Source organism: Bacillus sp. LUNF1 (genome assembly GCF_011008975.1).
GTDB lineage: Bacteria > Bacillota > Bacilli > Bacillales > Bacillaceae > Bacillus > Bacillus velezensis.
Genome location: NZ_CP048876.1, coordinates 3,263,008 through 3,318,941 on the forward strand (window position 1 = coordinate 3,263,008; position 55,934 = coordinate 3,318,941).

At 46.7% G+C, this 55,934-nt stretch carries 60 protein-coding genes and 1 other annotated feature (2 of these 61 only partly in view); of the genes, 13 read left to right on the forward strand and 47 right to left on the reverse strand.

The genetic code is table 11. The features are described 5' to 3' along the window. The 4 genes from rnr to G4O42_RS16180 all read right to left on the reverse strand — a co-directional run. Positions 1-11, reverse strand: the beginning of a protein-coding gene (gene rnr / locus G4O42_RS16165) for a ribonuclease R (RefSeq protein ID WP_021494134.1). 2,323 nt of this gene lie to the left of the window's left edge; the window shows 11 of its 2,334 coding nt (coding positions 1-11); its start codon is at positions 9-11; its stop codon lies off the left edge, out of view. 18 nt (positions 12-29) lie between these two features. Beyond that, entirely contained in the window at positions 30-770 is a 741-nt protein-coding gene (locus G4O42_RS16170) for an alpha/beta hydrolase (protein ID WP_007409986.1), read from the reverse strand. A 118-nt stretch (positions 771-888) separates the two neighbouring features. Then, a complete protein-coding gene (secG, locus tag G4O42_RS16175; RefSeq protein ID WP_003151681.1) occupies positions 889-1,119 on the reverse strand; it encodes a preprotein translocase subunit SecG in 231 nt (76 codons plus the stop codon). Positions 1,120-1,242: 123 nt separating this feature from the next. Beyond that, positions 1,243-1,428, reverse strand: a complete 186-nt coding sequence (locus G4O42_RS16180; protein ID WP_087920807.1) for a helix-turn-helix domain-containing protein — start codon at positions 1,426-1,428, stop codon at positions 1,243-1,245. Positions 1,429-1,623: 195 nt separating this feature from the next. Here G4O42_RS16180 and rghR point away from each other — a divergent pair, with 195 nt between their 5' ends. The 3 genes from rghR (at position 1,624) to G4O42_RS16195 (ending at position 2,889) form a co-directional block, all read left to right on the forward strand. Beyond that, a complete protein-coding gene (rghR, locus tag G4O42_RS16185; RefSeq protein WP_003151677.1) occupies positions 1,624-2,034 on the forward strand; it encodes a transcriptional repressor RghR in 411 nt (136 codons plus the stop codon). A gap of 24 nt (positions 2,035-2,058) precedes the next feature. After that, positions 2,059-2,490, forward strand: coding sequence for a helix-turn-helix domain-containing protein (locus G4O42_RS16190; RefSeq protein ID WP_003151674.1), 432 nt, complete (start codon positions 2,059-2,061; stop codon positions 2,488-2,490). Positions 2,491-2,571: 81 nt separating this feature from the next. Beyond that, complete coding sequence (locus tag G4O42_RS16195) at positions 2,572-2,889, forward strand: catDE operon transcriptional regulator CatR (protein ID WP_007613812.1); 318 nt, start codon at positions 2,572-2,574, stop codon at positions 2,887-2,889. An 84-nt stretch (positions 2,890-2,973) separates the two neighbouring features. Here the strand turns inward: G4O42_RS16195 and G4O42_RS16200 are convergent, their stop codons facing one another. From G4O42_RS16200 to G4O42_RS16240, 9 genes are all read right to left on the reverse strand, one after another. Further along, positions 2,974-4,377, reverse strand: a complete 1,404-nt coding sequence (locus G4O42_RS16200; protein WP_032876447.1) for a sensor histidine kinase — start codon at positions 4,375-4,377, stop codon at positions 2,974-2,976. Beyond that, on the reverse strand, positions 4,368-5,030 hold the full coding sequence (locus tag G4O42_RS16205; RefSeq protein ID WP_032876444.1) for a response regulator transcription factor: 663 nt from the start codon (positions 5,028-5,030) through the stop codon (positions 4,368-4,370). Before G4O42_RS16205 ends, G4O42_RS16200 begins: the two co-directional genes overlap by 10 nt. Before the next feature lie 21 nt (positions 5,031-5,051). Beyond that, on the reverse strand, positions 5,052-5,822 hold the full coding sequence (locus tag G4O42_RS16210; protein ID WP_032876441.1) for a lantibiotic immunity ABC transporter MutG family permease subunit: 771 nt from the start codon (positions 5,820-5,822) through the stop codon (positions 5,052-5,054). Continuing rightward, the gene (locus G4O42_RS16215; protein ID WP_032876439.1) at positions 5,819-6,553 is read right to left on the reverse strand and encodes a lantibiotic immunity ABC transporter MutE/EpiE family permease subunit; all 735 of its coding nucleotides are present in this window, start codon (positions 6,551-6,553) and stop codon (positions 5,819-5,821) included. Before G4O42_RS16215 ends, G4O42_RS16210 begins: the two co-directional genes overlap by 4 nt. Further along, positions 6,550-7,263: a lantibiotic protection ABC transporter ATP-binding protein gene (locus G4O42_RS16220; RefSeq protein ID WP_032876437.1), complete on the reverse strand. Its 714-nt coding sequence runs from the start codon at positions 7,261-7,263 to the stop codon at positions 6,550-6,552. Before G4O42_RS16220 ends, G4O42_RS16215 begins: the two co-directional genes overlap by 4 nt. A gap of 110 nt (positions 7,264-7,373) precedes the next feature. Continuing rightward, positions 7,374-8,051 (reverse strand): ABC transporter permease, encoded by a 678-nt coding sequence (locus tag G4O42_RS16225; RefSeq protein ID WP_007613829.1) that lies wholly within the window; start codon positions 8,049-8,051, stop codon positions 7,374-7,376. 18 nt (positions 8,052-8,069) lie between these two features. Then, positions 8,070-8,987: an osmoprotectant ABC transporter substrate-binding protein gene (locus G4O42_RS16230; protein ID WP_032876435.1), complete on the reverse strand. Its 918-nt coding sequence runs from the start codon at positions 8,985-8,987 to the stop codon at positions 8,070-8,072. 14 nt (positions 8,988-9,001) lie between these two features. Beyond that, positions 9,002-9,655, reverse strand: coding sequence for an ABC transporter permease (locus G4O42_RS16235; protein WP_014305838.1), 654 nt, complete (start codon positions 9,653-9,655; stop codon positions 9,002-9,004). Positions 9,656-9,671: 16 nt separating this feature from the next. Continuing rightward, positions 9,672-10,817: a betaine/proline/choline family ABC transporter ATP-binding protein gene (locus G4O42_RS16240; RefSeq protein ID WP_029973568.1), complete on the reverse strand. Its 1,146-nt coding sequence runs from the start codon at positions 10,815-10,817 to the stop codon at positions 9,672-9,674. Between the two features lie 285 nt (positions 10,818-11,102). Here G4O42_RS16240 and G4O42_RS16245 point away from each other — a divergent pair, with 285 nt between their 5' ends. After that, positions 11,103-11,636 (forward strand): GbsR/MarR family transcriptional regulator, encoded by a 534-nt coding sequence (locus G4O42_RS16245; RefSeq protein WP_003151660.1) that lies wholly within the window; start codon positions 11,103-11,105, stop codon positions 11,634-11,636. A gap of 33 nt (positions 11,637-11,669) precedes the next feature. Here G4O42_RS16245 and opuCD read toward each other — a convergent pair whose 3' ends face one another. The 4 genes from opuCD to opuCA are packed head-to-tail and all read right to left on the reverse strand — an operon-like array spanning position 11,670 to position 15,106. Further along, positions 11,670-12,344 carry a glycine betaine/carnitine/choline/choline sulfate ABC transporter permease OpuCD gene (opuCD, locus tag G4O42_RS16250; RefSeq protein ID WP_003151658.1) on the reverse strand — a complete coding sequence of 225 codons (675 nt, stop codon included), beginning with the start codon at positions 12,342-12,344 and terminating at the stop codon, positions 11,670-11,672. A 17-nt stretch (positions 12,345-12,361) separates the two neighbouring features. Continuing rightward, entirely contained in the window at positions 12,362-13,255 is an 894-nt protein-coding gene (gene opuCC, locus G4O42_RS16255; protein WP_087920808.1) for an osmoprotectant ABC transporter substrate-binding lipoprotein OpuCC, read from the reverse strand. A gap of 37 nt (positions 13,256-13,292) precedes the next feature. Continuing rightward, positions 13,293-13,946, reverse strand: a complete 654-nt coding sequence (locus G4O42_RS16260; protein ID WP_032876432.1) for an ABC transporter permease — start codon at positions 13,944-13,946, stop codon at positions 13,293-13,295. A gap of 20 nt (positions 13,947-13,966) precedes the next feature. Continuing rightward, a complete protein-coding gene (opuCA, locus tag G4O42_RS16265) occupies positions 13,967-15,106 on the reverse strand; it encodes an osmoprotectant ABC transporter ATP-binding protein OpuCA (protein WP_003151651.1) in 1,140 nt (379 codons plus the stop codon). Between the two features lie 260 nt (positions 15,107-15,366). Here opuCA and G4O42_RS16270 point away from each other — a divergent pair, with 260 nt between their 5' ends. Next, a complete protein-coding gene (locus G4O42_RS16270; protein WP_032876429.1) occupies positions 15,367-15,924 on the forward strand; it encodes a GbsR/MarR family transcriptional regulator in 558 nt (185 codons plus the stop codon). Positions 15,925-15,944: 20 nt separating this feature from the next. Here the strand turns inward: G4O42_RS16270 and G4O42_RS16275 are convergent, their stop codons facing one another. Then, entirely contained in the window at positions 15,945-16,577 is a 633-nt protein-coding gene (locus G4O42_RS16275) for an NAAT family transporter (RefSeq protein ID WP_007409973.1), read from the reverse strand. A gap of 438 nt (positions 16,578-17,015) precedes the next feature. On the opposite strand from G4O42_RS16275, the gene G4O42_RS16280 reads away from it, so the two are divergent. Next, on the forward strand, positions 17,016-17,726 hold the full coding sequence (locus tag G4O42_RS16280) for a hypothetical protein (protein ID WP_032876426.1): 711 nt from the start codon (positions 17,016-17,018) through the stop codon (positions 17,724-17,726). A gap of 41 nt (positions 17,727-17,767) precedes the next feature. Here G4O42_RS16280 and G4O42_RS16285 read toward each other — a convergent pair whose 3' ends face one another. Then, complete coding sequence (locus G4O42_RS16285) at positions 17,768-19,558, reverse strand: zinc ribbon domain-containing protein (protein ID WP_032876423.1); 1,791 nt, start codon at positions 19,556-19,558, stop codon at positions 17,768-17,770. Positions 19,559-19,689: 131 nt separating this feature from the next. Here G4O42_RS16285 and G4O42_RS16290 point away from each other — a divergent pair, with 131 nt between their 5' ends. Further along, the gene (locus G4O42_RS16290; protein WP_007613857.1) at positions 19,690-20,151 is read left to right on the forward strand and encodes a GNAT family N-acetyltransferase; all 462 of its coding nucleotides are present in this window, start codon (positions 19,690-19,692) and stop codon (positions 20,149-20,151) included. A 43-nt stretch (positions 20,152-20,194) separates the two neighbouring features. Here the strand turns inward: G4O42_RS16290 and G4O42_RS16295 are convergent, their stop codons facing one another. The 17 genes from G4O42_RS16295 to araE all read right to left on the reverse strand — a co-directional run bounded on the left by G4O42_RS16295 (position 20,195) and on the right by araE (position 39,849). Further along, the gene (locus G4O42_RS16295) at positions 20,195-21,430 is read right to left on the reverse strand and encodes an MFS transporter (RefSeq protein WP_032876419.1); all 1,236 of its coding nucleotides are present in this window, start codon (positions 21,428-21,430) and stop codon (positions 20,195-20,197) included. Next, positions 21,405-22,325 (reverse strand): sugar phosphate isomerase/epimerase family protein, encoded by a 921-nt coding sequence (locus G4O42_RS16300; protein ID WP_032876416.1) that lies wholly within the window; start codon positions 22,323-22,325, stop codon positions 21,405-21,407. Before G4O42_RS16300 ends, G4O42_RS16295 begins: the two co-directional genes overlap by 26 nt. 7 nt (positions 22,326-22,332) lie before the next feature. Then, a complete protein-coding gene (locus tag G4O42_RS16305; protein WP_023357140.1) occupies positions 22,333-23,010 on the reverse strand; it encodes a PIG-L deacetylase family protein in 678 nt (225 codons plus the stop codon). Then, positions 22,973-23,731: a WbqC family protein gene (locus tag G4O42_RS16310; RefSeq protein ID WP_007409964.1), complete on the reverse strand. Its 759-nt coding sequence runs from the start codon at positions 23,729-23,731 to the stop codon at positions 22,973-22,975. The genes G4O42_RS16305 and G4O42_RS16310 overlap by 38 nt, the downstream gene beginning before the upstream one ends. Then, positions 23,704-24,585, reverse strand: coding sequence for a GNAT family N-acetyltransferase (locus tag G4O42_RS16315; protein ID WP_032876413.1), 882 nt, complete (start codon positions 24,583-24,585; stop codon positions 23,704-23,706). The genes G4O42_RS16310 and G4O42_RS16315 overlap by 28 nt, the downstream gene beginning before the upstream one ends. An 11-nt stretch (positions 24,586-24,596) precedes the next feature. After that, on the reverse strand, positions 24,597-25,853 hold the full coding sequence (locus tag G4O42_RS16320) for an aminotransferase class V-fold PLP-dependent enzyme (RefSeq protein ID WP_032876410.1): 1,257 nt from the start codon (positions 25,851-25,853) through the stop codon (positions 24,597-24,599). Further along, the gene (locus tag G4O42_RS16325; RefSeq protein ID WP_032876407.1) at positions 25,819-26,748 is read right to left on the reverse strand and encodes an NAD-dependent epimerase/dehydratase family protein; all 930 of its coding nucleotides are present in this window, start codon (positions 26,746-26,748) and stop codon (positions 25,819-25,821) included. Before G4O42_RS16325 ends, G4O42_RS16320 begins: the two co-directional genes overlap by 35 nt. Then, the gene (locus G4O42_RS16330; protein WP_032876966.1) at positions 26,745-27,875 is read right to left on the reverse strand and encodes a DegT/DnrJ/EryC1/StrS family aminotransferase; all 1,131 of its coding nucleotides are present in this window, start codon (positions 27,873-27,875) and stop codon (positions 26,745-26,747) included. The genes G4O42_RS16325 and G4O42_RS16330 overlap by 4 nt, the downstream gene beginning before the upstream one ends. 49 nt (positions 27,876-27,924) lie before the next feature. After that, positions 27,925-29,259 carry a nucleotide sugar dehydrogenase gene (locus G4O42_RS16335; RefSeq protein ID WP_032876404.1) on the reverse strand — a complete coding sequence of 445 codons (1,335 nt, stop codon included), beginning with the start codon at positions 29,257-29,259 and terminating at the stop codon, positions 27,925-27,927. A gap of 264 nt (positions 29,260-29,523) precedes the next feature. Then, the gene (locus G4O42_RS16340; RefSeq protein WP_032876401.1) at positions 29,524-30,804 is read right to left on the reverse strand and encodes a M28 family peptidase; all 1,281 of its coding nucleotides are present in this window, start codon (positions 30,802-30,804) and stop codon (positions 29,524-29,526) included. Positions 30,805-30,972: 168 nt separating this feature from the next. Beyond that, positions 30,973-32,265 carry a phosphopyruvate hydratase gene (eno, locus tag G4O42_RS16345; RefSeq protein WP_007409956.1) on the reverse strand — a complete coding sequence of 431 codons (1,293 nt, stop codon included), beginning with the start codon at positions 32,263-32,265 and terminating at the stop codon, positions 30,973-30,975. Positions 32,266-32,292: 27 nt separating this feature from the next. Then, on the reverse strand, positions 32,293-33,828 hold the full coding sequence (gene gpmI, locus G4O42_RS16350) for a 2,3-bisphosphoglycerate-independent phosphoglycerate mutase (RefSeq protein WP_032876398.1): 1,536 nt from the start codon (positions 33,826-33,828) through the stop codon (positions 32,293-32,295). Beyond that, entirely contained in the window at positions 33,821-34,582 is a 762-nt protein-coding gene (gene tpiA / locus G4O42_RS16355; RefSeq protein WP_003151618.1) for a triose-phosphate isomerase, read from the reverse strand. The genes gpmI and tpiA overlap by 8 nt, the downstream gene beginning before the upstream one ends. 25 nt (positions 34,583-34,607) lie before the next feature. Then, positions 34,608-35,792 carry a phosphoglycerate kinase gene (locus G4O42_RS16360; protein WP_032876395.1) on the reverse strand — a complete coding sequence of 395 codons (1,185 nt, stop codon included), beginning with the start codon at positions 35,790-35,792 and terminating at the stop codon, positions 34,608-34,610. Positions 35,793-36,114: 322 nt separating this feature from the next. After that, positions 36,115-37,122: a type I glyceraldehyde-3-phosphate dehydrogenase gene (gene gap, locus G4O42_RS16365; RefSeq protein ID WP_003151611.1), complete on the reverse strand. Its 1,008-nt coding sequence runs from the start codon at positions 37,120-37,122 to the stop codon at positions 36,115-36,117. Positions 37,123-37,155: 33 nt separating this feature from the next. Then, positions 37,156-38,190: a gapA transcriptional regulator CggR gene (cggR, locus tag G4O42_RS16370; protein WP_032876392.1), complete on the reverse strand. Its 1,035-nt coding sequence runs from the start codon at positions 38,188-38,190 to the stop codon at positions 37,156-37,158. Positions 38,191-38,454: 264 nt separating this feature from the next. Continuing rightward, entirely contained in the window at positions 38,455-39,849 is a 1,395-nt protein-coding gene (gene araE, locus G4O42_RS16375; RefSeq protein WP_032876389.1) for an arabinose-proton symporter AraE, read from the reverse strand. A gap of 256 nt (positions 39,850-40,105) precedes the next feature. Here araE and araR point away from each other — a divergent pair, with 256 nt between their 5' ends. Further along, positions 40,106-41,194: an arabinose utilization transcriptional regulator AraR gene (araR, locus tag G4O42_RS16380; protein ID WP_032876386.1), complete on the forward strand. Its 1,089-nt coding sequence runs from the start codon at positions 40,106-40,108 to the stop codon at positions 41,192-41,194. A 35-nt stretch (positions 41,195-41,229) separates the two neighbouring features. On the opposite strand, the gene G4O42_RS16385 is transcribed toward araR, so the two are convergent. Beyond that, entirely contained in the window at positions 41,230-42,237 is a 1,008-nt protein-coding gene (locus tag G4O42_RS16385) for an LLM class flavin-dependent oxidoreductase (RefSeq protein WP_032876383.1), read from the reverse strand. A 275-nt stretch (positions 42,238-42,512) separates the two neighbouring features. On the opposite strand from G4O42_RS16385, the gene G4O42_RS16390 reads away from it, so the two are divergent. After that, positions 42,513-42,920 (forward strand): hypothetical protein, encoded by a 408-nt coding sequence (locus G4O42_RS16390; protein WP_032876379.1) that lies wholly within the window; start codon positions 42,513-42,515, stop codon positions 42,918-42,920. Between the two features lie 33 nt (positions 42,921-42,953). On the opposite strand, the gene G4O42_RS16395 is transcribed toward G4O42_RS16390, so the two are convergent. Continuing rightward, on the reverse strand, positions 42,954-43,832 hold the full coding sequence (locus tag G4O42_RS16395; protein WP_032876375.1) for a LysR family transcriptional regulator: 879 nt from the start codon (positions 43,830-43,832) through the stop codon (positions 42,954-42,956). Between the two features lie 97 nt (positions 43,833-43,929). Between G4O42_RS16395 and G4O42_RS16400 the strand changes: the two genes are divergently transcribed. Beyond that, on the forward strand, positions 43,930-44,847 hold the full coding sequence (locus G4O42_RS16400) for a DMT family transporter (protein WP_032876372.1): 918 nt from the start codon (positions 43,930-43,932) through the stop codon (positions 44,845-44,847). Positions 44,848-44,881: 34 nt separating this feature from the next. Here the strand turns inward: G4O42_RS16400 and G4O42_RS16405 are convergent, their stop codons facing one another. The 4 genes from G4O42_RS16405 to G4O42_RS16420 all read right to left on the reverse strand — a co-directional run bounded on the left by G4O42_RS16405 (position 44,882) and on the right by G4O42_RS16420 (position 49,462). Then, positions 44,882-46,222: an amino acid permease gene (locus G4O42_RS16405; RefSeq protein WP_007613881.1), complete on the reverse strand. Its 1,341-nt coding sequence runs from the start codon at positions 46,220-46,222 to the stop codon at positions 44,882-44,884. 61 nt (positions 46,223-46,283) lie between these two features. Then, positions 46,284-46,523, reverse strand: a binding site (T-box leader). A gap of 342 nt (positions 46,524-46,865) precedes the next feature. Beyond that, positions 46,866-47,840, reverse strand: a complete 975-nt coding sequence (locus tag G4O42_RS16410) for a LacI family DNA-binding transcriptional regulator (RefSeq protein ID WP_032876369.1) — start codon at positions 47,838-47,840, stop codon at positions 46,866-46,868. Positions 47,841-47,909: 69 nt separating this feature from the next. Next, positions 47,910-48,578: a YczE/YyaS/YitT family protein gene (locus G4O42_RS16415; RefSeq protein ID WP_032876366.1), complete on the reverse strand. Its 669-nt coding sequence runs from the start codon at positions 48,576-48,578 to the stop codon at positions 47,910-47,912. Then, positions 48,575-49,462: a Cof-type HAD-IIB family hydrolase gene (locus G4O42_RS16420; protein ID WP_032876363.1), complete on the reverse strand. Its 888-nt coding sequence runs from the start codon at positions 49,460-49,462 to the stop codon at positions 48,575-48,577. Before G4O42_RS16420 ends, G4O42_RS16415 begins: the two co-directional genes overlap by 4 nt. Positions 49,463-49,951: 489 nt before the next feature. Between G4O42_RS16420 and G4O42_RS16425 the strand changes: the two genes are divergently transcribed. The 3 genes from G4O42_RS16425 (at position 49,952) to G4O42_RS16435 (ending at position 53,881) form a co-directional block, all read left to right on the forward strand. Beyond that, positions 49,952-50,809 carry a MurR/RpiR family transcriptional regulator gene (locus G4O42_RS16425; RefSeq protein WP_032876360.1) on the forward strand — a complete coding sequence of 286 codons (858 nt, stop codon included), beginning with the start codon at positions 49,952-49,954 and terminating at the stop codon, positions 50,807-50,809. Positions 50,810-50,981: 172 nt separating this feature from the next. Next, the gene (gene gntK, locus G4O42_RS16430) at positions 50,982-52,526 is read left to right on the forward strand and encodes a gluconokinase (RefSeq protein WP_032876357.1); all 1,545 of its coding nucleotides are present in this window, start codon (positions 50,982-50,984) and stop codon (positions 52,524-52,526) included. A gap of 26 nt (positions 52,527-52,552) precedes the next feature. Then, the gene (locus G4O42_RS16435; protein WP_007407373.1) at positions 52,553-53,881 is read left to right on the forward strand and encodes a GntP family permease; all 1,329 of its coding nucleotides are present in this window, start codon (positions 52,553-52,555) and stop codon (positions 53,879-53,881) included. A gap of 99 nt (positions 53,882-53,980) precedes the next feature. Here the strand turns inward: G4O42_RS16435 and G4O42_RS19825 are convergent, their stop codons facing one another. The 5 genes from G4O42_RS19825 to G4O42_RS16460 all read right to left on the reverse strand — a co-directional run. Then, the gene (locus G4O42_RS19825) at positions 53,981-54,139 is read right to left on the reverse strand and encodes a hypothetical protein (protein ID WP_174514581.1); all 159 of its coding nucleotides are present in this window, start codon (positions 54,137-54,139) and stop codon (positions 53,981-53,983) included. A gap of 96 nt (positions 54,140-54,235) precedes the next feature. Further along, positions 54,236-54,520, reverse strand: coding sequence for a hypothetical protein (locus G4O42_RS16445; protein WP_032876353.1), 285 nt, complete (start codon positions 54,518-54,520; stop codon positions 54,236-54,238). Between the two features lie 118 nt (positions 54,521-54,638). After that, a complete protein-coding gene (locus G4O42_RS16450) occupies positions 54,639-54,788 on the reverse strand; it encodes a transposase (protein WP_032876349.1) in 150 nt (49 codons plus the stop codon). Between the two features lie 91 nt (positions 54,789-54,879). Continuing rightward, entirely contained in the window at positions 54,880-55,602 is a 723-nt protein-coding gene (locus G4O42_RS16455; RefSeq protein WP_025649302.1) for a LutC/YkgG family protein, read from the reverse strand. Beyond that, on the reverse strand, positions 55,602-55,934 hold the final stretch of the coding sequence (locus G4O42_RS16460) for a LutB/LldF family L-lactate oxidation iron-sulfur protein (protein ID WP_007407375.1). It continues 1,098 nt past the right edge of the window; only the last 333 of its 1,431 coding nucleotides appear in the window; its start codon lies beyond the right edge, outside the window — the gene reads right to left on this strand; it ends in the stop codon at positions 55,602-55,604. The genes G4O42_RS16455 and G4O42_RS16460 overlap by 1 nt, the downstream gene beginning before the upstream one ends.

The window sequence follows — 55,934 nt, forward strand, 5'->3', positions numbered from 1 at the left end:
TCTTTTTCCATTATTCGACCTCCTGTTTGTTACCAATCGAGTTTCTCTAAAAATTCGTACACATCCTGATGAACGAGGTCCCGTTCTTTATCGAGCGTAATGACATGGCCTGATTCTTCATACCATTTCAGCTGTTTGTCGTCCGTTTCCACCTCGTTGTAAATGATGTTCGCACTTTCTGTATTGATCATATGGTCATGCCGTGCCTGAACCACAAATGTCGGGGAATAGATCATGTCGACGTTCTTGCGCACATCGGCAATCAGCTCCTGAAGCGATTTGAGCGTATTCATCGGTGTTTTTTCAAACTCCTTCATTTCCTTTTCAATCTGCTCCGGCTGTTTTCCTTCGAATTTTTTATAATTGCGCGCGTAGGAGAGAACTCCTTCGTACATAACCTCTTCACTTTTAATGTGCATCGGCGCACACATAGGAACAATTCCCTTTATGGGTACAGTGTAACCCAATTTCAATGAAAAAACCCCGCCAAGCGACAGTCCGCAGGCCGCAATGTTTTCATAGCCTTCAGACCGTAAATATTCATAACCGTCCATGACGTCTTTCCACCAATCTTCCGGCCCCGTATGTACCAGCTCTTCCGGCGGAACGCCGTGCCCTTTATATTGAGGCGCGTGACAAGTGTAGCCGCGCTCATTCAAGTAGCGGCCGAGCATTCTGACGTCTGCCGTATTTCCCGTAAATCCGTGCAGCAGAAGCACCGCTTTGTCTCCGCCTTTAAATGTAAATGGTTTTGGTGTCACAATTTTCATGCTCATAACCCCTTTTTTGCACATTCAATTTAGTTTTCCACAGTTTTGCGAGAAACAAACGCCGTCTCTCAACAAGAAAAAGGCCTGATATTAAATCAGACCTTATACAAACATTGCCTTATACGATATACGCCAGCGAAATCGTCAACACGAAAAACAAGACTGCCAGCACAACGGTTGTGCGGTGAAGAATCAGATCAAGGCCCCTTGCTTTCTGTTTTCCGAAAAGCTGCTCCGCCCCGCCTGAAATTGCACCCGATAATCCGGCGCTTTTGCTGGTTTGAAGCAATACGACAATAATAAGTGCAATACTGACGATAACCAATAAGGTAATCAATAATGTGTGCATCCCATACACCTCCAGACTGACTGGCCTACATTGCTTCTATTTTACATGAAAAACAAAGGCATGTCACGCCGTATCGGTGCACATCATGTCAGAAAAACGGAAATGCGTTTGAATCTTCCATCATCATTGACTTTTGTCAACAAAGTCGTAGTAAAAAAGATCTTCAAATTTCATGTCAAAGTAATAGAGCATTTTTCCGATGACCAGCTGGCCCGGCCTCCGCTCTCCATTCAGTACACGGCTCAGTGTGGCGGGAGATATTCCGATCTCCAGGGCGAGCTGGTTTAACGAGTAGTCATTATTGACCATATACTGCAGCACATAATCTCTTCTGATCTGTATCTTTTCGACCACTTTCTTCACCTTCCGTTCTGTCAAATACTTTCTTTCTTATACATAAGATACGGCTTTTGTTAACTTTTGTCAATACTTTTCCAGCCTGGCTATTCCCTTTAGTCAATAAACATACTAGAATATAAATAGACCGCGGGAGGGGGAGAGACTGTGGAAAGCTTCGGGAAACAATTGCGGACATTGCGGGAAAAAAGGCATCTGACAGTGAACCAGCTGGCAACGTATTCAGGCGTCAGCGCCGCGGGAATCTCGCGGATTGAAAACGGCAAACGCGGGGTGCCGAAACCTGCAACCATTAAAAAGCTCGCAGATGCGTTAAAAATCCCGTATGAGGAACTGATGCAGACGGCGGGATACATAGAGACCGTCCAGGAAACGAGAGCCCCGTACGACACAGGCTGCACCTTGCTGGAAAAAGCCGAAACGTATGAGCTGCATGATTTATCCCTTTTGGAGCGGGAGAACTGGCGGCACCTGTCGAAAGAAGACTTGGTTCTGCTTGATAAATACTTTGCGTTCTTATCGGCGGAAGCCAAAAAAAGAACAAACGAAGACTCATGACTTTGCACATGTGAGGCGATCTTATTGAACACATTCGGAAAGCAATTAAGAGAGCTGCGCCGCGCCCGGAAGCTTACCGTCAATCAGCTTGCCGTTTATTCCGGCGTCAGCTCGGCGACGATTTCCAGAATTGAAAACGGGCACCGCGGCATTCCTAAACCCGCGACCATCAGAAAATTGGCGGACACATTAAAAATTCCGTACGAGGAGTTAATGGCGCGGGCCGGACACATCAAGGCATTTCAGGAGGAAATCCGCGAAACCTCCGAAAGCTATCAATCCATCTGCGCCATCTATCAGACCGCCGTTGACAGAGGCGCGGAGCATCTGCCGCTGTTTGACAGCAAAAAGTGGCAGCACTTCACAAAAGAAGATATTGAAAGCGTCAGCAAATACTTTGATTTTATTGCGGCTGAAGCGAAAAAGCGCTCCCCGGATTCCTCATCCTCTTTTTGATCCTCTCCTCAACTTAACAAGCGCCAGACGTACGTTCCCTCCGATTTTGCGGTATAATAGCAGAAGACGAGGTGAAAAAGCATGAACCAATCAGAAATGTGCCCCAGATTCGAAAAAGCGGTCGACATCCTAAGTAAACGCTGGGTGGCTCTAATCGTCTTTCAGTTATTGAACGGACAGCAGCGATTTAGCGAAATTGAAGCGGCGCTTCCGAATTTAAGCGGAAGAGTCTTGTCAGAACGTCTGAAAGAACTTGAAACAGAAGGTGTCATCAAACGGGATGTTATCCCCGAAACGCCTGTCCGCATTGAGTATTCATTAACGGAAAAAGGCTGCGCATTAGCCCCTATTTTAGAGGAAATTTCCAAGTGGTCTTCACAATGGATTGATCCTTCCTAATAAACTCTTTTCCGCATAAGCGGCTGATCTCTCAAACGGACAGCCGTTTTTATTTTTGCTTTTCTTAAACAGAAAAACAAGCCCTCAGGCGTGCAGGGCTTGTTTTTGTCTGACGCCTTCCAGCGGAATTCGAATCTCCGCCCGGGCTCCTCCAGACTCCTGATTTTCAAGTATTAATTCTCCGTGGTGAAGATGTACGACATGATGGGCGAATGTAAGCCCCATGCCGTGATGCCCCGCCGAATGTCTGCTTTTATCCTCCGTGTAAAAAAGCTGTGTCGCTCTTTTCAGCGCTTCCTGTGAGAACCCGCTTCCGCTGTCGGATACAGCAAGATGGAGGGCGGAATCGGTGCACAGGACGTCCACACGGATTTCCCCTCCTTCCGGCGTATAGTCGACGGCATTTGCCGCGATATTCATGACCGCCCTGTGGAGCAGCTCATGATCGATCGGCGCTTCTTTTCGGTCAATTCCCCGTTCGCTGAGGGCGAGATCAATCTGTTTCGGCCCCGCAAGCGCCGCCGCGTCACGATATATATTTTGAATCCACTCTTTGAGGTCGGTATATTCGACATGAACGGCAACTGATTCCTCCGCTTTAGAAAGCTGGATCAGCTGTCCGACATAATGCTCGATTTTGTTTCCGGCATCCAGAATATACTGCGCATATTCCGCCTGCTCCTCATCAGGCTCTGTTAACTGAAGCAGCTCGGCATTTCCCTTAATAATCGTTGCCGGAATTTTAATATCATGCGCAAGCGCGCCGATTTGTTCTTTCTTGATCCGCTCCGCCTCCCATTGCGCCGCCAGAGATGCCTGAAGCGCGTCTTTCATTTTCAGCAGAGAGTCAATGACATCGTCAAATTCTTTTATACGCGACCTTTTTGGATTGATATTTAAATTCTGTTTTTGAATGCTTGCCGTAATGGAGCTGAGTGTGCTGAAATGCCGTCTCAGCTGATTGGCGAAACGCGTCGTCACGATAAAAACGGTCAAAAGAAGCAAAGTGATCAGAATCGTAAGCCCCGTCCATTCATAATTCGGCAGATAACGCCTTAACAGCGGCGACTGAAATTCCGACCTGAGTGAATATTGGAGAACGCCATATTCATCTTTCCGATTTATCACCATGAATCCTTTTTGGGCATAATTAAAATACGGCTGATGCTGAATTTTTTTTCTGGCGTTGGCCGCATCTTGTTCCGTCATCGTTCCTTTTGTCATCCGCTTTGTTTTTTTATCAAAAACGGCGTATGTCATACCTGCGGGGATCATGTCTTCTGTTATCTTTTCCGCTGATTTCAGGCGGGGTTTGATCTGTTCCGCCTCATGCTCGCTGTAATTTGCGGGCAGGATCGCTCCGGCATTCATGGCAATGGCATTTAAGGTGACACATAATGCCGCCACCCCCATCGTGCTCAGACACAGCGTGATGGTAAATTTGACAAGCTCTTTGCGGATGCTTGATTTTCCTTTTGCTATTCCCATTTGTATCCGACACCCCACACCGTTTTGATCGGATCAGCCCCGTGTTCTTTACATTTTTTCCGGATGGTTCTGATAAACTCCGTAATGGTTGAATAGAGCGCATCGCCGTCCAAGCCGTACACTTCCTCGTAAATCTGCTCCCGTGAGAATGTTCTGTTTTTATGCTGTGCCAGACATTCAACGATTTTATATTCGTTTTTCGTAAGAGGCAGTTTCCGGTCATCAATCCATACTTCTTTATTGTCAAAATCAAACATGAAGCCTGATATCAGCCGTTTCGTCTGATGCTTTTCCCGCCGTTCCCTTCTGACATGCGCGTTTACCCTTGCCATCAATTCCTGTACACCGAACGGCTTTGTGATGTAATCATCAGCGCCTGTCATGAGGCCTTTCACAATGGATTCTTCGTCAGACTTTGCCGTTAAAAACAGGATCGGGCTGTCCACCAGCGGCCGAATCCGCCGGCAGAGTTCAATCCCGTCTGTTCCGGGCATCATGACATCGAGAAGAATCAAATCATAGCCTTGAAAAAAATCCAATGACTGATCCTCCGCTTTTTCCAGAATCGTTACTGAATGCTGATCACGCTGTAAAATGTTTCTGATCAGAACGAGAATATCTTTTTCATCATCAATTGCTAAAATGTTTGCCACCGGCCGAATCGCTCCTTGCCTTTATTCATATGAACGCCGCCCTTCCCATCTTCTGCACCAATAGAGGCCGGCCAGACATAATATCACTATAGAAAAATATAACATTATTTCTCCGTATCTCATATCGTATCTTACATAAGGGAGGAACTCTTTTTTGACTTTGTCAAAATGCAGCAGTCCTGCAAGGCCTGAAAGCCGCACGCTCCATGCCCACGGAACAAAACGCCATATGATATCGCCAAGTCCCGTATTCATGAGCGCCGCCATTAATAATCCCGCACCTCCTAAAAGCCCGGACGGTCCCATGCCGTACTTTATGCCGACAAAAAAAGACATCATATAAAGCGGAAGACTGCCGGCAATCAGCCACGCCCCTCCTTTTAAAAAGAGAAGATACGGGAGGTCATTGATGTGAAGAACAAATTTCATCCCCGCCAAATAAAGACAGATGGCGAGACCTATCGATAACACATTCAAGAGCAGCAATAGAAGCAGCTTGCCCGCAAAACTGACGATTTTAGAATACGGAACCGCCAGCATCATCTGAAAATGGCCCGCCTGTTCCTCAACGGAGGCAGACATGCCGCAGACAATACTGATGATTAAAGGGTATAAAACGGCAATCACGCTGAAAAACACACTGTACAGCATATAAGGCTCCTGAACCCTTCCATACATATACAAAAGGAAAAATCCCGCGCATAAAACCGGCGCCGCAGCATGCATCCATATGAGCGGCGTGCGCTTCATTTTTAATACATCGGCCCACATATATCTTAAAAGCACGGTCATGACCGGTTTCCCCCTTTTGCAAAAGACACGGCGGAAACAAAACTTATTGCGATAAAAGAAAGGATAGAAAGAATAATAGCCGGAAAGATCACGTTTCCGTTTAATAAGCCGCTGTCTGCGGGAAGCGGAATTCCGTTCGGATGGATCCCGAGAATCGGTGACATCACCCGGACTGACCAGCTCCATGGGCTCAGCCACCACAATGAACCGGACGCCGGCACAATACCCAAAACAAAAGCGGCGATCATATTCACGAGAATGACTGCCGTAAACCCGAACTGTCTGGCAATCCATAAGCAGAACGGAATTTCCCAAAGCGTAGACAGCCACAAAAGGGAGCTTGCTTCAATACCTTTCAGCTGAACCGCAGCAATTGCCGGAAACACAAGGCCAAGCAAAAACACGATGACTAAAAAGACGATTTGCGACAGGAGTGAATACAGCGCGATCAAGCTTATTTTTGAGAACCAAATGCTCTTCAAGTCAGCCGGCAGTGAGTACACCGCACGGTCATTCGCTGACTTTTTCTCTTTTTTAACAGATAAACCGCACATTAGAGCAACCATGAGCGGCATGAAAATAACCGCCCACCAATTGAACGTGCCCGTCATAAAATAAGCCGTATTCAGCAGAAAAGAAAAAGCCGTGTTTAGAAGCGGAATCAGAATGATCAGCTTTCTGATAAATGTTCTTTTAGATGTAAGGTGTTCCGCCTGCATGTACTGAATCATTTCCCAGTCCCCGCTTTCTCCCGTGTTGATTTGACAACCTCCAGAAACAGCCGCTCCAGATCGTCTTCCCGGCTGATTTCTCCCTGATATCCTAAAACGCCGTCACTGATGATTCCGATATGGTCTGCGATCTGCTCGACTTCTGATAACAGGTGGCTTGATAAAATAACCGTCATTCCCTGTCCGGGCAGGGAGCGGATAAATTCCCGCAAATCCTGAATTCCCATCGGGTCCAATCCGTTTGTCGGCTCATCAAGAATTAAGAGCGACGGACGGTTTAATAATGCTAACGCAATGCCGAGACGCTGTTTCATTCCCATGGAAAATTGTCCGGCGCGCTTTTTTCCGGTTCCCGTTAATCCCGTGATTTCCAGCACTTCCGCAATTCTTGAGGCAGGCAGTCCGAGCATAACGCAGCGGACTTTCAGATTTTCAGCGGCTGTCAGGTTGCTGTAAAGCGGCGGCGCTTCAATCAGGGAACCGATGCTTTTCAAATCTTCGCGCTTCCATGTATGTCCGTCGAACAGAACCTCGCCGGATGTTTGCTGCAGCATGCCGGTCAATATTTTAAGTGTCGTTGATTTTCCCGCGCCATTCGGACCGAGCAGGCCGTATATACTGTTGCGCTTTACTGATAGAGACACATCAGCCACTGCCTGTTGTCTGCCGAATGATTTTTGCAGCTGTCTCGTTTCTAAGATGTTGCTCATTTGATTACCCCTTTGCTTTGTTATTTGATATGTAAGACTTTACAGCGCAGTTATCAAAATTTAATCAAGAAATCAAAAAAAAGCATCCTTCACGCGGAAGAATGCTTTTTTCATGAGGCTGAGCGTACGATCAGCTTTCTTTTTTGTTTTTTCACCGGGCTGAGGGCTCGTTCCAGCCACGCCATCAGCAGGTCTGCGGCTACCGCCATCAGCGCGGTCGGGATGGCGCCCGCCAGAATAATGGCGGTTCCGTTTGTCGCGTTCGACCCTCTGACGATCATATCGCCGAGGCCGCCCGCCCCGACGAAGGTGCCGATCGCCGTGATGCCGATGGCAATGACGAGCGCCGTTCGAAGACCCGCCATAATGACGGAAAGCGCAAGCGGCAGCTCCACCATACGAAGGATTTGGTATTTCGTCATGCCCATCGCTTTTCCCGACTCGAGATAAGCGTGCTCGATATTGATAATGCCCGTGTGCGTATTTCTGAGAATCGGCAGCAGGGAATACAAAAACAAAGCCGTGATGACCGTATTGGCGCCGAGTCCCATGACAAGCATCAGGACGGCGAGCATCGCAAGCGCCGGAACGGTTTGAATCACGTTCGCCACAGCAAACACCCAACCGGCGAGACGCCCGTGCCTTGCTGTCACAATTCCGGCCGGAATGGCGAAAACGGCGGCGAAAACGACGCCGTACGCCGACATGAGAAAGTGCCGCCAGCATTCATACAGAACATAGCTGCCGTTTTGAGCGTAATACGTAAACAGCTCCTTCATCGTGTCCATCCGCACATCTCCTTTCCGTTATTCAAAGTAATGATGTTTTTCTAAATATTCCTTAGCCACGACGGACGGCTCTTTTAATCGGCCGTCAACTTCGTAATTCATTTTCTGCATCATCTTTGTATCAATCGCGCCGATCATTTGATTGATCACGCCCTCCAGTTCGGGATGCTCTTTTAATACATGGTCCGGAACGACGGGTGAACAGTCATACGGAGGAAAGAACCGCTTATCATCCTTCAGCGTTTTCAGTCCGTAAGCGATGATTCTTCCATCGGTGGAATAAGCGAGCGCGATATCCATTTTCCTGCTTTTCAGCGCGTCGTAAACGAGGCCGATCTGCATCGGATACGTGCCTTCAAATGACATTCCGTACGTTTTCATAAAATCCTGATATCCGTTGCCTCTCAGCTTCATCCAGTAGTTATCTACGCCGAATTTCAGATGAGACGCTTCTTTTTTGACATCGGATACCGATTCTAAATGGTACTTGCGGGCAAGCTGTCCGGAAACGGTAAAGACGTATATATTATCAAAGCCGTAAGAATCAAACCATTTCATGTCATATCTGTTTTGAAATTCACGCTGAACGAGCCGCAGCGCTTTTTCCGGGTCTTTTTCCGGCTCCATGCGAAGCGTCCCGGTCAGCGCGTCACCTGTATAGCGTGTAGCGGCGATATCAATATCACCGTTGATCAAGGATTGCTGCTGTACGGCGTTGGAACCGAGATTTTTAATAACGGATGTTTTCAACCCGCTGTGATGTTCGATCATCTGCCCGAGCATGCTCGCGATGATTTCTGATTCGGTCATGCTTTGCGCGCCGATTTTAATGGTATCCTCCGATGCGGCGCTCAATCCCGGGAGTGAGCATCCGCCAAGGAGCAGCATGCCGATACAGGCGATTGCGAGCAGCCGTTTTTTGCATCTATTCCCCATGAGAGACCTCCTCCTTATGAAGCATCCTTTATGCTCTTCAGCCCGTCAGGCGTGACTTTCCGTTCTGTCATCCCCAGCATATAATCGACAGCGGCCGCCAGCATTGTGACCGGAACAGCGCCTGCGATAATATACTCCGGCTGATAAAGGTTCAAGCCGATAAAAATGTAATCCCCGAGTCCGCCTCCGCCGATAAAGGAGGCGAGCGTCGCCCAGCCGATTAAATAAATCGAAGACGTCCTGATGCCCGCCATGATGACCGGAGCGGCAAGCGGGAGCTCTACAAGCCTGATCTGCTCCCATGCCGTCATGCCGATTCCTTTTCCCGATTCCAGAAGATGCCGATTGACGCCGAGAATCCCCGTATACGTGTTTCTGAGAATCGGCAGCATGGAATAGAAAAACAGCGCCGCAACGGCCGGGACCTTTCCTACGCCTAAAAGCGGAATAAAAAACGCAAGAATGGCAAGACTCGGCAAGGTTTGAATGATGTTGACGATGCCGATGACGGCGCCGGCTCCTCTTTTCATCCTCGTCAGCAGGACGCCGAGCGGAACGGCGGCGAGAATGCCCGCCATGACGGCGATTAATGAGATGTACAGATGCTCCCATGTTTTATAAAGCATCTCTCCTCCATTTGCCTGTAAAAATTGCACGGTCTGATTCATATCAATTGAAGCCTCCTCATGACATCACCGCGAGCTGATTCTCTTCTCCCCAGATGGAGTCATAGACGATGTCAACGAGGCTTGCCCTTGTCACGATTCCCGTTAAACGGCCGGCTTCATCAAGGACCGGCACAAATTTCATGCCTCTTTTTAAAATTTTATGGACGGCGTCGCGAAGCAGAGTGCCGCTTCTGACCGTGTATAGATCCCGTTCAAGTACTTCCGCGACGGTTACCGCTTGTCTTCGATTGCGGTCAATCATCTCCACATCGACATAACCTTGGAGAACGTTCTTTTCATCAATGACGAGCAGCGAATCCACCCGCTCGGCACGCATCAGCTGAATGGCGGCTGACAGTGTTTTCTCAGGTGTTACCGTCACGGGATCGGGATTCATGATCTGCTCCACCCGTTCAATATCAGGGCTGGATGATTGGATCAGCCGTTCCTTGCCGATAAACTCCTCAACAAATTCATTCGCCGGAAATCTGAGAATCTCATCAGGCGTTCCGGCCTGGACGATTTCTCCCGCTTTCAGAATGACGATTCTGTCCGCAAGCTTGATGGCTTCGTCCATATCATGGGTAACAAATACGATGGTTTTATGTAAGGTTTTTTGCAGTTTTTTAAATTCTTCCTGAAGGGAATCTCTCGTAATCGGGTCAAGCGCCCCGAACGGTTCATCCATTAAGATGAGCGGCGGCTCTGCGGCAAGTGCCCGTAATACACCTATTCGCTGCTGCTGTCCTCCGCTCAGTTCATGAGGGTAACGGTCTAAATATTCAGGCCCCATATCAACGAGCTTTAAAAGCTCCCGCGCCCGTTCCTTCCGTTTTTCGGCAGGATGCTTTAAAAGCTTCGGAACGAGGGTAATGTTCTGCTGAATGGTCATATGCGGAAACAGCCCGATCTGCTGGATGACATAGCCGATGCTTCTTCTGAGTTCCACCGGGTCTTGTTCCATAATGTTTCGGCCCTCTATCAGGATTCTGCCTTCTGTCGGTTCAATTAAGCGGTTGATCATTTTCATCGTCGTCGTTTTTCCGCAGCCGCTCGGTCCGATAAAACAAATAAATTCACCTTTGGCGATATTCAGGTTGATGCTGTTGACGGCTTTTTTCCCGCCTTTATACATTTTCGAGACATTTTCTAATGTCAGCAAACACTCACACCTCCATGATTAAGTTTATTCAATTCGTTAAATTCAAATTTAACTTTTCAGACAATTGAACGTTTCCCATTATAAATTAAACTTTGTAAATTAAAAAGTTTACAATTTGTCCATATTATATATAAAGGTTGTGTAAGCACTGATTTACCCGTATTGACCGGCAAAGTTCTTCTTATTGCTCCGGATTACTGCCAGATTCTCTCGGAAGAGCATTTCCGCCGGTTTAAAAATGTGGTATATTGACATCGGAATTGCTGACTGAAAGGATTGAAACTGTTGGAGAAAGATCCGTTACACGTAATCGAACAAGCTGAAGATCATTTGATAGAACGAATCGCTGAAAATATGCATACATTCGGAATGCCCGCGACGGTGGGGCGCATTTTAGGCATTATTTATATGAACCGCAAGCCGATGACCTTAACTGAATTATCAGAAGCGACAGGCATGAGCAAGACGAGAATGAGTCAGGCGGTCCGTGAAATGCTTGACGTCAATCTGGCGGAAAAAGTGTTTGAAAAAGGCGTCCGCAAAGATTTATACGACGTCGAGCAGGATTATTACCAAACCTTTATTACGCTGTTTACGGCCACATGGAGCAAGGTCGTCAGCAAAAATAAAATGATGCATAAAAAGCTGAACCGCGAACTGACGGCTGTCCTTGAAAACGGCGTGCCGGAAGAAGCTGAGGAAAAAATCAACGAACTGCTGAAAGAATTAAAGGATTGGCTTGATTACTACAACTGGATCAGCCGTCTGATCGAGTTTTTTGAAAGCGAAGAAATTTTCAAGCATGTTCCGAAGCCATAAGAAAAAAACGCCCTGACCCGCAAGGCGTTTTTTTCATGCCGCATTCGGCGCTTTGGTTCGTTTTTTCTTTCTCACCGGACTCAGCGCCCGCTCCAGCCACGCCATCACAAGATCTGCGATAACGGCCATCAGCGCTGTCGGAATGGCGCCGGCCAAAATAATCGCGGTTCCGTTCGTGGCGTTTGAGCCCCTGACAATAATGTCACCGAGTCCGCCCGCGCCGACAAACGTACCGATTGCCGTAATGCCGATCGCGATGACGAGCGCCGTCCGCAGCCCCGCCATGATGACGGAAAGCGCAAGCGGCAGCTCCACCATGCGGAGCACCTGAAATTTGGTCATGCCCATCGCTTTTCCCGATTCAAGATAAGCGTGTTCAATGCTGGCGATTCCCGTGTACGTATTCCGGATGATCGGAAGAAGCGAATATAAAAACAGCGACAAAATCACCGTATTGGCGCCGAGCCCCATGACGAGCATCAGCACCGCAAGCATCGCAAGCGCCGGCACGGTCTGAATCACGTTTGTCACCGCGAATACCCAGCCGCTTAATGTTCTGTACCTGGCAATGAAGATGCCGAGCGGAACCCCGACGATCGCCGCAAATAAAACGCCGTATACCGACATGAGAAAATGGCGGTAAAACTCCTGAAGCACATAGGCGCCGTTTTGAGAATAATAAGTGCCGAGCTGCTGCAGCACTTCCATTTGCCCCACCTCATTTCTTATTCAAAATAATGATGTTTCTCCAAAAATTCTTTAGCGACGACGGACGGTTCTTTCAGCTTGCCGTCCACCTCGTAATTCAATTCCTGCATCGTTTCCGTATCGATTTTGCCGATCAGTTTATTCACAATGCCCTTCAGTTCAGGATGCTGCTTCAGCACGCTGTCGGGAATGACCGGCGAACAGTCATACGGCGGGAAAAACTGCTTGTCGTCTTTTAAAATTTTCAGATCGTACGCTTTAATCCGTCCGTCCGTTGAATAGGCGAGGACAGCATCCATTTTCCCGTTTTTCACGGCATCGTATACAAGTCCGATCTGCATCGGATAGGTTGTGCCGAATTCAAAGCCGTACGTGTCGGTAAAGCCTTTATAGCCGTCACCTTTTCTTTTCAGCCACGCATTGTCTACACCGAGCTTAAATTGATCCGCATGCTTCTTAATATCGGACACTTTGTCTAAATGGTCTTTTTCCGCAAGTTCTTTCGTGACGGTAAAAGCGTATGTGTTCTCAAATCCGTAAGAATCAAACCATTTGTAATGGAAGCGTTTCTCAAATTCCTTCTGGACGATGGATAATGCTTTTTTCGGGTCTTTTTCCGCTTCCATGCCGAGGGTGCTCGTTAAATCCGTTCCCGAGTAGCGCGTCGCGGCGATATCGATTTCACCGCCGAGCATCGCCTGCTGCTGGACATAGTTCGATCCGAGGTTTTTAATTAATGCCGTATTCAAGTCTGTATTGTGTTCAATCATCTGTGCGATCATATTGGCGATAATTTCTGATTCCGTCATGCTTTGCGCCCCGATTTTGATCGTATCATCGGAAGCCCCGCTCAGGCCGGGAAGGGAACAGCCGCCTAGAAGCAGAGCAGCTGACAGCGCCAGTGCGCACATCCATCTCTTTTGGTTTTTTTTCAAAACAGCCAACTCCTTATGATACTTCCTTCAGTCCTTTCAGCCCTTTCGGCGTCACCTTCCGTTCCGTCGCCGCTAGCAGATAATCAATGATAATAGCTAAAATGGTGACCGGCACAGCGCCGCCGATAATATATTCAGGCTGATAGAGATTCAGGCCGATAAAAATATAGTCTCCGAGCCCGCCGCCCCCGATAAAGGAAGCAAGCGTCGCCCAGCCGATCAGATAAATGGTGGATGTGCGGATGCCCGCCATGATCACCGGAACCGCAAGCGGCAGTTCCACAAGCCTGATCTGCTCCCAGACCGTCATCCCGATGCCTTTTCCCGATTCCAGCAGATTTTTGTTTACGCCTTGAATGCCGGTATACGTGTTCCGGAGAATCGGCAGCACCGAATAGAAAAACAGCGCGACGATCGCGGGCACCTTTCCCACGCCTAACAACGGGATAAAAAACGCCAGTATCGCGAGACTCGGCAAGGTCTGCACAATGTTGACGGCGCCGATGACGGCGCCTGCGCCCTTTTTCATTCTCGTCAGCGCCACTCCGAGCGGAACGGCGACGACAATGCCTAATATGACGGCGATGATCGAAATGTATAAATGCTCCCACGTTTTATATAACAGTTCTCCGCCGTTCGTCTGCAAAAACTTGATCAATTCATTCATTGTAAGCGTTCCTCCCCTTGTCAGCCTGTCACCAGCTGGTCTTCCTCGCCCCAGATTGAATCGTAAACGATGTCGACAAGGCTCGCTCGCGTGACAATTCCGACTAAATGCCTTTGTTCATCAACGACGGGTACATATTTCATTCCGCGCTTTAAAATTTTGCGTACGGTATCGCGCAGCAGTGTCCCCTGCTCGACCGTATACAGATCAGAGCGGAGCACGTCGCCGACGAGGCTCGCTTTTTTCCGGTTCTGATCAATGATTTCGACATCCACATATCCTTGCAGCACATTCAGGTCATCAACGACAAGCAGGGAATCGACACGGTGTTCCCGCATCACCTGTATCGCCTGCGAAAGCGTTTTGTCCGCCGTAACGGTGACAGGCTTTTTGTTCATCATCTGCTCGACGCGTTCAATATCCGGTCTTGATTGCAATAACCGTTCTTTGCCGATAAATTCTTCGACAAACTCATTAGCCGGATTCCGGAGAATGTCATCAGGAGTGCCGGCCTGAACGATCTCTCCCGCTTTTAAAATGACGATCCGGTCAGCCAGCTTAATAGCTTCATCCATATCGTGGGTTACAAACACAATCGTTTTATTCAATGTTCTTTGCAGTTTTTTGAATTCTTCTTGAAGGGAATCCCGCGTAATCGGATCAAGCGCTCCGAACGGTTCATCCATAAGAATAAGAGGCGGTTCCGCTGCAAGGGCGCGCAGCACGCCGATTCTCTGCTGCTGTCCCCCGCTCAGCTCGTGAGGATAGCGGTCTAAATATTCCGGGCCCATATCGACGAGCTTCAAAAGCTCCCGCGCCCGTTCCTTCCGCTTTTGTTCCGGCCATTTCAGCAGTTTCGGCACGAGGGAAATGTTCTGCTGAATGGTCATATGAGGGAAAAGTCCGATCTGCTGAATGACGTAGCCGATTTTCCGTCTCAGCTCCACCGGGTCCTGCTCCATAATGTTTTCGCCATCGATAAAAATCTTTCCGGATGACGGCTCAATCAGTCTGTTAATCATTTTCATCGTCGTCGTTTTTCCGCAGCCGCTCGGCCCGATAAAACAAATAAACTCGCCTTTTTCGATATTTAAATCAATGCTGTTGACAGCTTTTTTTCCGCCTTTATAGACTTTCGATACATTTTCTAATCTCAGCAATCCGTGCACCTCCGAAGGGTTCCGTTATTTTTCTGAAAAGTATAATCTTTATTATAAGATGAAATTTGTAAAATAAAAAGTTTACAATGTGTTGAAATTATATACAATATACGTATTTTTTCATGTTATCCCGCTGACAATGCGGATGTTCTTACAATCGCTCCCGATAGCTCGCATATCCTGCCGCATCATCTTTTTCATCAACTGTAAAAAATATGATATATTGTCAGCATGAAAAGCCAGTGAAGGGATGATCAGCCGTGGAAAAAAACGCTCTTGATATCATCGGACATGCTGAAGAGCATCTCATTGAGAGAATCGCCGAGAATATGCATACATTCGGAATGCCGGCCACACTGGGACGTGTGCTCGGTATTATTTATATGAACCGCAAGCCGATGACGTTAAATGAGCTGTCAGAGGCAACCGGGATGAGCAAAACGAGGATGAGCCAGGTGGTCCGCGAAATGACCGATGCCAATCTGGCTGAAAAAGTGTTTGAAAAAGGCGTTCGCAAAGACCTTTATGACGTGGAGCGTGATTATTACCAGACGTTTATCTCCCTGTTTACGGCAAATTGGACAAAGGCGGTCAGCAAAAACAAAATGCTCTATAAAAAGCTGAACCGCGAGCTGACTGAGCTTCTGGAATCGGAAAATCTCAATCCCGATATTGAAGAAAAAGCCCGTCAGCTTTTGGATGAACTGACGGATTGGCTCCATTATTATGACTGGCTGAGCCGTTTGATAGAATTTTTTGAGAGTGAAGAAGTGTTTCAGCATGTGCCGAAAATAGAAAAAAGCAGCCCCCGAAGATAACCGGGCGCTGCTTTTTTAAGTCAGGAAACCAATATCGGGAACATGCCTTTCAGACCGGCGCCGATCATGCCGATCGCCACCACCGCCAAAATCAGCCCCATCAGTCGGGTAATGACGTTCATTTCGGTTTTCCCGAGCTTATTGCTGATGAAAGATGAATAGTGAAAGAAGATGAACGTCATCGCGATGACGGCCGCAATGCCGATAAGCACGCTGATGTAATGGAAGATGCCGCCATGGCCGGCCGACAGACTCATCACCGTCGCGATCGTACCGGGTCCGGCGATAATCGGAATCGACAAAGGCGTCACAGATATATCGGCTTTCTCCTTGCTTTCCCCTTTCTCTTCATGATGAAGGGACTGTACATGAGATTTCTTCGCGTTCAGAAGATTATAAGCGATGCCGAAAATAAAAATGCCGCCCGCGATACGTAAGGCATGAATGTTAATGTCAAACAGTTTAAAGATCAGATGGCCGAAGATTAAAAAAGCCGCCAAGATGATAAACGACAGCACGGAAGCCTTGCGCGCGATCGCTGTCCGTTCTTTCTCCGAGTACCCTTCCGTCAGTGAAAGAAAAATCGGCACGTTTCCGATGGGATTGGAGACTGCAAACAGTGAAATGAAGACATGAATGATGAATGAAAACATGCGTACCTCCTTATGACTTGCCGTTATTGAGTTATGTTTTGTTCTCCGCTGTTTCTTATGCATGGTTTTTACCCCGGGGTCTGCTTTTTATAACCTCAGCCGGACGATCCGGAAACAGAAAAAAACCGTCCTTGTAAGGACGGTTTTTTCTGTTTGTTATCTCCATAAGCCTTTTCCGAATTTCAACAGCCGATAAAGCATTTTCAATTTTTTTAGCATGCGTTAATTTCCTTTTTTACTCTGAATCAATGCGCCGAGAGACATGATATCCATCAGCTTCATTAAAATTCTACCATAATGGGTACTTTTTCTCTATTATCAATTCATAGAGAAAGTGATTTGTATATCTTTAGAAAACTCCGTTACATCCGCCCTATTTTCTTTTATAATGTAAATATTGAACAAAATCCCTATATTACTTGTAAAAGGAGTTTTAGAATGTATTGTTCTCAATGCGGCCATCAAACTGATGGCGGAAAGTTTTGTGAAAAGTGCGGGGCGCCCCAGCCCGGGCAGGGAGGCGCAGGCCAAACGCAAGGCCAGGCCGCTCAGGCCGGCGCCGCCGCTAAGCAGGCTTCAAAGCAATTTGCCTTATTCGTGCTTGATGTGTTAAAGAGACCGTACCAAACATGTAAAACGACAGGCGGCGAACAGCTTGTCAGCAGCATCATCAACATGGTGCTTTTCTGCCTGGTGACGCCGATTATGTTTTATATTCTCTTATCAGACGGCTTTCGTGACGTCAGTTTTACCGCGGTTGTGATCAAACCGGCGCTTACCTTTGCATTATGCGTTTTCTGCCTGTATCTCTTGATTTTTATCGCTTTGAAGGCCGGCGCCGCGCAGGTGTCATTTAAAGATTCGCTGTCCAGATTCGGAGCATTTTTGATTCCGTTTACAGCTATTTTGCTTCTTGCCCTCATTTTTATGCTGCTTCATACAACCGTTTGCTTCACCATTCTGGCTGTCGGTCTTTTAGGAGCGGCGTTTGCCGTGCCTCCGCTCATGCTGGCGAGCTATCAGCATCAGCTCACTACTAAGGCGGATATCATTTATTCTGTTATCGTCATCTATTTGATCATTTGTGTAACGTTTCAATTCACGATCAAGCATTATATAAAAGAACTCATGAATTATTTCTTCTTTTAAAAACGGAAACCCCCGCCGCCTGATTGGCGCGGGGGGTTTTTTTATTGAATGGATGTTAAATAAATTCTTCCGTCTTTAACAACGCCGCCATACGTCCAATTGTATGTTCTGAGCTTCGGACTGCCGCCGGCTTTCGTAATATAAAACTCCTCGTACGTATGAATCGTCAGATGAGAGCCTTTCTGTGAAAAGCTTTTGACATTCACTTCATTAAATACTTCGGTCGTCCCCTCGCTGTGCAGTTTTTTGACCAGTTTCTGCTGATCTGCATACAAAGGGCTTCCCTCTTCTAAATTGCCCGCCATGATGGCAAAATTGTTAAGGCTGACGGCGCTTGATTGATTTGTCAGGTAATCAGTCATAAACGATGTGACTTGCTCGTTTGTCACGCTGCCTGAAGCTGTGTTTCCTTTGGAAGATGCCCATGCTGATGTATAGGTTTTCGGCTGGTCGTTTTTTATTTTTTTTACATTTGTCCCAGAAGAATCTGAGGCAGGGTCAGCTTTTTCGAAAACCCATTTTTTATGTTTTGTATCATATGAGAGTACATAATGAAAGCTCGGCTCAGCCTCTTCCATATCAGGCTTCGTATTCCCGTCGAAATAAGCAGACTCATGAAGCTCTTTACCCGTAACAGTTACTTGCCAGCGGCCGTTCTCTTGAGAAATCGCAAATGAATCCAGGTCAAAGCTTGTCTCTTTATACTGATCCTTCAAAAAGGTGCCGGAGCTCTTCATGCCGGATACCACTTCTTTCGTCTGCTCTTTCCAGGCGGAACCAGCCTCGGTCATCTGATCGGTATTTCCGTCTGCCATCGCTTTTGTATACTGTTTCGTTGTTTTGACAATCGTGTCCATGATTGTTTGTTGTGTATCTTGATCCGGAATAAGCGTTAATTCCATATCAGTGCTGTTGATCGGAACATCGGCAGTTTTTGTTTTCCCCCAAGGAAAATCAGCCTCCACGGCGGCTGTCATGGAACCGTCAGTTAAGAGCGGACCGTATGTAACGGATGTAAACGGATCTTTATGGACGGACTTGCCGTTTATCAGCAGATCGCCTTTCGCGCTTTTGAAGCTGTCTGCCGGAGTGAATGTCACATCCTCGGCGTCTAACGGCAGGTCAAACTCAACATTCCGGCTGCCGGCCGCCTCTGCCTCTTGCTTTTTGACAACGTCAACCGTCTCATTTTTAAGCTTGGCTTCCGCCGTGTAGACACCCGGTGTATACGGACCGAAGATTTGGGTTTCATCGGCTTTTTTGACCGTACCTGTTTTCTCGCTGTTGATATAAAGATCGGCGCCTTTATAATTGCTGGTGACGCGGAAATAAACCGGATCGACTTTCAATTCGTAATGGTCAAACAAAAGAAGGGTTTTACCCTCTTTTTTGACGTATACCGCATCTTTTTCTGATGAATTGCCGCGAAGCGATGCCAGCAGTTCATCGTGTTTCTTTGCGTATGCAAGGAGCGGTTTGACATTGGTCTCATTCAGCTTCAGTTTTTTGTCTGAAGGAGTGAGCAGGGCTGCGAGCTTTTTCGTGTCCCCGTCATGAACCGCCTGTTCGAATTGATCTGTGAGCCTTTTTTCAGATGTCAGCCAGGCTCCGGTTTTATATGCGGCAATCAATAAGATCAGCGCTGCGGCAATGCCGCCCCATATGAAGAGCGTTTTTTTAGGGATCGGCTTTCTCATTTGTGAAGCAGGTTCAGCCGCTCTTACAGCCGCCTGCCGCTCCAGCCGGCTTCCTTTCCCGATCGGTTTTCCGCATTCTTTACAGAAATGCGCCTCTTCGTTGTTCTGCTGGCCGCAATACTTACAAAAAAACATGACTTTCCTCCTATTCAATCTGCAAAACTTGTATAACTTTTCCTATGTTTCATATTTTATAATAAAGTAGAATGATTTTGGAGTTATTTTGAAAAATAGCTGTCGATCATAACGGAGGAGGAGAAACGGACATGCAAAAACTGAGTATCCGAAAAGCCGCGGAGCCGGATGAAGCGCTGTATGAACTATTGCTGCTGGCCGATCCGTCGAGGGAGATTGTCGATGATTATCTTGTAAGAGGAGAATGCTATACGGCTTGGACGTCAGACGAGCTTGCAGGGGTTTACGTTTTATTGCAAACAAGGCCTAAAACGATTGAAATCGTAAACATCGCGGTAAAAGAATCGCTGCAGAACAGGGGATTCGGAAAACAGCTGGTGCAAGATGCCATTGAAAAAGCGAGACAATCGGGAGCTGACACGATTGAAATCGGCACCGGAAATTCCAGTATTCATCAGCTGTCACTCTATCAAAAATGCGGATTCCGCATTCAGGCTGTCGACCATGATTTTTTTATCAGACATTATGATGAAGACATTTTTGAAAACGGCATTCAATGCCGGGATATGATACGGCTTTATTTGGATTTATGATAAAAAGGGCGCCGGCTGACATCGGCGCCCCTTCGTTTACCATTCAGACGGATTGATCCGCTTGCTTCTCTGTATTTCTTTGACTCCCTTGTCTGACTGAAAAAATAGCAAAAACGATCGTAAGGGTCAGTCCGACCGCCGCAAAAATATAATCCGCATTCATCAACAGCAGAAGCCCTGTATAGACAGCGGCCGACAGCGGTTCACCCATTTTGACAATGGAAAAAATCAGTGCAAAGACCCTTCCGAAATATGCGGCCGGAACCGTCTTTTGGAAATACAGCACCGTTTGCACATCAATATACGAGATGATAATGCCAAGCACCAGGAAGATGATGCACTCAAACCCATGAAGGGGAAAAAACAGGAGCATAATGAGCAGTCCCGCTGCCGTTAACGTCCGCGGGTACAGCCGGTTCAAGCGTTTTGTATTCCATTTGAAAAATACGGCCAGATTGCCCAAAAGCATCCCCGCCTGAAACATTGAATACATGACGGCAAACCATACAGAATAGTTCTGCTGAAAACGCTCCACAGCAAGAATCGGCCCCATTACTGAAATAAGGCCGGCAATGACGAGATTTACGACGAAAAAGTATCCGACCGATGTCAGCCATGCCGCATTTCCTTTCAGCATTCTGTAACCGGCTTTTACATCTTCAGTTCCGTTGCTTTTTTCACTGGGCTGTTCTGAAATACGAATGAACGCGATAAACGCCGCGGAGATAAAAAAAGCAGTTCCGTTTATGGCAAACAGCAGCCCGAACGGAATAGCCGCAATCATGATCCCGCTGATCAATTTTCCGACGATGAGTCCGATCAAGTCACTCGTATTGATCAGAGATGTCGCCTGATCAAGATGCTGTTTGCGGACGAGCAGCGGAATGATCGCAACTTTCGCCGGCGCAAACAGCATCGATTGCAGAGATAGACAAAAGGCGCACACCCCAGCTATCCACACGGTTAATAAATCGTTCGCGCTGAGCACCGCCAAGAGGATCATGATGACGGCCCGGCCCGTATTGCACAAATACAAGATCGACTTTTTTCGGAATAAATCAATCAGCGGCCCCGCCAGCACGCCAAATGTCAACGGCACGAGTTCGATAAAAGAAATAACGCCGACAAGAATTTTGCTGCCGGTCAATTCCAGCACTAGCAGCGGCAGAGCAATGAGCCAGACCCCGTCCGCCGCTGAAGAAAACACCTGTGCACACCAAAGCTTTGCATAGTTCGGTGTTCGATATGTCATATCAGACCCTTTTTTGATCCTCGTCATCAGAAACACCGCCGAACCATTCCAGCGTTCTCCATGATTCCCGTCTTTCCGTATAATCCTCTTCCATCACCTCAAATACAATGCCGGTATCTTGATTCCGATAAAGCTCCTGCAAAGTATCTGCAGCCCTTCTCAGCAGCTCCTCAGCGATCGTCCCTTCACTCGGATGGCGGCCCTCAAAACAGCGGACGCCGCCATGCGGGAACGCAAGCTGGCGAAATGAGCTGAAGTGATAATGCTTAATGCTCTCTTTTATCGAAAGAAACTGAAAGAAATCGGGATATTTCAGCTGATCATTTCTGAACATAAGGGCGGAAGACAAGTGAGTCTGATAGGTAATCGCCCAATGGCACAGATCCCACGTAATACCGACATGCTTCAGATCCAGCTGCACCAGCTCTGTAAAATCCTCAGGATAAATGAAAATCGGATCAAAATCCTCTCCCAGATTCCCGATGATCGGAAGGTTTTCCACACCGATCCAGATGTCCGTCCCTTTCAGCCGCTCATCAAACTCCGCGAAAAACTCAACGATTTTTTTACGGTTTCCTTCCAGGTCATAGACTTGAAATTCCTCAACCGTCATAAATTGATTCGCATGAACGGTTATGCCTTTGGCGCCGTATTTCACAGCGAGCTCCGCAAAGTGATAAAGCTGTTTTTTGATGTGATCTTCATTCACATAATCGGCATGATCTGTCGGGAAATGCAGCGTCAATAATGAAGGATCAAGCTGTTTCGCATATTCCAGCGTCTGATTGAATGTTTTGAGATAATCCGCTTCACTAAAGGAATGGCCGTCAAAAATATTCGCTTCCAGACCGTATCCCGCTTCCACCCATTTCTCATCGATTTGCTTCGGATCAAGTCCGAAAAACGGAATTTGAGCAATCATAGGACAGTCACCATGTTCCTCTCACAAGCATAAACGCTTCCGCAGCGGTAAAACCCGATTTTGCTCCCCACACACGGGCATTATGTTCGATCGCCTGCAAAGAGCGGGGATGAGGGAAGTCTCTGAGCTCGGAACCGTAACACGCCATCGATTTCAATTTCGTTTCAAGCTCGTCTTCAATATTAACGAAGAAATTGGCATGAAACTGATCCTTCTGACAGTAATTCCATTCCGTCGAAGACAATGTTTCATAGGCAAAAACCCGTTTTACCGTATGACCGGGAAGCGGACGGGTTGCCGTCATGACCGCTCTGAATACGACGGAGTGGTCAATATTAATGTCACCGCCGTACTGGGTATACACAATGTCAGGCTGAAAACGATTGATTTGTTTCTCCGCTTCCTTCACGACATCCAGCAAATCCATTGAATCCATTCTGTTATCAGGAAGGTTCAGCCTGACAAAATCATGGATGCCCAAAGTGCTGAGCGCCTGCTCCGTTTCTTGATTAGAATGCTCCATAACGGAATCTTCAGGCTTTTTGTAATCCGTTTTTCTTGATGACTTGCCTTCCGCCATAATGACTGCCGACACGCTGTCACCTTGGCGGACATGTTTGGCGAGCGTGCCGCCGACGCCGATAATTTCATCGTCGGGATGCGCTGCAAATACCATTACTTTCATCATATTGCCCTCCTTTAACTAACATTTCAGCTGTATCCGCTCCGCAGTTCATCAGCATATCAAGCATGGAGAGGTGAGGGATATGCTCCCCGAATAATTGAGGATAGCCAAAATGTCGGATCTGCTGATACTCAATGACAATTCCGTTTCTTTCAAAATCGCTTTCTATTAAATAGTCGGAACCCTGACTGCCTGAATAATAACGGTCCGCCCCCAGCTCCTGACAAAGCGCTAAAACAAAATCGCTTTTTTTCTCCTTCCGGCATTCAAGCTCAGAGACATAACAGAGCGGCGTTTCAATTCGGAGCTCTTTTCGGAAAAATTCAATGATGTGCATATTCAAATCATGGAGATATTCCCACTCCCTCTGATAGACATCTTGAAAAAAATGCTGGTACCGCTCAAAATATGGAGCTTTCGCATAGTTCATTTTAATCGCCATCCAATGTTTTTTCCGCCAATCCTGTGTCTGGTCGATTTTCATATGCCGAAGCTCTATGTCTTTATATTGTTTCATCTGCAAAGGCACCGTCAGCCATCTGGGGCCCTGCGGCGTTTTGATTCTGTTGCGGTTGAGAAATCCTTTTTTCTCAAATTGAGCTGTGTCATGAATGGCAAACAGATCCGACTTATACATTTTTTCAAAAAAACCGTACCACGGCAGATAACTGGATTGATGGCCGCTTATTGTTTTCATTCCGGTTTCGTAAAAAGTCGGCATTGTTTTTCTTCAGCTCCCCAATATCGTTTCGGTCTTGCGATTTCTTTACTGTGTGAATAGCCAAAATCAGCCCATTGAAGCTTGCGGCAAATGGCGAATTGCAGGGCGTCACGCATCAATAAGTAAGAGGCCTGCGATTTTTTTCCCGCCAGGCTGTTTATATTCTGCCAATAATAGAAATGAGAGCGGTCATAGAGAAAAATACTGCTGCTGATCAGCGTCTCATCCTGATATGCTCCGACCCAAAACATTCGATCCGCAAACGTGTCAAGCAGCTTTTGGAAAAAGCCCTGGCTCAGTACATAAGCCGCGCCGATTGCCGACGTATGCTCTTTGTAGAGGTCATAAAATGCGCCAAGTTCTTTTTGCCCGATCAGCCGGGTGACAATATTCTCTTTTTCAGCGTATCTGACTGCCGTCCGGGCTTTTCCGGAAATGCCCGTCCAAAGTTCGTCAAACGTGTCCGGAAGCGAAAGAATCCGTGTCGCCTTTTCCGTCCACCCTTCCCCGATTTCTTCTGTAAAAGAAGTCTGACCGTACGGCAGCAGCATCCGGGATATGTTCCGGCTGAATATGGCCTGAATTTCACTTTGAAGCCATTCAAATGAGATGGGGCGATCTGAAATAACGCCGCCGTATCCGATCATATTGCCGGATAATACGCCCTTCTGTTCAAAAAGCGGAAGATAGATGACTTGTCCTCCGTCCGTTGTCAGTCTGACAGGGTGAAATGACGTGCCGGGAAGCTCTTCCATGAGGATTCCCCAATCATAGCTTTGAAACAATCCCGCCTGATACATGTCAGCGGCCCGATCCCATGCCTGGCGGGTCGTGTATACTGCTGTTTTTTGCATAGTTATCACCACTATTCAGTCTTATTCTTTTGCTCATAATATGATAAAACGGATTCGGCTATATATCTGACTTGCTCCTTTTGAAGAGGGGGTTTAAACGGCAGAGAAAGAACTCTCTTCCAAAGCGGGTCTTCCCCGCCTTCCCCCGCGTATGTTTCATAAATCGGAATACGTCCGAGGGGAAGATAGTTCCAGCATGTTTGGATGCCTCTTTCAGCTAAATAAACGGAACACCCGTACCGCTCTTCATCCCGGGGAAATACAATTGTTAAATAATTCAGATGTTCTCCTTCTTGGGGCTGAATCATTCTTACGCCGTTTGTTTCTTCCGCCTTTGCAAAGACTTCTCCCGCCGTCTCTAAGTTTCGGAGCGAAGCTGTTACAAGCTGATCCATACGTGAAAGCTGATCATCAATAATGGCTTCCCTTGCCGGATGCATGCGAAGCACGGGTACAACAGCCGGTTTATCCGGCAGAGCTTCGAGCTTTGTGGCTTTCATGGAAGGCATGGCGCCCGCTTTTCTAAACATATATGAAATAGGATGATGCCGTTTCCGTTTCATTACAGCCTGGATTCTTTGATTTCTGATATAAATTCGATAGTCAGCTGCCACTTGGCTGCGCTGTTCCATCGGGAGATTTGCTTTTTGCCGAAGCCATTCTTTCGGCGCGATTAACGCGCCGCCTCCGATACTCGCAAGCGGCTTTGAGGGGCCGAAGCTTAAAATGCCGAAATCGCCCAAACCGCCGGCAAATGTATCCGCTTGTTTTGTAAACATGGCTTGAGCGGCATCATCAATGACAGCAATTCCGTTTTCCTTCGCCCAGTCAATGATAGCGGTATTTTCTCTCCGGCCGTATACATGCGTGAGGATAACCGCACACGTCTGCCTTGTCACTTTTTTTTTGACATCCTCAAACGATAAGGATAGATGCTCATCCAGCTGCGCAAACACAGGCGCCGCACCGGATTGCAGCACGGCATCAATGACATTCGGGCAGCTGAAGGATGAGAAAATCACTTCTTTCCCCGGCCCGGCTCCCGAATAAGTTAATGCGAGCACCAGTGCCGCACTGCCGCTGGAGGTCAGCACAATCCCTTTCCCGTAACGTTTTTCCAGTTTTTCAGTCAGTCCGCTTTGTCCGGCAGTAAGCAAGTGCTTCACCGCGCGCAGACGGCCCCTGACGGAAAGCTGTCCGGGATAAACAGGATATTTGACCACTTCCGGGTTTTTAGGAAAGTGAAAGTTTGTACTTGTGTCTCTCATCTTTAATGATCTCCAGGCCTTCATTCAGACTTACTTTCGGAGCGTAACCGAGCAAACGTTTCGCCTTCTCGATTGACGGCGCCCGTTTAAAAATCTCGATGTCTTTTCCCCTCACGCCGTCTTCGCCCAGCTTTTTAAACAGATAGTTATCCTTCTCTCTGCCTGAAAGCACATTGACTTTTTCAGCCAGTTCTTTTATCGTGATCGGCTGGTCATTCCCGATATTGAAGTCTTCAAAGACGGCTCCTTCATGAATGAGAGCGAGATAAGTTCCGGTGACGATATCACTGATGTAGCTGAAGCAGCGTATTTGTCCGCCGTCCCCGTAAAGAGGCAGCTCAGAGCCATTCTCGGCCAGGCTGAAAAACTTGTTGATGACAAAATCCTCGCGCTGTTTCGGCCCGTATACATTAAAGTACCGGACGACCCGAATATGAAGTTTGTCGGAAGCCTGTTCTCTCAAATATTCCTCTGATTGCAGTTTGGCTTTTCCGTAAGCCGATTTCGGAAGCTTTCTGCTTGTCTCGGTATAAGGAAAATCCGGTGAATCTCCGAACACTTCTGAACTCGATGAGAAAAGAAGTGTGCTGATTCCTAATTCACCGCATACCTCAGTGACGTTTTTCGTTCCTTCAAAATTGACCCGTATGACGTCTTCTTCATTGCTTCGGCAGCTGTCCACTCCGACCATTGCCGCCAAATGGACAACTGCATCCGCTCCCCGCAGTGATTCGCGGAGGGACGTCCGGTCAAGAATATCCGTTTGGCGGTATTCAGTGTCAAAAGCCGGCTCCTTTTGGTCTGCAATGATGGTGTGATAACCTTTAGCCTGTAATAATGCCGCCAGTTCGCTTCCGATAAAACCGGCTCCTCCGATAATCGCAATATGTTTCATGATCCAACCTCCTGGCTGATAGTCAAAACTTCTTTTATAGACTTGACAATATAGCTGCAATCCTCATCTGATAACTGGCTGTAAAGAGGCAGTGATACGATCTCCCGGAAAACACGTTCAGTTACCGGAAGCTCGGCAGGAAAATGTTTTTTATAGTAAGGATGCAAATGCACGGGAATAAAGTGCACGCTCAGCCCGATTTGTTTTTCTTTCATTTTCTCAATAAACAAATCTCTGTCCATACCGCCGTTTTCTCGAATGCGTAAAATAAATAAATGCCATGAGTGCGTTATGCCGCTTGGAATGTCAGAAAGCGGAAGCGCCGCTTTGTCAGATTGGCCTGACAGTTCACGTACATAAAATTGAGCGATCTGTTCCCGTTTTTCTTGAATTTCGTTTGCGCGTTTCAATTGAACCAGACCGAGCGCGGCCTGAATATCCGTCATATTATATTTAAAGCCCGGCAGTAAAACGTCGTATCTCCAGCTGCCTTTTTCACCGTACCGGTTCCAGGCATTTTTTGTGATGCCGTGCCAGCCGTACAGCCTCGCTCTTTCTGCGGCCTGTTCGTCTTTCATGACGAGGGCTCCGCCTTCCCCCGTTGTAATATTTTTGGTGGCATAAAAGCTGAAGCACACGGCATCGCCATGAGTGCCGATCATGCTTCCGTTATATTTTGTACCGAGCGCATGAGCGGCGTCTTCAATCAGATACAATCCGTTTTCTTTACAAATGGATTGCAAGTTTTCCAGATCAGCCGGATAGCCGGCAAAATGAACCGCAATTACCGCTTTTGTGCGCGGCGTTATTTTCTTCCTGACATCTTCAGGATCGGCACAAAGACTTTTCTCGCATATATCCGCAAACACAGGAACGGCTCCGGCGTGCAGGATGACATTGACGCTGGAACAGAACGTGAAGCTCGGCACGATGACTTCATCGCCTTCTCCCACACCGAGCGCCAATAAAGCCATGTGTAATGCAGCGGTTCCTGAATTACAGCTGATGACGTGTTCGGCTCCTATACATTCTCCCAGCTTTTTTTCAAAATCGATTACCTTCGGGCCTTTCGAAATCCAGCCCGACTGAATCGTTTCGGTTACGCTTGCGATTTCTTCGTTTGTCATATCAGGTCTGTGAAAAGAGATAAATCGATTACTAATGACCGTTCCCTCCTTATAAAGTGACAACTCTGCAATTGTCGGCTGATTTTTCCTTGCATACATTTCTTGTGTCAAAGATAATCGGTGAGGCATCCTTCAAAATACTGTAGTCGATTACATCGTGATCTGTATGAATGATGATGACGTCGTACTGATTGATTTGTTTTTTTGTGAAAGGGACAGATTGTTTGCGGCTTCCGTCATTCAAGCGGATCTCGCTGATAAACGGATCATGATAATCAATCGCGCATCCCTTGTCCATCAATTCTTCCATTATCGTAAACACTGAGGATTCACGCGGGTCATTTGTATTTTTTTTATAAGCGGCCCCTATTATTAAGATGCTGCATTTGTCTTTGCCCGCCAGTTTCAAAGCATAGTCAGAGACAGAAATCGGCATGTTAGAATTGATTTCGTCCGCCAGATCAATTAATTTTGTCTGCAGCCCTTTTTCATTCGCGATCCATTTGAAGTAAAAAGGATCAATCGGGATACAATGGCCTCCGACTCCGGGGCCAGGGATAAATTTTTGAAAGCCGAACGGCTTCGTGTCCGCCGCGCAGATGACTTCCCATATATCAATATCGAGTTCACGGCAATTAAGCGCCATTTCATTGATAAGAGCTATATTGACATAACGATAAGTATTCTCTAGGAGTTTAGCTGTTTCAGCTACTTCGGGTGAGGTGACCGGGTGAATGCTTGTAACAATGGTGCTGTAAAACGCTGAGGCAAGTTCTGTGCAAGTCTGTGTGGTTCCGCCGACTACTTTAGGAATATCTGAAACTTCATATTGCCTGTTGCCCGGATCGATTCTTTCCGGAGAATAAGCCGTAAAAAAGTCTGTTCCTATTTTCATGCCGCGGCTTGATGCCATTCTGTCGGCAATCTTTTTTTTCGTTGTTCCGGGATAGGTGGTGCTTTCTAAAATTAAAAGCTGATGCTGCCTTCCATAAGCGATCATGCTGTCAACTGCACTGTCGATGTAGGTTAAATCGGGGATCTTGTCTTTTTTGTTCAGGGGTGTCGGCACACATATCACAATGATGTCGCATTTTTGGATGAGCGACATGTCGGCGCTGATTTGAAAGCGTTCTGTTTGTAAAGCCGAGTTCAGTCTGCCGTCCTCTATATCTTGAATATGGCTGCTTCCGGCGGCTAACAAGGAAACCTTTTCACTGTTTTTGTCGAATCCGATCACATTGTATCCTTTATCGACACATTCCAGCGCAAGAGGAAATCCCACATATCCCATGCCTAACACGCCTACTATCGCCTGCTTCGTTTCAATCAGATGTAACAGCCGTTTTTGACCAAGGTTGCTGGCTTCTTTTGTGACAGTATTCATTTTTCGCCCCCTAATAGATAGAAAAGAGTATTGTTTTTTACAATTTAAAACAAATATCGATCGATATCGCAATTATAACAAAAGTTAAAATTTGATAAATGAGTTTTACATCCTTTTGTGAATTAGGTATTATCTATTTATTTTTCTTTTATTTGTAAAGTAAAATCCTGTTAAATGGTATATATCTGGTAACGAGTGAGAAAATCTCCCTTAATTGATAGAATATACAGAAAATAATATAAAAAACAGGCCGAAGCCTGTTTTTTATTCTTTCATTGCCTCAGTTACTGCTGCGGAAACGAGTGCCCCGGCTTTCTCTAGCCGTTCTTTGCTGATGTGTTTCATATTATCATTCTCAGTGTGGTACCAGGGCCCCGGCTCCTGTGTATCGGGGCTGAGCCAAATCCAGTTAGCCGACGGAATCCCCGCTTCATAAAAAGAGACATGGTCTGAGTAACCGAGCTGAATCAGGTTTGGCTTGACCAACCGGGATTTTTCAGCGGCTTTTTCAGCGTACCGGACACTCGGGTTTTCCCTGCCGTCAGGAGTCGTGACACACATTTGACTCGCTTCTTCCCAGTCAGTCGCAATCATATCGGCATTAAAATTGGCCTGGCTGTGCTTTCTTTCATTGTTCGTGAGTGTACTGACGTAATAAGATGAACCCGCAGACCATAATTCTTCTGCACCGAACAGGATAAAGCGGATCTCTTTGTCTTTCGGTATGTGTGTCAATTGCTTGCTGATTTCCAGAACGGCAGATGTGCCTGAGGCGTTATCATCCGCTCCGGGCGCGCCTTTTACGCTGTCATAATGCGCTGTGACATAAATAATATCAGCATCAGAAGGGTCGGCCTGTGCCGCTTTGCGCGTTCCTATGATATTTTGTGAGGTGCGGTTTTTATAGTTTTTAAATTGAATGACTGCCTGCTTTTCCTGCAGCAATGCTTCACCGTCTTCTTTTTTCATACCCGCTGCCGGTATCGTGATTCCTTTATCGGTATGCGGACGGACGGCGAGCGGTTTTGTTGTCTGATTATAAATAATGACTGCTTTGGCTCCCGCTTGTTCGGCATGTTTGATCTTTTGAGAAACGGGGATCTTTCCTTCGCGTATCACTGCAATTTTTCCTTTGGCTCCTGTTACGTCATTGCGTGATCCGCAGCCGCCGTCAAAAATCCCGCCTTCTATTTTGAGCTCTTTTTCAACAGCGGATTGATCAGCGGAGCGGAGCGGGAATTCATGATCTCCCGCTGTGACTGAACCTGAAAAGTACTTTTTCAAAGGAAATGATTGTACTTTGACACTGGCGCCCTGAGCCCGCAGACGATTCGATATGTATTCAGCCGCTTCCTTTTCTTTCGCAGTTCCGGTTTCCCGCGGACCGATGGTTTCACTCAGATCACGCATAGTGTCCAATGCCTCATCAGCATCAAAAACCGGCGCGGTCACAGTTGAATAAGCATGAGTTTCGGACAGCGGCCCGGCAGATGCGCCCCATATGACGCTTGCTGCCACCGCGGCTGACATAAATGAAAATTTCATCATAATCCCTCCTCTTATTAACACCTCTTCCCTTTCGATTGAAGAACACTGATTCCTTTAAAAAGGGGGAAAATGAATATTATTGACCAAATGAAGATGGAGAAAAAGGAGGGAAAAGCCCGGGACCATAAAAAAACGCCGGGAGATATTCTCCCGGCGTCCATTCCATTACTTATTTAAGTTATAGAAAGAGTTGATACCGTGGTATTGAGCAGTTTCAGCCAACTGATCTTCGATGCGAAGAAGCTGGTTGTATTTCGCAACACGGTCCGTACGGGACGGAGCACCTGTTTTGATTTGTCCTGCATTAGTTGCCACAGCGATGTCAGCGATTGTGCTGTCTTCAGTTTCACCGGAACGGTGAGAGATAACGGCAGTGTAGCCCGCGCGTTTCGCCATTTCGATCGCATCGAATGTTTCAGTCAATGTACCGATTTGGTTTACTTTGATCAGGATAGAGTTGCCTACGCCGTTTTTGATACCTTCAGCAAGCTTTTTCGTGTTTGTAACGAAAAGGTCGTCACCGACAAGCTGAACTTTTTTGCCAAGACGCTCTGTAAGAAGTTTGTGGCCTTCCCAGTCGTTCTCGTCAAGTCCGTCTTCGATAGAGATGATTGGGTATTTAGAAACCATTTCTTCGTACCAGTCAACCATTTCAGCAGATGTTTTCACAACACCTTCGCCAGACAGATGGTATTTGCCGTCTTCTTTGTTGTAGAACTCAGAAGATGCAGCATCCATAGCAAGCTTCACTTCTTCGCCAGGTTTGAAGCCGGCTTTTTCGATTGCTTCAACGATTGTTTGAAGCGCTTCTTCGTTAGAACCAAGGTTCGGAGCGAATCCGCCTTCGTCACCTACAGCTGTGTTCATTCCTTTAGCAGAAAGAACTGATTTCAGGCTGTGGAAGATTTGAGCGCCCATGCGAAGCGCTTCACGGAAGTTAGGCGCACCTACAGGCATAATCATGAATTCTTGAATGTCTACGTTGTTGTCAGCATGCTCTCCGCCGTTTACGATGTTCATCATCGGTACAGGAAGCGTTTTTGAGTTGAATCCTCCAAGGTATTGGTAAAGAGGAATCTGTAAGAAATCAGCAGCTGCGCGCGCACAAGCCATAGATACACCAAGGATTGCGTTCGCACCGAGTTTGCCTTTGTTTTCAGTTCCGTCAAGCTCGATTAAAAGCTGATCGATTGCGTTTTGTTCAGTTACGTCAAAGCCGAGAAGCTCTGGAGAAATGATTTCGTTTACGTTGTTAACAGCAGTTAACACGCCTTTTCCAAGGTAACGGTCTTTGTCGCCGTCACGAAGCTCAACCGCTTCGTATTCACCTGTAGAAGCTCCGCTTGGCACTAATGCGCGGCCGAAAGCTCCTGTTTCTGTATATACTTCAACTTCAACTGTTGGGTTGCCGCGTGAGTCAAGGACTTCGCGTGCATAAACATCAACAATGTATGGCATGAGTTTGTCTCTCCTTTTGATTTACGCTTATTTTTGAATTAAAGATGTTCCGGTCATTTCTTTCGGTTTTTCAACACCGAGAAGGTCTAATAACGTTGGTGCGAGGTCGCCTAGGATTCCGCCTTCGCGCAGCGTCACGCCTTCTTTCGTCACAATGACAGGGACTGGGTTTGTCGTATGGGCAGTGTGCGGTTCGCCTGTTTCTGTAATCAGAATGTCCGCATTACCGTGATCAGCGGTAATGATGGCATGTCCGCCTTTAGCGATGATGGCGTCAACCACTTCGCCTAAGCATTCGTCCACTGCTTCAATTGCTTTAATCGTCGGTTCGACCATTCCGGAGTGGCCGACCATGTCAGGGTTTGCAAAGTTCAGGATGATCGCGTCGTGCTTGTCAGCCGCGATTTCTTTTACAAGAGCATCCTTCACTTCATACGCGCTCATTTCAGGCTTCAGGTCATATGTCGCGACCTTCGGCGAGTTAATGAGGACGCGCTCTTCGCCCGGGAATTCTTCTTCGCGGCCGCCGCTCATAAAGAACGTAACGTGCGGATACTTTTCAGTTTCTGCAATGCGAAGCTGTTTTAACCCGTGCTGTGCTAATACTTCACCGACCGTATTGTCAAGGTTTACCGGTTTGAAAGCCACATATCCGTCAACAGATTCACTGAAGTGAGTCAGGCAGACGAAATACAGGTTTTTCGGATGATTTTCACCGCGGTCGAAATCGCGGAAATCTTTGTTGGTAAACGTGTTTGAAATCTGGATGGCGCGGTCCGGTCTGAAATTATAGAAAATCACAGAATCGCCGTCATGAATTTTCGCAACGGGTTCACCGTTTTCTTTTGTGATGACGGACGGAATGACGAATTCATCATGAATGCCGTTCGCATAAGAATCGTCGACTACATCCATCGCGCTGCGGTAAGACGGGCCTTCGCCGTAAGCCATTGCGCGGTACGCTTTTTCCACACGGTCCCAGCGTTTGTCGCGGTCCATGGAGTAGTAGCGTCCGGAAATGCTGGCGATTTCGCCGACACCGATTTCTTCGATCTGCTCATTCAGCTGCTGAATGTAAGTTTTCGCTGTTTGCGGACCTACATCGCGGCCGTCGAGGAAACCGTGAATATACACCTTCGTCAGTCCTTCACTTTTCGCAAGCTTCAGCAGCGCGAATAAATGATTGATATGACTGTGTACGCCTCCGTCAGAAAGAAGGCCGAACAGGTGCAACGCTTTGTCGTTGTCTTTCGCGTTTTTGATGGCGTCAAGGAACGTTTGATTGCGTTCAAATTCGCCTTCGCGGATGGCAACGTTCACGCGTGTTAAGCTTTGGTACACAATACGTCCTGCGCCGATATTCAAATGACCGACTTCAGAGTTCCCCATCTGTCCTTCAGGCAGTCCGACTGCTTCGCCTGATGCCGTCAGCGTCTGATGAGGGTATTGGTTCCAATAACGGTCGAAATTCGGTTTTTTCGCTTGTGCGACTGCGTTTCCGACTGTTTCATTGCGTAATCCGAACCCATCAAGAATGATGAGTGCAGCTGGTTTTTTACTCATATTGACCTTCCTCCAATAATTGAACGAATGACTGCGGTTCAAGGCTTGCGCCGCCGACCAAAGCACCGTCAATATCGGACTCTGCCATATATTCTTTAATATTTGCAGGTTTTACGCTGCCGCCGTATTGAATGCGGAGCTTGTCAGCAGTTTCCTGGCTGAAGCTTTCAGCAACGACTTTACGGATATGCGCGCAGACGTCGTTAGCATCTTTCGCTGTAGAAGATTTGCCTGTTCCGATTGCCCAGATTGGCTCGTACGCAATAACGGAAGCGGCAACTTGCTCTTCAGAAAGACCCGCAAGACCTTTTTTCACTTGATCGGCAACAAGATCATTTGTTTTTCCGGCTTCGCGCTCTTCAAGCGTTTCACCTACGCAAATGATCGGCACAATGCCGTGTTTGAAAGCAGCATGCGCTTTTTTGTTAACTGTTTCATCAGTTTCAGCGAACATTTCACGGCGCTCAGAGTGGCCGATGACGCAGTAATCCACGCCAAGGTCTTTCAGAGCGACCGGGCTGATTTCACCTGTGAACGCACCGTTTTCTTCAAAATGCATGTTTTGGGCGCCGACTTTCAGGTCAGTTCCTTTAACAGCAGAAGTCAGCTTTTCTAAGAAAAGAGCTGGTGCGCAAACGACGGCTTCCGCTTTGTCTGCTGCTGGAATGGAAGATTTCACTTCTTCAACGAAGCTGACAGCTTCGCCGAGTGTTTTGTTCATTTTCCAGTTACCGGCTATAATTGGTTTTCTCATCTGTTCCACTTCCTTATAGCAGTTTTTATTTATCGTTCAGCGCAGCTACACCTGGAAGCTCTTTGCCTTCCATGAATTCAAGGGATGCGCCGCCGCCTGTTGAGATATGGCTCATTTTGTCAGCAAGGCCGAATTTTTCAACGGCTGCCGCAGAGTCTCCTCCGCCGATGACAGAGTATGTATCGTTTGCCTCTGCCAATGCTTCAGCCACTGCTTTTGTGCCTTGAGCGAACAAGTCGATTTCGAATACGCCCATCGGTCCGTTCCATACGACAAGTTTGCTGTTTTTGATAACTTCAGCATACGTTTCGCGGGTTTTCGTTCCGATGTCGATCGCTTCTAAATCACTTGGGATCTCAGAGATCGGCACGATTTGAACGTTTGCATCGTTAGAGAAATCATCAGCAACGAGAACGTCTTCCGGCATATAGAATTTAACGCCTTTTTCTTCCGCGCGGTCCATGAATGATTTTGCAAGTTCGATTTTATCTTCTTCAAGAAGAGATTTACCGACTTCATAGCCAAGCGCTTTTACGAATGTGTAAGCAAGACCTCCGCCGATGATCAAGTTGTCCACTTTATCAAGCAGACTTTCGATTACGCCGATTTTGTCTTTTACTTTCGCGCCGCCGATGATTGCCGTAAACGGGCGCTCAGGATTTGTCACGGCTTTGCCGAGAACGTCAAGCTCTTTTTCCATCAGGAATCCTGCAACCGCCGGCAGATGCTCGGCAATTCCGGCTGTAGATGCGTGAGCACGGTGGGCAGCACCGAATGCGTCATTGACATATACATCCGCAAGCTCAGCAAATGCTTTAGCAAGCTCAGGATCGTTTTTCTCTTCACCAGGGTAGAAACGTACGTTTTCCAATACAAGAACGTCTCCGTCCTTCATATCAGAAATTTGTGCTTTTACAGCATCGCCGTAAGCTTCATCCGCTTTTTTCACTTCTTTGCCGAGCAGTTCGCCTAAGCGTGCAGCGACAGGAGTTAAACGAAGCTCCTCAACCGTTTCGCCTTTCGGGCGGCCTAAGTGGCTCGCAAGAAGGACTTTCGCGCCTTGGTCTGCAAGGTGTTTGATTGTTGGAAGCGCAGCGCGGATACGAGTATCGTCTGTTACTTCCCCGTCTTTCATTGGAACGTTAAAGTCAACGCGGCAGAATACGACTTTGCCTTTTACGTCGATGTCTTTTACTGTTTTTTTATTCATGCCTTAGGAGATCCTCCTTCAAAATGGTTTGCATAGCACGAAAAACGTGAAACGTGAAACCGCCTCATGATGCTTCCGCCGCGGGGGCAGATTGCAGCTTCCGGGCACGGGGCAGATCGTCTTCTGAGCCAGGGCAGGCGGCTCAGAAAACGAAAGTGCCGCGGAAACTTCAAAACGCGGACGTTCTGCAGCAATCCGGCGCTTTCTGAAAGCCGGTTCTCATGGAAAAAGGGAAAGGGAGTCCGTCCCCTTCCCTTGTCCGCTTTCATTATAGCGTTTCTGTCCGAAAGAACCAAGTCCGGCCCTTTCCGGGAGCTATGAATTAAAGACCTTGTTTTGCGATGTAAGCTGCAAGGTCAACAACGCGGTTAGAGTAGCCGCTTTCGTTATCGTACCAAGAGATTACTTTTACCATGCTGCCTTCCATAACCATTGTAGAAAGAGCATCGATTGTAGAAGAGTTAGCATTGCCGTTGTAGTCTCCGGATACTAATGGCTCTTCGCTGTAGCCAAGGATTCCTTTAAGATCGCCTTCAGCCGCTTCTTTAAGAGCTGCGTTTACGTCTTCAGCCGTTACGTCTTTGTTAAGTTCAGCAACTAGGTCAACAAGAGAAACGTTTGGAGTCGGCACACGCATAGCTCCGCCGTTCAGTTTGCCTTTCAGTTCAGGAAGAACAAGGGAAACTGCTTTAGCAGCACCAGTTGATGTAGGAATGATGTTTTCAGCTGCTGCACGCGCACGACGGTAGTCTTTGTGCGGAAGATCAAGAATTTGCTGATCGTTTGTGTAAGAGTGAACAGTTGTCATCATACCGCGTTTGATGCCGAATTTGTCGTTAAGTACTTTTGCAAACGGCGCAAGGCAGTTTGTTGTGCAAGATGCGTTAGAGATAACATGGTGGTTAGCCGCATCGTATTTGTCTTCGTTAACACCCATAACGATTGTGATATCTTCTTCGTTAGCAGGTGCAGAGATGATAACTTTTTTCGCGCCTGCTTCTAAGTGTTTCGCAGCGTCTGCGCGTTTTGTGAAGAAACCAGTAGATTCAACTACGATTTCAACGCCTTGTTTGCCCCAGCTGAGTTTCGCAGGATCGCGCTCAGCAGAAACTTCGATTGTTTTGCCGTTAACAACAAGGTTGCTGCCGTCAACTTTAACTTCTGCATCTAATTTTCCGTGTACGGAATCATATTGTAAAAGATGAGCAAGCATGTTAGCGTCTGTTAAATCGTTAACCGCTACTACCTCAACTTCAGGATTGTTTAATGCTGCGCGGAATACGTTACGTCCAATACGACCAAAACCGTTAATACCGACTTTTACTGCCATGATTATTTCCTCCTTTAAATAAGTGAGAGATATTTATATTGAGGGACTGTTATCCCTTAATAACTTCTTTGCGGCTCCTTCGTCCGTGACGAGAACCGTGTTTCGCTGCTTTTTAAAATAAGCTTCGATTGCTTCTGCTTTTGATGATCCGCCCGCTACCGCGATAATGTCGGGAATGGCATCGAGGTCATCGAGCTGCATTCCGACTGAATGCACCTTGTGAACGACTTCTCCGTCCGCATTAAAGTAGTAGCCGAATGCCTCTGTCACCGCATGATTGTCATCTATTTTCTTCAAATCTTCCAAAGGCGTGTTTCTTCGCTCCGCCATTGTTCTAGCTTCGCCGATTCCGTGAACGAGCATACTCGCTGATTTAATCGTGTGAAGCACCTCTTTTACGGAAGGTTCTTCAATAATAGATGAGTAGGCGCCTTGTGACAGCTGTCCGGGAACGAACAAAAGCCGATAAGTGCCTGAAGCCTTTTCCGCCATATGCGCGCATATGGTGTTCGCCTGGTTTTTCACATCTTCGCCTAAACCGCCTCTTGCGGGCACAAACAGGAGCTCGCGGTTTTTTGAATCCGGCGTCATCATATCGGCGACGGCTTCAATTGTCGTACCGCCGGTTACAGCGACGATATTTTTGCCTGAAAATCTCTTTTTCATACATGCAACGGCCGCTCTCCCTAATTCTTTTTTGACCCAAGGAGATTGGTCGCTGTCTCCGGAAACGATAATGGCGTCTTTCAGATTAAGCCGCCCTTTTAATGTCTTTTCCAGAAGCGTCAATCCTAAAACATCCTTCATCGTATCTTCCAGAATCGAAAGCAGTGAATAGCCCTCTTCCGTCATTGTCATGCCGTTTGTTTTAATATCGATGAGATTCTGTTCTTTCAAAAACTGAACCTCGCTTCTGAGAACGCGCTCGGTCAATCCGAGACTGGCTGCAAGACTTCTGCGGCCGATCGGTTCGGTAAGCCTGATATACTGCAAGATTTCAAATCTTTTCTGCATCACAAGCAAAAGATCAGGCAATAATTTTTTTTGAGCTTGTATTAACTGGTTCATGACTCAAACGTTCCTTCCTATTCATACTGGACAAAAAATGTCCCGCTATGACAAAAAACGTCCCATCATAGCCAAAAAAAATTATGTCTGCTTTCTTTAATTATTTTAACAGGATGACATTGTTAATTCAACTGTTAAAGGTCAATTCCTCGACATTCTTCGCAGGGTTTTCCAGTATCTCCTTGATACAGTCATTATATACAGAAACGGAATGAAGGTGACAGACAAAAGCCCGCCGGAGCAGACTTTTGTCGTAAAACGCTTTCATTTTATCCAGAGTTTTTCTATTTCTTCTAATGATTTATTTTTCGTCTCAGGGCAGATCGTCACGACAAACAAGAAACAGAGAATATTAATGACGGCAAATATCCAGAAGGTGTACGCGAGCCCTAACCCGCTGATCATCATCGGCACGAACTGGCCGATCGCCCAGTTGGCCCCCCATAAGAATATCGTCGCAATACCGGCGGCGCGTGCGCGGAGGTGGTTCGGAAAGATTTCCGAAATCATGATCCACGTAATCGGCCCGACTGACACGCAGAAAGCGGCGACGAATCCCAATATGATGACGACTAAAGCCGGACCGCTCGCCAGCTGAAAATAAAAGGCTGCCCCGATTAAGATCATGAACAGCGCCATAAAGGCAGATCCGACCCCCATCAGCTTTTTCCGGCCTACTTTATCCACTAAAAGAACGGCGATGACGGTGAAAATCACTTCGACGACACCGACGATGCATGTCGTGATAAACCCCGCATTCTGTCCGAAGCCCATCATTTTGAAAATTTCCGGCCCGTAATACGTAATTGCGTTCATGCCGATGACCTGATTGAATAAAGCCAGCAGAATCCCGATCACAAGCGCTTTTCTCAGCCCCGGTTTAAACAGCTGAGACAATGACCCCATTTTTTCTAATTGCAAAGACGTTTCGATTTGTTTGATTTCTTCTTTCGCGGTCTGCTCGCCGTTAATGCGCGTCAGCACGGCGAGGGCTTCATTCCGGCGCCCCGCTTTCGCAAGCCAGCGCGGACTTTCCGGCACGATAAGCAGCACGATAAAAAAGATGACGGACGGAATCATGCCGTAAGCGAGCATCCACCGCCAGCCGGTGTGCACCCCCCATTCATACGAGCCGGACTGCTGGACGGCAAGGTTAATAAAATAAGTGCCGGATATCCCTAATATCGTAAACAGCTGATACAGTGAAGACAGACTGCCGCGTATGGCCGGCGGAGCGGCTTCGGTAATATACGTGACAGAAAGCGAGGAGCCCATGCCGATTCCCAGACCGCCGATGACTCTGGCGATCACTAAGGAAGACACACTTTGAGAAAGCGCAGAGACAACCGCTGACACCGCAAACAACAGCGCCGCTGCCATCAAAATCTTTCTCCGTCCGAAACGGTCACTCAAAAATCCGGAAATCCCGACGCCGAAAACACCGCCGATCATAATGCTTGAAATCACGAGCCCTTCCATAAAAGGACTTAAGCGGTACAAATCTTTCAGGAAACCGATGGCGCCGGAAATCACCGCCGTGTCATAACCGTACAAAAGCCCTCCCAGTCCGGCCGCGCATGAGATGAGAATGACAAACCACTTGGAATGCTGCCGAGTGACAGGTACATTTGAGCCAATTGGTGCCGGGTGATTCTTCATGAATTTTACCCTCCCGCGAAAAATAGAATAAAAACGCTTACAAAACAGAGTGCGGCGCTTGATGTTGCTTTGTTTTCTTCAGAACCGCCACATTTGTACGTACTTATAAAGAATTTTATCTAAAAATAAGGAAAATTAGTACGTACAAATAAAGAATAAGCAGTTTTTCATAATCTGTCAATTATTTTTACAGCTTGATGAAAGGGCTTACTATGTTATACTGGAATTTGTCCGTATACATTTTGGAGGAATTGATATGCTACCGAAATATGCTCAAGTAAAAGAAGAAATTTGTTCATGGCTGAATCAGGGAAAAATACAGCCGGACGAAAAGCTGCCTACGGAAAATGAGCTGATGCAGCAGTTCGGCGTCAGCCGCCATACCATCAGAAAGGCGATCGGAGATTTGGTCTCGCAAGGGCTGCTGTACAGCGTTCAGGGCGGAGGCACCTTTGTCGCTTCACGCACGGCGAAATCAGCCATGCATTCAAACAAAACGATCGGCGTCATTACAACGTACATATCAGACTATATTTTTCCGAGCATCATCAGGGGAATTGAATCTTATTTAAGCGAACAGGGCTATTCCATGCTGCTGACGAGCACCAACAACAATACAGAAAGTGAGCGGCGCGGCCTTGAAAACCTGCTGTCCAAAAATATAGACGGGCTGATTGTCGAGCCTACAAAAAGCGCGCTGCAGACGCCCAACATCGGCTACTATCTCAATCTGGAGAAAAACGGCATTCCGTTTGCCATGATTAACGCCTCTTATGCGGAGCTGGCCGCCCCGAGCTTTTCCGTCAATGATGTCAAAGGCGGCATGATGGCTTGCGAATACGTCATGTCCCTCGGCCACACGCACATTATGGGAATCTTTAAAGCGGATGACACGCAGGGCGTCAAACGGATGAACGGCTATCTTCAGGCGCATCGGGAGCGCGGGATTTTCCCGTCTCCGGACATGATCGTGACTTACACGACTGAGGAAAAAGAAACCGTGCTTCTCCAAAAAATTAAGCATACCCTTGAGCAAAACAGCGGATCATACCCGACGGCCATTCTTTGCTACAATGACGAAATTGCGCTGAAGACGATTAATCTTCTCAGGGAAATCGGGTTAAAGGTGCCTGATGACGTATCGGTCATGGGCTATGACGATTCACATTTCGCCCAGATTTCCGAGGTGAAACTCACCTCTGTCAAGCATCCGAAATCCATTATGGGGAAAGCGGCGGCAAAATATGTCATCGACTGCTTAGAACATAAAAAGCCGAAGAAGGATGACGTCGTGTATGAACCGGAACTCGTCATCCGGAATTCAGTCAAGCGGATCGGCGAATAAAAAAAGCAATGTGCGCGGCACATTGCTTTTTTTGCTCAGCTGTTTTTTAATTCGGCGATGATTTCAAATGATCTCATTCTGTCGGCATGCTCAAAGCTTTCTGAATTCACCATGATTTCATCCGCCTGTGTTGTCCGGATGAAGCTTTCCAGCTTTTCCTTCACACGCTCCGGTCCGCCGACGATCGTTGAACTGAGCTGATCATTGACCATCGCTTTTTCATACGGCGACCAGATTTGATCCATGTCTTCAACAGGAGGCTTCAGCTGGTTCGGCGTGCCGCGGACGAGGTCTAAAAATCTTTGATAATGCGATGTTGCCAGATGCTCCGCCTTTTCATCCGTATCGGCGGCAATGACGGTGACGCCGACCATCGCGTACGGTTGATCCAGTACGTCTGACGGACGGAAGGAGCTGCGGTACAGTTCAAGAGCGGGCACGGTATTTTTCGGTGAGAAGTGAGCCGCAAAGGCGAACGGAAGCCCGAGCTCTCCCGCAAGACGCGCGCTGAAGCCGCTTGAGCCCAAAAGCCAGATCGGCACGTCCAGCCCTTCGCCCGGAATGGCGCGGACTTGATTGCGCACATTGCCTGTCGGTTTGAAGTAATTTCTCAATTCTTCAAGCTGCTCCGGAAAATCTTCCCCGCTGTTTATGTTTCTTCGTAAGGCTCTCGCCGTTAATTGGTCGGTCCCCGGCGCGCGTCCGAGCCCCAGATCAATCCGCCCCGGATATAACGTTTCAAGGGTTCCGAACTGCTCCGCGATCACAAGTGAAGAATGATTCGGCAGCATAATACCCCCAGAACCGACGCGGATTTTTTTCGTGCCGCCGGCGATGTGGCCGATCAGCACCGCCGTTGCCGAGCTGGCGACGCCTTCTATATTATGATGCTCCGCAAGCCAATAGCGGTTATAGCCCCACTCCTCGGCGCGGCGCGCTAAATCCATGCTGTTGCGGAACGATTCAGCAACCGTTCCCCCCTGTACGACCGGCGATAAATTCAATACGGAAAACGCAGTATCTTTCAATGTATGTTCAGCCATCGTTTTCTCCTTTATGGTTTAGTGTAAGCAGATCTTAAACAAGGTCTCTACCACACACCTTACCACAGCTTTTCCCGTGAGTTAAACAATTTGATTCGATGATCTTCGAACAATCAGTCAGCGGTCGTCACTAGTGAACTCTGTATGAATGAATCTATTACATTCAGATATGACGAGCTTTTCATCCTATAAAAGTGAAAATCTATCGTTGAAAGAACAAACCCAATAATGTTAAGATATGTATGATATTGAATAGGAAGGAAGTCATAGTCTATATGCGCAAAAAAATCTTAATGGCACTCACAACAGCTTTACTGGCAGCAATCTTCTTTACAGGAAACACCGATAAGGCATATGCCGCAGACTTTTACTCCGGCACTGAGCAGAATTTAAATGTAAGCGGATTTACCGATGCCTCCTACTACACTAAAAAAGCGAAAAGTGTCGATTTTACTCTCAGTACAGCGTATCCGTCAGATCGAACTTTTAAAGGAAACCTATACTTACAGCGAAAGTCCGGAAAGAAATGGACGACTTGTAAAAAAACAACCTTTTCTTTCTCAGTAAGGGTGACTAAGTCATTCTCTTTAAAAGGATGCAAGACAGGTTATTATCGTGTCAAAGCTACGTTCAGCGGTTCAAAACTTGTCAATACGACTAACTCTTTTAAAATTAACCGATAAGATTCAGGGCCCTATGATGATTAGGGTCTTTTTTTATTCGTTCTTTGTGAGTTCCTGTGCGATTTGAATAAAAAGTTTTGCCGCCAATGAAGCCTCCTTTATAGAAGGAACGGCAAGCAGAACATCACGGTACACCGCCTGATTGAGTTCCCTTGTCACGACATTTTCCGGCAGCGATATTCCCGACATAGACATTTGTGATAATATCGCAATTCCCAGTCCCTCTTTGATCATGCTGATGGACGTATTGACGTTGTAAACAGTGAATGCGGCAGTCAGTTCAGATCCTGCCTCCTTAAACATATCAATAAACGGTGATTCGTATCCTCCGTCACAGATGATCATCGGCTGGCGGTCAAGATCTTTCAGAGTGATTGACTCACAGTTGCAAAGCGGGTGATCATTTCTAAGCACGACGGCCATTTTATCTTTTTTCAGCGGCAGATATTCCATGTCTTCCGTAGGAAAAAGAGTGATACCCACATCTATTACCCGGGAGCGGAGCCATTCCTTTACTTCGTTAACCGTTCCTTCATGAAGCACCAACTCAAGCTTCGGATACCGTTTTTTAAACACGCTGATCAGCTTTGGAATGAAATAAGCGGAAGCGGCCGGAAATGTGCCGATGTGAATCGTTCCCTGTTCAAGCCCTCTTTCCGCTGCCGCCAGCTGCTCGGCTTTTTCTATGCCTTTGAGCACCTCTCTGATATGGACGAGAATTTTTCCGCCCGTGTCCGTGAGCCTTACGCCGTTGCGGCGCTCGCGGACGATCAGCTTGATGCCGAGCTCTGACTCAAGCGCAGAGATGGCATGGCTGACGGCGGGCTGCGTCATATTCAGCGCCTGCCCCGCTTTTGTAAAGCTTCCCGTTTCAGCGATTTGAACAAAAACCCGCAGTTGTGTAATCGTCATAACGTTTTACTTATGCTCCTTATAAAAAAGATTCATTTTATTTATCTTACTGATTACCGTATCATATGATGGAATTGTTCTACAAGGAGTGAACGACGTGAAACAGCTTTCGAAAATACAGACGGCTCTTATGCTGGCGTTTCTAGTCACGGTATGGGGAATTAACTGGCCGCTGACAAAGGCCGCGCTTGCCTATTCGCCGCCCCTTCTGTTTGCCGGAATCCGCACGCTGATCGGCGGACTTCTATTATTAATGGTTGCGCTGCCCCGTTTTAAAAAGCTGCGTTTTAAAGAAACGTGGCCGATCTATCTTATTTCTGCCATTTTAAATATTACTTTATTTTACGGCCTGCAAACGGTCGGCTTGAATTACCTGCCTGCCGGCTTATTTTCAGCCATCGTGTTTTTCCAGCCGGTGTTAATGGGCGTTTTTTCTTGGCTGTGGCTCGGGGAATCGATGTATCCTTTAAAAATAGCCGGTCTTATTCTGGGCTTTGCCGGTGTCGCCGTCATCAGCGCAGCCGGTTTCGGAGGCCATATTTCCATCGCCGGCATTCTTTTGGCCTTAGGCTCCGCGGTCAGCTGGGCGCTCGGCACGGTATATGTGAAAAGAACGGGCGGACGCGCGGATTCTATCTGGATGGTCGCTCTTCAGCTTCTGATCGGCGGCGTGCTGCTTGTCAGCTCCGGCCATTTTTCAGAAAGCTTTTCAGCGATTCAATGGAAAGCTCCGTTCATTCTGAGCCTTCTGTTCATTTCAGTTTTTGTTATCGCGCTCGGCTGGCTCGCCTTTTTTACGCTTGTCGGTTCAGGGGAAGCAAGCAAGGTCGCCTCTTACACCTTCCTGATCCCGCTCATATCCATTACCGTCAGCTCGATATTCCTGCATGAGCCGCTGACCGTCAGCCTTTTAGCCGGACTGCTTCTGATCGTCACAAGCATTTGTTTTGTGAATATAACACCGAAGAAACTGAAAACACCTGCTCTGGCCGCAGAAAAAAAGGCCGTTCATTAAAAAAACTCTTGCCGCGGGGCAAGAGTTTTTTTATTTATTGACGTCTCCCTTTCACGAGATACGCAGCCGTAATGAGGAGATAGATGGCCGCAGTGATGCATGTAATGACGATGGATGTCGTGGCAATCACGCCGACCAAGATGGCCAAAAGCGCAAGCACCGCGAACCATGTCGTGTACGGGAACCATTTGACGTAATAAGCCGGTTGTTCTGTTGAATGTTTTCTTGATTTCAAATGGGCGAATCCGATAATCAGCCAGATGAACAGCACGGTATAGCCGAGGGAACCCATCAAATAATTAAACGTCTGGCTTCCTGCGAATAAAGAAATCAGGACGCCTACATATAAAAATGACGTACAAGTCAGAATCGCATAAACGGGAACCTTTTTCTTCGACAGTTTTGAAAAGATTTTCGGCACCCGGCCGTCAGAAGCCTGTGTAAACAAGACGCGGGATGATCCGTACAGTCCCGAGTTCATAGACGAGATAATCGCAAGAAGAATGACGGCATTCATAATATGGTCGGCACCCGGAATCCCTATCATCTTAAATACTATGACAAACGGGCTTTCCGGAACGCTGTTGACTTGATTCCAAGGAATCAGGCTGACGATGATGAAAAACGGCAGCAAGTAAAAAGCGACAATCCGCGTTAACGTGCTTCGGACAGCTTTCGGGATCACCTTTTCGGGATTTTTTGTCTCCGCCAGCGTGACGCCGATGATTTCCGTTCCGCCGTATGAGTAGATCACGACGAGCATCGCCGTAATGACGCCCCCCGCTCCATGCGGGAAAAACCCTCCGTGATCCGTTAAATGAGACAGCCCCGGCGCCGTGTGATTGCCGAATGAGAAAAATAATAGCAGAATCCCGCATAAAATAAAGATGACAATCACTGTAATTTTAATGAGCGCGAGCCAGTACTCCGTCTCGGCAAACAGTTTCACAGAAAGCATGTTTACGACCGTCACCACAATGGAAATGATCAAAGCCAATATCCATATCGGACATTCCGGCAGCCAATATTGAATGAAAATGGCGGCTACGACCGCCTCCGCGGCAATATTGAGCACCCACATTTTCCAATAGATCCAGTCTAAAAAGTATGCAGCGTACGACCCGAGAGACTGCTGAACCAAATCACGGAACGTCCTTGCATGTTTGTTTCTGACTGCCATTTCGGCCAGCCCCTGCATAATAAACAGCAGAATGATTCCGCCGAGGAGGTAGGCCAATAACACGGATGGCCCCGCTTCATCAATCGCCGTGCTGCTGCCTTTAAAGAGCCCGGCCCCGATTGCGCCTCCAAGCGCCATCATCATAATGTGTCTGGACGACATCGTCCGTTTTAATGTTTGCTTGTCCTTTTCCATCTATCACACGCCCTCTCGCAAAAAGTGTTCATCACATAAAAAAGCACGCCGCCTCTTTGGGAAAAGAGACGGCGTGCCTCAGGCAGCCGCGGTACCACTCTTGTTGATCCCGAATATCCGGAATCCAGCTTAAAAACCTTTTAACGAAGGTCAGCCGTTAGGACATAGGGAATATTCCGACAATTCCGTTCCGCCCTGCCACTTCCGGGCGAGTTCAAAGAACAATCAGTCCGCGTTGCACCAACCCGCGGCTCTCTTTTTCTGACTGGATTCTTTTACTGCTCCCGTTCACAGTGTTTTATGTTAAATGAATCTCTTGAGTTTTTATTTTCTGAATATAGTAACATAATATACAGTCTTCTATTTTCAAAGTCAATACTAATTTTTGCCGCTGGTTTTCTTATCACCTATTTAAGACATTTTGACTGACCATGTTTATATTCATATGCGGGGTGAGCCGGCCCCTAATATGGCGTAATCAGCACTTTATATATATTGTTCAAACAGAAATTCCGAAAAGCTTCTACGATTCCATGAAGCCCTTCAGTTTTATAGATGAAACGAAAAAAAGAGCTCATTTCAAAGCGCCTGCCCCAGAGCTGATTCTGCGCTAAGCAAAAAAGACCACCATAAAGTGGTCTTTTTAAGTTGACTTTCTTTTAATAAGTTTTAGGTTCAACTTATTTATATTGGGGACATCTTTGTTATTCATTAAGTTATATAATAAATTTGCTGCTGTTTGTCCCAACTCTTTAATCGGTTGATGTATCGTTGAAAGTTCTATTACCTTAGATATCGGCTGATTATCAAATCCTATAATCGCCAGTTCTTCAGGTATTCGTATTCCCTGTCTTTTCGCTTCATAAATGATCCCTGCCGCAACATAATCACTTCCTACAACCATTGCCTCAGGACGAGGTGACTTATTTAGTAATAATTTTGCTATTTCTATACCATTTTCAATAGTGTACTGTTCCTCAAAGTACCAATTATCACTCCATTTCAATCCGTATTCATTTTGAAAGTGAAAAAATGATTTTTTTCTGCTTATGCCAACACCGCTCTTAGGATTTCCTATACATAGACCAATGGATTGATGTCCTTGATTTCGCAGATGATCAATTGCCATTTTGATTCCTGACTCATGATTAATAAATATATGTGCAACCTGTTTGCTTGCAGAAGCTTCACAGGAAACAATATTGCCAAACCCAGATATCTCGTCGAGTACGTGATGGGGGCTTACACAGGATCCCAAAATAAGACCGTCAATAAGTTTGTATTTCAATCTGTTAAAAAACTCCATTTCTTGTTCAGGATCGTTATTTGATTGGTGCACAAGCAAACTGTAATTATGTTTATTACACTCTTCGCCTATTCCGGCAATCAGTTTACTGAAAAACGGATGGTTGATTTTAGGAACAATGACTCCGAATACATTTGTCTTCCCCCTGGATAGGTTAATCGCGTTGAAATTTGGTACATAATTTAATTCCTTCATAGCTTTTAACACAGCGTCCCGCTTCTCAGGTTTTACATAAGGATGATTATTGAGAACTCTAGAAACTGTTGTCCGGGAAACGTTCGCTTTCTTTGCTATCTCTGTAATGTTTGTCATTACTGTTACTCCTTCTTAGACAGCGTTATCAGGATTTCACACTGAATAACACAAGGGGAAAAAAAGCATTTAAATAATAGTTTTATCATGGCCTGCATGAATATGTGCGCCTTCCTGTCCCACACTATAAATAGAACGGGGCTTCCCCATCTTGTGTAATAGTTTGTCAAATAAACCTACTAATATCCCCAGACATAGCAGCACAATGATGGTTCCTATCCCAATCGGCCCCTGAAGAATGATTGCAAGCACAAAAGCTAAAGCTTCCCCTATCGTCTTTGTAATATTAATACCCCAACCTGTACGTTCAGTAATAGCCAACATTAATTCATCATTCGGTATCGAAGGAAAAGATGCTCTTAAATAAATAGCGATTCCCATAGCCAATATACACAACCCTATCAAAAATAAACTCCATTGAAGAATTACAGAATCTGTTTTTAAGAACGAAAGAACCTTTAAGTTTAAAAGGTCAACAAAACTTCCAATAATAAAAATCGGAATAAAACCGGCTAGATTAGGAAACCGCATTTTTATGAGGCTGTTTATAAAGATAAGGATTCCTCCGACAATGAAAACCCATGACCCGATTGTAAGGCCAATTATTTCTGATAAAGCCACGTTTAGAGCATCCCAGGGGGCAATCCCGGTATTAGATTTAATCATACATACAACCCCTATGGATAAAATAAACAATCCGGCAATATAGATTAAACATCTTTTCACAAAATGGCTCATGGCTGTATACTCCGCGGTTTAGGGTCTTCTTCTTTCGTCAGAATGTAATGATCAAAAGCATAAGATACACCACACTCATCATTCGATAACGTTTTAAAAGCAGCCAATTGAATAAGCTTCTTATCTGCATTCCCCATGGCTATCCCTATTCCTGCTGCCTGAAACATAGGCAGATCATTTAAATTATCACCTATTGCGATTGCATTCCGCGCATCCGTTCCATAATGTTCACAAAGTTTATTTAATGACGCTCCTTTATCTACTCCTGCACTTGTGATTTCAAGATTGAATGCTCCTGAACTCGTTACGGCACACTCCTTCAGTTGTCCAAAATATTCTTTAGCTTTTTTTAATTTTCTTTGGTTTGGCGAAACGATCATACATTTTATGACATACCGATAATCGATAGGGTCAATTGTACCCGGTATTTCCTCTAACCCGTATTGATGGATTTGAGCTTTAATAGAATTCCAAAATACTTCTTGATTAAAATGAGGTTCTTCCATTACTGTATTGTAAAGTTCTTTTTCAAGCTGCTGAATTCCTTGATTTGATACGGCAATTTTGTCAGATAAATAGAGCTGATAATAGATTTCTTCTTTATTTAACCAAGTGATGATAGGTTGGATTACATCTGAATCCATAAAATGTTCGAATATTACCTGATTTCCCACATCAATTTGAGCGCCGTTTGAAGCAATAATCGGAAAATCCAAATCATATTTATTGATGATGTGTTTTGCATCAAATAAAGCTCTCCCTGTAGCGATTGTTACAAGATGACCTTGTTTTTGTCCAAGCTTTAAAGCTCTTACATCTTGTTCTTGGATAGTTAAGTTCTCTGATAACAGCGTGCCATCTAAGTCAATTGCAATTACTTTCATGTGAATTTCCTCCTCAGAGTTTAAAAATCATTGAAAGTATAATGTATGGTACGCGTTTCAGAGCAATTAGATTATTATATTAATTTGAAGTTTTTCTCCAGAAACTGATTAGGCCTGTGTTTCTCAAGTGTTCTCCTGCTTAATAATCCTTCTCTTTTGATCAATCCAGTTAATAAAGAACTGACTGCTAATGGCGGAACACTAATTTGAAGAAATTCATCCGGAACTTCAAGCGCCGGCAACTCACTAGAAACTGAACTGTAACAGGACAGCTTACACTTATGGCCGGCGAATTGGGCACCGGCACTTTTCAGAGAACGATCACTTTTTGTGAAAATCGGATGTATGAAGTTTCATTGAGGCGGTGTCCCCGATATACTTTTCTCTTTTCTTTCATTTGCGGTAAAGAAAACAAAACCTGATTCCCTTATGACAGAACTTGCTTTATCATAAAAGTATGCGTTTACATTCGAGTAGGGAGGTTATAGCATGACCCCTGTGAATTCAAGCAGCATCGGGAAGATTCAGGCGGCCAGCAAAGGTTTGTCGCCAAAATTGAGAGCGATTGCAGACCATATCGTGAAGGAACCGAAAGACGTGATTCACCTTTCCATCATTCAGCTGGCGGAAAAAACGAAAAGCTCTGAAGCGACGATTTTCAGGCTGTGCAAACGGCTCGGTTTTTCCGGCTATCAGGATTTAAAAATCGCGCTTGCTCAGGAGATCGTTCAGGAGCCGGTGCAGCACATTCATGAAGAAATGAGCCCCGACGACGATATCGAAGTCATCATCCGGAAAGTTTTCCGCACAAACATTTCCGGGCTGACCGATACCTTTCAATTATTAGATCCGGCCGATGTTGAAAAAGCGGTAGAAATGATCCACCGCGCAGACAGAATCGAATTTTACGGAAACGGCGGTTCCGGGCTGATCGCCACAGACGCGTATCATAAATTTATGCGTACGGGTATAAATTGCATCGCGCACACGGATTCTCACTTTCAGGCGATGTCAGCGGGTCTTCTCGGTCCCGATAGCGCAGTCATCGGCATTTCTCATTCGGGAAGCAACAAGGACGTGCTCGACGCGGTGAAAACGGCCAAATCGCTCGGCGCCGGCACGATCGGCATTACTAGCTACCAAAAGTCGCCGCTCACCCAGATTTCCGACGTGGTGCTGTATACGTCAACAAGGGAAACGGCTTTCAGAACGGAAGCGATGTCCGCAAGGCTTGCCCAGCTGTCGGTCATTGATACACTGTATTTCGCCACGGCCCGGCTGCGGCAGGAGAAAACGCTCGCCAACTTGCAGCAAATCAGAAAAATGATCGCGCACAAACGTTTGTAATATTTATTTTTCAAAAGAGAAAATGCCGATACAGCGGGAATTGAGGCAATTTTATGAAAAAATTTTTCTTCTTCATCGTTGATTTATAAAAAAATTATTCCTATAATTGACTTTGTAAGGGCATACATTATCAATCTATCTTATTATTCAATCAGATTAGGCGGGATATATTATGAAGGAAACCCAAGCTGTTATCGGTCTGGATATCGGCACGACCAGTACGAAAGCCGTTCTGTTCGGACCAAGAGGCAAAGTGTTAGCCAAGCATTCGGTTCACTATGATTTAATACAGCCAAAGCCGGCATGGGCCGAGCAGGATCCTGAGCACATTTTGGAAGCGGTGATCGGAAGCATCAGGGACGCCGTCACAAAGGCCGGACTGAGCCCTGACAATCTGCTTGCAATCGGCATCAGCACCGCCATGCACTCATTGATAGCTGTCGATCAAAACGGCGGCCTGCTGACCAAAAGCATCATTTGGGCGGACAACCGCAGCGCCGAGCAATCAAAACGGATTTTAAAAGAGATGAACGGTTTTGATATTTATAAAAGAACGGGTACGCCGATTCACCCGATGTCTCCGCTTTCCAAAATTGTGTGGATGAAAGAACAGGACAAGGAGACATTCGCGAAAACCGCCAAATTCATCAGTATTAAAGAATATATTCTGCACGAGTTTTTCGGAACTTATGTCGTCGATTATTCGATCGCTTCGGCAACGGGGCTGTTCCGTTTAGATACGCTTTCCTGGGATGAAGAAGCGCTCCGGATTGCCGGAATCCGGGAAGATCAGCTGTCGGACATCGTGCCGACCACTCATCAGCTGCGCGGCCTTGCGCCGGAAATCGCTGCACGGATGGGCATTCATGCGGATACACCGTTTATTATCGGCGCAAATGACGGCGTGCTCGCCAACCTTGGAGTCGGCGCGATCGGCAAAGGCGAAGTGGCCGTTACGATCGGAACAAGCGGAGCCGTGCGTTCGGTGACGGATGCGCCGATTACGGATGAAAAAGCGCGGACATTCTGTTACGCGCTGACTGACAAGCATTGGGTCATCGGAGGCCCGACGAATAACGGAGGCATTATGCTGCGCTGGCTTCGAGACGAATTCGCTTCTCCGGAAGTCGAAACGGCGAAGCGGCTCGGCATTGATCCGTACGATTTAATGATTGATATCGCTGATAAAGTGCCCGCAGGCTCTGAGGGATTGCTGTTTCTGCCGTTTTTATCAGGGGAGCGCGCGCCGTTTTGGAATCCGAATGCCCGCGGAACGTTTTTCGGCATCAGCCTCCGCCATAAACGGGAGCATTTTATCAGAGCGGTGCTGGAAGGCGTCATCATGAGCGTCTTTTCAATCGGTGTCGCACTGAGAGATTTGGCGGGCCCTGCAAAAGACGTGCGGGCTTCGGGAGGATTTGCGAGATCACCGCTTTGGAGGCAGATTTTGTCCGATACGATGGGACGGGAAGTCCTCGTTCCGGAAAGTTACGAAGCCTCGGCGCTCGGAGCTGCCGTTCTCGCTTTGCACAGCCTTGGCGAAATGGAACGGATCGAGGATGTTCAGGACTGGATCAGAATTTCTCACCGCCATGAACCGAACGTCAAAAACAGCGAAACATATATTGAGCTGTTTTACTTATACGAGCGGCTGTATGACAAGCTCAAAGATGAATTTGACGTCATCAGTGAATTTCAGCTCAAACAAAGCCGTTAATTCTTCTTTGAAAGGGTGAAAAGGTCATGTTACTGTTTATTGTCATTGCCGCTATTATCGTTTTACTCTTATTGATTACGGTCGCTAAATTAAATCCGTTTATCAGTCTGCTGATTACATCCATCCTTGTCGGTTTCGCAACGGGCATGAATCTGCCGGACATTATCGCTTCGATGAAAACCGGGCTCGGCAATACGCTGTCGCTGCTTGCGATCGTGCTGGCCCTCGGTACGATGCTCGGAAAAATGATGGCTGAATCAGGCGGTGCGGAGCGTATCGCCCACACCCTGATCGGCCGCTTCGGCAAAAAGAAAGTGCATTGGGCGATGATGGCCGTCGCTTTTATCGTCGGCATCCCGGTCTTTTTCCAGGTCGGCTTCGTCCTGCTCGTGCCGCTTTTGTTTACGATTGCAATTGAAACCGGGGTTTCATTAGTGACGATCGGGATTCCGCTCCTTGCGGGGCTTTCCGTCGTGCACGGATTGGTTCCGCCCCACCCGGCGGCGATGGCAGCTGTCGGCATTTATCACGCCAATGTCGGAAAAACGATTTTGTTTTCTTTAATCGTCGGCATTCCGACTGCCATCATCGCCGGGCCGCTTTACGGAAAATGGATTGGTAAGCGCATTCATAAACCCGTTCCCGAACTGTTGAAAAAACAATTTATTGAACGGAATGAAAAACGCAAGCTTCCGGGATTCGCAAATACATTGTTTACGATATTGGTACCGGTGATCCTGATGCTTATGGCAACGCTTGCCGAAATTGCGCTTCCGGAAAAAAGCACGCTCTATGAAACTTTTAAATTTATCGGCGACCCTGTCACGGCGCTTTTGATCGCCACGGTTTACTCCTTTTTCAGCCTTGGTTTTTATCAGGGCTTTGACAGAGAAAGCATTTTAAAATTCAGCAATGACTGTCTCGGGCCGATCGCTTCCATTCTGCTTGTGATCGGAGCCGGCGGCGCTTTTAACAACGTCCTGATTGATTCAGGCGTCGGCACGTATATCGCTGACATGGCGAAACACTCAAGCTTCTCTCCCGTTCTTTTAAGCTGGACGATCGCGGCGGTCATCCGTGTCGCCACAGGTTCAGCGACTGTCGCCATGATGACGGCGGCCGGCATTGTTGCTCCGATTGCATCTGTCATGCCGGGCGTCAGCAGCGAGCTTCTCGTTTTGGCAACGGGAGCAGGCTCTTTGATTCTGTCACATGTCAATGACTCCGGTTTCTGGCTCATTAAAGAGTATTTCGGAATGACGGTAAAAGAAACGTTCCTGACATGGACGGCGATGGAAACGATTATTTCTGTCAGTGCGATCTGTTTTATCATGATCATTAACGCGTTTATATAAAAACAAACCCCGGCCGCATGAAGTGACCCCTGTCAAGCAGACAGTGTTAAAAAAACACGAAGCAGCCTGAGTCCTGTATTGATATGGGCTCAGGTTGTTTCACTTCTTTTGGAACCGTTGATGGTTGTAAAAATAAATATATTTACATACTGCTTCTTGAACTGCTTCAGCTGTCTGATAACCCATCCTATCATTTAGGTGAAGATCAACAACTTTTTTCTTAAAGTGAAGATCATAAGTTTTACGTGTTTTCCCCATAAAAAATCCCCCCCATTGCAGACAGATCAGTATGCTTTCTATTTTTTCTGTCTGCTATGAGGGGATCATATCAATATGAGCTGGGCTCCTCTTTCTTTAACGAAACAAAAGAACAGCTAATATCCCTAGATTAATTATTCCTAAAAGGAAGGAAACGACGGCTATCCCTTTGTTTTTCTGCATAAAATAAAGACCGTTTATAACTAAGATACAGCTGATCAAAGCATCAAATAATCGGAGAGCCATAACGTTAAAATCAACTTCCGACTCAAAAAAGCTAAATATCGATACTGCTATTAAAAAGATTACTGATACTGTGATATAAATCAACCAGTCCCTAGATGCATTGATCTTTTCAGTTTCTTTTTGAATACTGTTCATAAGTTGTTCAAAACCACCTTATAACAATATTTCCTAAATCTTATAATATTCGCCTAATCATTTTCAATGCATCGTTATAATGGTAAAAAAGAGGGGTATTTCTTCCCCCTCTCCTTAATTATCCGCAAATTAATTTTATTGCTTTGCTTTTTGAGTTGTGCTTGTTCATTTCTCTGGCGATTGTCTGATAACCCATCCCATCATTTAGGTGAAGATCAACAACTTTTTTCTTAAAGTGAATATCATAAGTTTTACGTATTTTCCCCATAAAAAATCCCCTTCATTGCAGACAGATCAGTATGCTTTCTTTTTTCTGTCTGCTATGAGGGGATCATATCAGAAAACCGGGGTTTGTTTTTTTATCGGTCATTCACAAGGATATAAGCGGCTTTAACGGGTCCGTGGACGCCGACAACCAAATCCATTTCGATATCGGCCGAGTTGCTCGGTCCAGTAATATAGTTGATGCAGGAAGGAACGGTGACGCCGTCTCTGATCTGCTGTTTCAGTATATCGCTGGCCTGTGTCATTCTCGGCACAATGGAAGATTTCGGGATGATTGCGATATAGGTGGTCGGAAGCAGGCTGACAGAACGGCCGGCATGCTCTGACGCATACAAAACGACGGTGGCTGATTCCGCAAGCGTGATCTCGCTGAATGTAATGCCCACATTCGCTTGTTCCGCTTTTTCAATATTTTTCGCTCCTTGTTCCGCGTCCCATTCCCAAACGGGAATCCCTTCGTCCGGCCACTCTTCTGTCATAAGGGTCTGCAAGCCGTACGTTTCAAACCGGCTGTCCTTCGGAATGATGACAGGCCCTCCTTCAAAGCGGTTCACCTGCGTGCGCAAAGCGTCGTAAAGCCCGGCTGCATCCGTTTCGATCAGTTCGGTATGAATGTTGACGCAGTGGTCTTTCAGCATCGTGACAAGATCGTCTTCCGTACAGTCCGCATGCGTTTGATATTGTGGCTGATACTTCCATTCAGGCAGGGACACGCCTGATTTCCTGCGCTCTCTGCCCAGACTTTCGGCGATCCGGTTTAAAAAGGATTCCTGATGTGTAACCGTCCCTTTCATCATCATTCTTCCCCCTTTTGTTTTTCCCGGTCTTTAAACCAATCTCTGAACCTCGATTTATGCGGCGCCGGGAAATCCCGTATTGCCGTCCATTCTTTTAACGGCCCCGGCCCTTTTGATATTTTGTCATCTTCCGTAAACGGCGTCATGGCGGCAGGCGCCCATTTCGATCCCATTTTATAAAGGGACGGGGATGACGAGCCGAGCCCGAAGGCTTTCATCGCCAGTTTTTCGCTGATCGGCGCTTTGCCCTCTTTTTCCACGATGTTCTGCCGATGCTTGAGCAGCAGCTCGTGCAGCGGAATTTTGACGGGACATGCTTCCGTACAGGCCGC

What these genes read in the sequence shown, in the direction of transcription:
- opuCD (WP_003151658.1), bottom strand. Translation starts at nt 12,344, where the DNA reads ATGGAAGTGCTGCAGCAGCTCGGCACTTATTATTCTCAAAACGGCGCC.
- G4O42_RS16315 (WP_032876413.1), bottom strand. Translation starts at nt 24,585, where the DNA reads ATGCAAAAAACAGCAGTATACACGACCCGCCAGGCATGGGATCGGGCC.
- G4O42_RS16215 (WP_032876439.1), bottom strand. Translation starts at nt 6,553, where the DNA reads ATGATTCAGTACATGCAGGCGGAACACCTTACATCTAAAAGAACATTT.
- G4O42_RS16210 (WP_032876441.1), bottom strand. Translation starts at nt 5,822, where the DNA reads ATGACCGTGCTTTTAAGATATATGTGGGCCGATGTATTAAAAATGAAG.
- G4O42_RS16420 (WP_032876363.1), bottom strand. Translation starts at nt 49,462, where the DNA reads ATGAAAGTAATTGCAATTGACTTAGATGGCACGCTGTTATCAGAGAAC.
- G4O42_RS16295 (WP_032876419.1), bottom strand. Translation starts at nt 21,430, where the DNA reads ATGACGAGGATCAAAAAAGGGTCTGATATGACATATCGAACACCGAAC.
- G4O42_RS16200 (WP_032876447.1), bottom strand. Translation starts at nt 4,377, where the DNA reads ATGGGAATAGCAAAAGGAAAATCAAGCATCCGCAAAGAGCTTGTCAAA.
- G4O42_RS16330 (WP_032876966.1), bottom strand. Translation starts at nt 27,875, where the DNA reads ATGACAAACGAAGAAATCGCAAGCGTAACCGAAACGATTCAGTCGGGC.
- G4O42_RS16360 (WP_032876395.1), bottom strand. Translation starts at nt 35,792, where the DNA reads ATGAATAAAAAAACAGTAAAAGACATCGACGTAAAAGGCAAAGTCGTA.
- G4O42_RS16305 (WP_023357140.1), bottom strand. Translation starts at nt 23,010, where the DNA reads ATGAAAGTAATGGTATTTGCAGCGCATCCCGACGATGAAATTATCGGC.
- tpiA (WP_003151618.1), bottom strand. Translation starts at nt 34,582, where the DNA reads ATGAGAAAACCAATTATAGCCGGTAACTGGAAAATGAACAAAACACTC.
- G4O42_RS16180 (WP_087920807.1), bottom strand. Translation starts at nt 1,428, where the DNA reads ATGGTCAATAATGACTACTCGTTAAACCAGCTCGCCCTGGAGATCGGA.
- gpmI (WP_032876398.1), bottom strand. Translation starts at nt 33,828, where the DNA reads ATGAGTAAAAAACCAGCTGCACTCATCATTCTTGATGGGTTCGGATTA.
- G4O42_RS16410 (WP_032876369.1), bottom strand. Translation starts at nt 47,840, where the DNA reads ATGACAAACATTACAGAGATAGCAAAGAAAGCGAACGTTTCCCGGACA.
- G4O42_RS16445 (WP_032876353.1), bottom strand. Translation starts at nt 54,520, where the DNA reads ATGAACAGTATTCAAAAAGAAACTGAAAAGATCAATGCATCTAGGGAC.
- araE (WP_032876389.1), bottom strand. Translation starts at nt 39,849, where the DNA reads ATGAAGAATCACCCGGCACCAATTGGCTCAAATGTACCTGTCACTCGG.
- G4O42_RS16220 (WP_032876437.1), bottom strand. Translation starts at nt 7,263, where the DNA reads ATGAGCAACATCTTAGAAACGAGACAGCTGCAAAAATCATTCGGCAGA.
- G4O42_RS16290 (WP_007613857.1), top strand. Translation starts at nt 19,690, where the DNA reads ATGCAAAAACTGAGTATCCGAAAAGCCGCGGAGCCGGATGAAGCGCTG.
- opuCC (WP_087920808.1), bottom strand. Translation starts at nt 13,255, where the DNA reads ATGTGCGCACTGGCGCTGTCAGCTGCTCTGCTTCTAGGCGGCTGTTCC.
- G4O42_RS16170 (WP_007409986.1), bottom strand. Translation starts at nt 770, where the DNA reads ATGAAAATTGTGACACCAAAACCATTTACATTTAAAGGCGGAGACAAA.
- G4O42_RS16325 (WP_032876407.1), bottom strand. Translation starts at nt 26,748, where the DNA reads ATGAAACATATTGCGATTATCGGAGGAGCCGGTTTTATCGGAAGCGAA.
- G4O42_RS16230 (WP_032876435.1), bottom strand. Translation starts at nt 8,987, where the DNA reads ATGGGGAATAGATGCAAAAAACGGCTGCTCGCAATCGCCTGTATCGGC.
- G4O42_RS16335 (WP_032876404.1), bottom strand. Translation starts at nt 29,259, where the DNA reads ATGAATACTGTCACAAAAGAAGCCAGCAACCTTGGTCAAAAACGGCTG.
- G4O42_RS16195 (WP_007613812.1), top strand. Translation starts at nt 2,572, where the DNA reads ATGAACCAATCAGAAATGTGCCCCAGATTCGAAAAAGCGGTCGACATC.
- eno (WP_007409956.1), bottom strand. Translation starts at nt 32,265, where the DNA reads ATGCCATACATTGTTGATGTTTATGCACGCGAAGTCCTTGACTCACGC.
- G4O42_RS16435 (WP_007407373.1), top strand. Translation starts at nt 52,553, where the DNA reads ATGTTACTGTTTATTGTCATTGCCGCTATTATCGTTTTACTCTTATTG.
- G4O42_RS16450 (WP_032876349.1), bottom strand. Translation starts at nt 54,788, where the DNA reads ATGGGGAAAATACGTAAAACTTATGATATTCACTTTAAGAAAAAAGTT.
- G4O42_RS16225 (WP_007613829.1), bottom strand. Translation starts at nt 8,051, where the DNA reads ATGGACACGATGAAGGAGCTGTTTACGTATTACGCTCAAAACGGCAGC.
- G4O42_RS16310 (WP_007409964.1), bottom strand. Translation starts at nt 23,731, where the DNA reads ATGCCGACTTTTTACGAAACCGGAATGAAAACAATAAGCGGCCATCAA.
- G4O42_RS16300 (WP_032876416.1), bottom strand. Translation starts at nt 22,325, where the DNA reads ATGATTGCTCAAATTCCGTTTTTCGGACTTGATCCGAAGCAAATCGAT.
- G4O42_RS16285 (WP_032876423.1), bottom strand. Translation starts at nt 19,558, where the DNA reads ATGTTTTTTTGTAAGTATTGCGGCCAGCAGAACAACGAAGAGGCGCAT.
- G4O42_RS16235 (WP_014305838.1), bottom strand. Translation starts at nt 9,655, where the DNA reads ATGAATCAGACCGTGCAATTTTTACAGGCAAATGGAGGAGAGATGCTT.
- G4O42_RS16320 (WP_032876410.1), bottom strand. Translation starts at nt 25,853, where the DNA reads ATGAGAGACACAAGTACAAACTTTCACTTTCCTAAAAACCCGGAAGTG.
- G4O42_RS16280 (WP_032876426.1), top strand. Translation starts at nt 17,016, where the DNA reads ATGTATTGTTCTCAATGCGGCCATCAAACTGATGGCGGAAAGTTTTGT.
- G4O42_RS19825 (WP_174514581.1), bottom strand. Translation starts at nt 54,139, where the DNA reads ATGGGGAAAACACGTAAAACTTATGATCTTCACTTTAAGAAAAAAGTT.
- araR (WP_032876386.1), top strand. Translation starts at nt 40,106, where the DNA reads ATGCTACCGAAATATGCTCAAGTAAAAGAAGAAATTTGTTCATGGCTG.
- G4O42_RS16340 (WP_032876401.1), bottom strand. Translation starts at nt 30,804, where the DNA reads ATGAAATTTTCATTTATGTCAGCCGCGGTGGCAGCAAGCGTCATATGG.
- G4O42_RS16385 (WP_032876383.1), bottom strand. Translation starts at nt 42,237, where the DNA reads ATGGCTGAACATACATTGAAAGATACTGCGTTTTCCGTATTGAATTTA.
- G4O42_RS16405 (WP_007613881.1), bottom strand. Translation starts at nt 46,222, where the DNA reads ATGGAAAAGGACAAGCAAACATTAAAACGGACGATGTCGTCCAGACAC.
- G4O42_RS16415 (WP_032876366.1), bottom strand. Translation starts at nt 48,578, where the DNA reads ATGAGCCATTTTGTGAAAAGATGTTTAATCTATATTGCCGGATTGTTT.
- G4O42_RS16390 (WP_032876379.1), top strand. Translation starts at nt 42,513, where the DNA reads ATGCGCAAAAAAATCTTAATGGCACTCACAACAGCTTTACTGGCAGCA.
- G4O42_RS16260 (WP_032876432.1), bottom strand. Translation starts at nt 13,946, where the DNA reads ATGAATGAATTGATCAAGTTTTTGCAGACGAACGGCGGAGAACTGTTA.
- secG (WP_003151681.1), bottom strand. Translation starts at nt 1,119, where the DNA reads ATGCACACATTATTGATTACCTTATTGGTTATCGTCAGTATTGCACTT.
- gap (WP_003151611.1), bottom strand. Translation starts at nt 37,122, where the DNA reads ATGGCAGTAAAAGTCGGTATTAACGGTTTTGGTCGTATTGGACGTAAC.
- G4O42_RS16455 (WP_025649302.1), bottom strand. Translation starts at nt 55,602, where the DNA reads ATGATGAAAGGGACGGTTACACATCAGGAATCCTTTTTAAACCGGATC.
- G4O42_RS16425 (WP_032876360.1), top strand. Translation starts at nt 49,952, where the DNA reads ATGACCCCTGTGAATTCAAGCAGCATCGGGAAGATTCAGGCGGCCAGC.
- G4O42_RS16395 (WP_032876375.1), bottom strand. Translation starts at nt 43,832, where the DNA reads ATGACGATTACACAACTGCGGGTTTTTGTTCAAATCGCTGAAACGGGA.
- G4O42_RS16275 (WP_007409973.1), bottom strand. Translation starts at nt 16,577, where the DNA reads ATGTTTTCATTCATCATTCATGTCTTCATTTCACTGTTTGCAGTCTCC.
- cggR (WP_032876392.1), bottom strand. Translation starts at nt 38,190, where the DNA reads ATGAACCAGTTAATACAAGCTCAAAAAAAATTATTGCCTGATCTTTTG.
- gntK (WP_032876357.1), top strand. Translation starts at nt 50,982, where the DNA reads ATGAAGGAAACCCAAGCTGTTATCGGTCTGGATATCGGCACGACCAGT.